This window comes from Pseudomonas sp. MT3 (genome assembly GCF_054720805.1).
In genome coordinates this window covers 55293-107337 of record NZ_JBTVPY010000021.1, presented here as the reverse complement: position 1 = coordinate 107337, position 52045 = coordinate 55293, and the positions used below count along the sequence as shown (strand labels likewise).

At 66.6% G+C, this 52045-nt stretch carries 54 protein-coding genes (1 of these 54 running past the window's edge); 23 read left to right on the top strand and 31 right to left on the bottom strand.

Going from position 1 to position 52045, the window contains the following annotated elements:
* Positions 1-152: 152 nt before the first annotated feature.
* The 7 genes from ACYCAX_RS20520 to ACYCAX_RS20490 all read right to left on the bottom strand — a co-directional run bounded on the left by ACYCAX_RS20520 (position 153) and on the right by ACYCAX_RS20490 (position 6464).
* A complete protein-coding gene (locus ACYCAX_RS20520; RefSeq protein ID WP_460248717.1) occupies positions 153-857 on the bottom strand; it encodes a type 1 glutamine amidotransferase in 705 nt (234 codons plus the stop codon).
* 153 nt (positions 858-1010) lie between these two features.
* Entirely contained in the window at positions 1011-1352 is a 342-nt protein-coding gene (locus tag ACYCAX_RS20515; RefSeq protein WP_015476811.1) for a ribonuclease E inhibitor RraB, read from the bottom strand.
* A 228-nt stretch (positions 1353-1580) separates the two neighbouring features.
* On the bottom strand, positions 1581-2489 hold the full coding sequence (locus ACYCAX_RS20510; RefSeq protein WP_294976390.1) for a DMT family transporter: 909 nt from the start codon (positions 2487-2489) through the stop codon (positions 1581-1583).
* Between the two features lie 102 nt (positions 2490-2591).
* Positions 2592-3266 carry a hypothetical protein gene (locus ACYCAX_RS20505; protein ID WP_015476809.1) on the bottom strand — a complete coding sequence of 225 codons (675 nt, stop codon included), beginning with the start codon at positions 3264-3266 and terminating at the stop codon, positions 2592-2594.
* 33 nt (positions 3267-3299) lie between these two features.
* Complete coding sequence (locus ACYCAX_RS20500; protein ID WP_015476808.1) at positions 3300-4061, bottom strand: SDR family oxidoreductase; 762 nt, start codon at positions 4059-4061, stop codon at positions 3300-3302.
* A complete protein-coding gene (locus ACYCAX_RS20495) occupies positions 4058-5005 on the bottom strand; it encodes an alpha/beta hydrolase (protein WP_294976386.1) in 948 nt (315 codons plus the stop codon). The genes ACYCAX_RS20500 and ACYCAX_RS20495 overlap by 4 nt, the downstream gene beginning before the upstream one ends.
* Positions 4989-6464: a flavin-containing monooxygenase gene (locus tag ACYCAX_RS20490; protein WP_294976384.1), complete on the bottom strand. Its 1476-nt coding sequence runs from the start codon at positions 6462-6464 to the stop codon at positions 4989-4991. The genes ACYCAX_RS20495 and ACYCAX_RS20490 overlap by 17 nt, the downstream gene beginning before the upstream one ends.
* Before the next feature lie 130 nt (positions 6465-6594).
* On the opposite strand from ACYCAX_RS20490, the gene ACYCAX_RS20485 reads away from it, so the two are divergent.
* Positions 6595-7611: an AraC family transcriptional regulator gene (locus ACYCAX_RS20485; RefSeq protein WP_015476805.1), complete on the top strand. Its 1017-nt coding sequence runs from the start codon at positions 6595-6597 to the stop codon at positions 7609-7611.
* An 86-nt stretch (positions 7612-7697) separates the two neighbouring features.
* Here the strand turns inward: ACYCAX_RS20485 and ACYCAX_RS20480 are convergent, their stop codons facing one another.
* From ACYCAX_RS20480 to speE, 3 genes are all read right to left on the bottom strand, one after another.
* Positions 7698-8483: a sulfite exporter TauE/SafE family protein gene (locus ACYCAX_RS20480; RefSeq protein ID WP_015476804.1), complete on the bottom strand. Its 786-nt coding sequence runs from the start codon at positions 8481-8483 to the stop codon at positions 7698-7700.
* A gap of 279 nt (positions 8484-8762) precedes the next feature.
* A complete protein-coding gene (locus tag ACYCAX_RS20475) occupies positions 8763-10838 on the bottom strand; it encodes an LTA synthase family protein (protein ID WP_294976379.1) in 2076 nt (691 codons plus the stop codon).
* 303 nt (positions 10839-11141) lie between these two features.
* Positions 11142-12002, bottom strand: a complete 861-nt coding sequence (gene speE / locus ACYCAX_RS20470) for a polyamine aminopropyltransferase (protein WP_015476802.1) — start codon at positions 12000-12002, stop codon at positions 11142-11144.
* Between the two features lie 184 nt (positions 12003-12186).
* On the opposite strand from speE, the gene ACYCAX_RS20465 reads away from it, so the two are divergent.
* Both ACYCAX_RS20465 and ACYCAX_RS20460 read left to right on the top strand, forming a co-directional pair.
* The gene (locus tag ACYCAX_RS20465; protein ID WP_294976374.1) at positions 12187-13092 is read left to right on the top strand and encodes a DNA-3-methyladenine glycosylase family protein; all 906 of its coding nucleotides are present in this window, start codon (positions 12187-12189) and stop codon (positions 13090-13092) included.
* Positions 13093-13094: 2 nt separating this feature from the next.
* Positions 13095-13571: a methylated-DNA--[protein]-cysteine S-methyltransferase gene (locus tag ACYCAX_RS20460; protein WP_294976371.1), complete on the top strand. Its 477-nt coding sequence runs from the start codon at positions 13095-13097 to the stop codon at positions 13569-13571.
* Here the strand turns inward: ACYCAX_RS20460 and ACYCAX_RS20455 are convergent.
* From ACYCAX_RS20455 to aroC, 7 genes are all read right to left on the bottom strand, one after another.
* Complete coding sequence (locus ACYCAX_RS20455) at positions 13568-14101, bottom strand: methylated-DNA--[protein]-cysteine S-methyltransferase (protein WP_015476799.1); 534 nt, start codon at positions 14099-14101, stop codon at positions 13568-13570. The two genes, ACYCAX_RS20460 and ACYCAX_RS20455, sit on opposite strands and share 4 nt — an antisense overlap.
* Positions 14102-14445: 344 nt before the next feature.
* Positions 14446-14637, bottom strand: a complete 192-nt coding sequence (locus tag ACYCAX_RS20450; RefSeq protein WP_460248716.1) for a PLD nuclease N-terminal domain-containing protein — start codon at positions 14635-14637, stop codon at positions 14446-14448.
* A 73-nt stretch (positions 14638-14710) separates the two neighbouring features.
* Positions 14711-15394 (bottom strand): acireductone synthase, encoded by a 684-nt coding sequence (mtnC, locus tag ACYCAX_RS20445; protein ID WP_294976365.1) that lies wholly within the window; start codon positions 15392-15394, stop codon positions 14711-14713.
* 149 nt (positions 15395-15543) lie between these two features.
* Complete coding sequence (locus ACYCAX_RS20440; RefSeq protein ID WP_294976362.1) at positions 15544-16089, bottom strand: 1,2-dihydroxy-3-keto-5-methylthiopentene dioxygenase; 546 nt, start codon at positions 16087-16089, stop codon at positions 15544-15546.
* A 28-nt stretch (positions 16090-16117) separates the two neighbouring features.
* Complete coding sequence (locus ACYCAX_RS20435) at positions 16118-16744, bottom strand: methylthioribulose 1-phosphate dehydratase (RefSeq protein WP_460248715.1); 627 nt, start codon at positions 16742-16744, stop codon at positions 16118-16120.
* The gene (locus tag ACYCAX_RS20430; protein ID WP_460248714.1) at positions 16728-17888 is read right to left on the bottom strand and encodes an MFS transporter; all 1161 of its coding nucleotides are present in this window, start codon (positions 17886-17888) and stop codon (positions 16728-16730) included. The genes ACYCAX_RS20435 and ACYCAX_RS20430 overlap by 17 nt, the downstream gene beginning before the upstream one ends.
* A gap of 55 nt (positions 17889-17943) precedes the next feature.
* Positions 17944-19035 carry a chorismate synthase gene (aroC, locus tag ACYCAX_RS20425; protein WP_460248713.1) on the bottom strand — a complete coding sequence of 364 codons (1092 nt, stop codon included), beginning with the start codon at positions 19033-19035 and terminating at the stop codon, positions 17944-17946.
* A 121-nt stretch (positions 19036-19156) separates the two neighbouring features.
* On the opposite strand from aroC, the gene ACYCAX_RS20420 reads away from it, so the two are divergent.
* Both ACYCAX_RS20420 and ACYCAX_RS20415 read left to right on the top strand, forming a co-directional pair.
* Positions 19157-20188: an alpha/beta hydrolase gene (locus ACYCAX_RS20420; RefSeq protein WP_460248712.1), complete on the top strand. Its 1032-nt coding sequence runs from the start codon at positions 19157-19159 to the stop codon at positions 20186-20188.
* 47 nt (positions 20189-20235) lie between these two features.
* Positions 20236-21021, top strand: a complete 786-nt coding sequence (locus ACYCAX_RS20415; RefSeq protein ID WP_460248711.1) for a hypothetical protein — start codon at positions 20236-20238, stop codon at positions 21019-21021.
* Positions 21022-21655: 634 nt separating this feature from the next.
* Here the strand turns inward: ACYCAX_RS20415 and prmB are convergent.
* Positions 21656-22570: a 50S ribosomal protein L3 N(5)-glutamine methyltransferase gene (prmB, locus tag ACYCAX_RS20410; RefSeq protein ID WP_460248710.1), complete on the bottom strand. Its 915-nt coding sequence runs from the start codon at positions 22568-22570 to the stop codon at positions 21656-21658.
* A gap of 178 nt (positions 22571-22748) precedes the next feature.
* On the opposite strand from prmB, the gene ACYCAX_RS20405 reads away from it, so the two are divergent.
* The 4 genes from ACYCAX_RS20405 to folE all read left to right on the top strand — a co-directional run bounded on the left by ACYCAX_RS20405 (position 22749) and on the right by folE (position 25143).
* A complete protein-coding gene (locus tag ACYCAX_RS20405; protein WP_460248709.1) occupies positions 22749-23345 on the top strand; it encodes a cysteine hydrolase family protein in 597 nt (198 codons plus the stop codon).
* A 173-nt stretch (positions 23346-23518) separates the two neighbouring features.
* Entirely contained in the window at positions 23519-23839 is a 321-nt protein-coding gene (locus tag ACYCAX_RS20400) for a hypothetical protein (RefSeq protein WP_460248708.1), read from the top strand.
* A gap of 67 nt (positions 23840-23906) precedes the next feature.
* Positions 23907-24464, top strand: coding sequence for a Smr/MutS family protein (locus ACYCAX_RS20395; protein WP_015476788.1), 558 nt, complete (start codon positions 23907-23909; stop codon positions 24462-24464).
* Positions 24465-24597: 133 nt separating this feature from the next.
* Positions 24598-25143 carry a GTP cyclohydrolase I FolE gene (gene folE / locus ACYCAX_RS20390; protein WP_015476787.1) on the top strand — a complete coding sequence of 182 codons (546 nt, stop codon included), beginning with the start codon at positions 24598-24600 and terminating at the stop codon, positions 25141-25143.
* 65 nt (positions 25144-25208) lie between these two features.
* Here the strand turns inward: folE and ACYCAX_RS20385 are convergent, their stop codons facing one another.
* The 4 genes from ACYCAX_RS20385 to ACYCAX_RS20370 all read right to left on the bottom strand — a co-directional run bounded on the left by ACYCAX_RS20385 (position 25209) and on the right by ACYCAX_RS20370 (position 28764).
* Complete coding sequence (locus ACYCAX_RS20385; protein WP_460248707.1) at positions 25209-26057, bottom strand: cache domain-containing protein; 849 nt, start codon at positions 26055-26057, stop codon at positions 25209-25211.
* Positions 26058-26153: 96 nt separating this feature from the next.
* A complete protein-coding gene (locus ACYCAX_RS20380) occupies positions 26154-26615 on the bottom strand; it encodes a bacteriohemerythrin (protein WP_015476785.1) in 462 nt (153 codons plus the stop codon).
* Positions 26616-26994: 379 nt separating this feature from the next.
* On the bottom strand, positions 26995-27597 hold the full coding sequence (locus tag ACYCAX_RS20375; protein ID WP_015476784.1) for a glutathione S-transferase family protein: 603 nt from the start codon (positions 27595-27597) through the stop codon (positions 26995-26997).
* 9 nt (positions 27598-27606) lie between these two features.
* The gene (locus tag ACYCAX_RS20370; RefSeq protein WP_015476783.1) at positions 27607-28764 is read right to left on the bottom strand and encodes an aminotransferase-like domain-containing protein; all 1158 of its coding nucleotides are present in this window, start codon (positions 28762-28764) and stop codon (positions 27607-27609) included.
* An 82-nt stretch (positions 28765-28846) separates the two neighbouring features.
* Between ACYCAX_RS20370 and ACYCAX_RS20365 the strand changes: the two genes are divergently transcribed.
* Positions 28847-29290, top strand: coding sequence for a MarR family winged helix-turn-helix transcriptional regulator (locus ACYCAX_RS20365; RefSeq protein WP_015476782.1), 444 nt, complete (start codon positions 28847-28849; stop codon positions 29288-29290).
* Here the strand turns inward: ACYCAX_RS20365 and ACYCAX_RS20360 are convergent.
* The gene (locus ACYCAX_RS20360; RefSeq protein WP_015476781.1) at positions 29287-29928 is read right to left on the bottom strand and encodes a hypothetical protein; all 642 of its coding nucleotides are present in this window, start codon (positions 29926-29928) and stop codon (positions 29287-29289) included. The genes ACYCAX_RS20365 and ACYCAX_RS20360 overlap by 4 nt on opposite strands.
* Positions 29929-30086: 158 nt before the next feature.
* On the opposite strand from ACYCAX_RS20360, the gene ACYCAX_RS20355 reads away from it, so the two are divergent.
* The 3 genes from ACYCAX_RS20355 to ACYCAX_RS20345 are packed head-to-tail and all read left to right on the top strand — an operon-like array spanning position 30087 to position 33112.
* Complete coding sequence (locus ACYCAX_RS20355) at positions 30087-30689, top strand: LysE family translocator (protein ID WP_460248706.1); 603 nt, start codon at positions 30087-30089, stop codon at positions 30687-30689.
* A gap of 11 nt (positions 30690-30700) precedes the next feature.
* On the top strand, positions 30701-31894 hold the full coding sequence (locus ACYCAX_RS20350) for a benzoate/H(+) symporter BenE family transporter (RefSeq protein WP_015476779.1): 1194 nt from the start codon (positions 30701-30703) through the stop codon (positions 31892-31894).
* Between the two features lie 54 nt (positions 31895-31948).
* A complete protein-coding gene (locus ACYCAX_RS20345; protein WP_460248705.1) occupies positions 31949-33112 on the top strand; it encodes an AAA family ATPase in 1164 nt (387 codons plus the stop codon).
* A gap of 167 nt (positions 33113-33279) precedes the next feature.
* Here the strand turns inward: ACYCAX_RS20345 and ACYCAX_RS20340 are convergent, their stop codons facing one another.
* Together ACYCAX_RS20340 and ACYCAX_RS20335 are read right to left on the bottom strand one after the other, a co-directional pair.
* Entirely contained in the window at positions 33280-34170 is an 891-nt protein-coding gene (locus tag ACYCAX_RS20340) for a bile acid:sodium symporter family protein (RefSeq protein ID WP_460248704.1), read from the bottom strand.
* Between the two features lie 470 nt (positions 34171-34640).
* Positions 34641-35402 carry an SDR family oxidoreductase gene (locus ACYCAX_RS20335; protein WP_015476776.1) on the bottom strand — a complete coding sequence of 254 codons (762 nt, stop codon included), beginning with the start codon at positions 35400-35402 and terminating at the stop codon, positions 34641-34643.
* Positions 35403-35629: 227 nt separating this feature from the next.
* Between ACYCAX_RS20335 and ACYCAX_RS20330 the strand changes: the two genes are divergently transcribed.
* The 3 genes from ACYCAX_RS20330 (at position 35630) to ACYCAX_RS20320 (ending at position 39099) form a co-directional block, all read left to right on the top strand.
* Positions 35630-36634 carry an NADP-dependent oxidoreductase gene (locus ACYCAX_RS20330; protein ID WP_015476775.1) on the top strand — a complete coding sequence of 335 codons (1005 nt, stop codon included), beginning with the start codon at positions 35630-35632 and terminating at the stop codon, positions 36632-36634.
* A gap of 215 nt (positions 36635-36849) precedes the next feature.
* Complete coding sequence (locus ACYCAX_RS20325; protein WP_294977618.1) at positions 36850-38586, top strand: SulP family inorganic anion transporter; 1737 nt, start codon at positions 36850-36852, stop codon at positions 38584-38586.
* A 138-nt stretch (positions 38587-38724) separates the two neighbouring features.
* Positions 38725-39099, top strand: coding sequence for a hypothetical protein (locus tag ACYCAX_RS20320; RefSeq protein ID WP_294977616.1), 375 nt, complete (start codon positions 38725-38727; stop codon positions 39097-39099).
* Between the two features lie 24 nt (positions 39100-39123).
* On the opposite strand, the gene ACYCAX_RS20315 is transcribed toward ACYCAX_RS20320, so the two are convergent.
* A complete protein-coding gene (locus ACYCAX_RS20315) occupies positions 39124-39732 on the bottom strand; it encodes a flavin reductase family protein (RefSeq protein ID WP_294977614.1) in 609 nt (202 codons plus the stop codon).
* Positions 39733-39817: 85 nt separating this feature from the next.
* Complete coding sequence (locus tag ACYCAX_RS20310; protein ID WP_015476771.1) at positions 39818-40096, bottom strand: hypothetical protein; 279 nt, start codon at positions 40094-40096, stop codon at positions 39818-39820.
* Positions 40097-40198: 102 nt separating this feature from the next.
* Here ACYCAX_RS20310 and ACYCAX_RS20305 point away from each other — a divergent pair, with 102 nt between their 5' ends.
* Positions 40199-40546, top strand: a complete 348-nt coding sequence (locus tag ACYCAX_RS20305; protein WP_015476770.1) for a GFA family protein — start codon at positions 40199-40201, stop codon at positions 40544-40546.
* A 238-nt stretch (positions 40547-40784) separates the two neighbouring features.
* Here the strand turns inward: ACYCAX_RS20305 and ACYCAX_RS20300 are convergent, their stop codons facing one another.
* Positions 40785-41804 carry a zinc-dependent alcohol dehydrogenase family protein gene (locus tag ACYCAX_RS20300; RefSeq protein WP_015476769.1) on the bottom strand — a complete coding sequence of 340 codons (1020 nt, stop codon included), beginning with the start codon at positions 41802-41804 and terminating at the stop codon, positions 40785-40787.
* Between the two features lie 314 nt (positions 41805-42118).
* On the opposite strand from ACYCAX_RS20300, the gene ACYCAX_RS20295 reads away from it, so the two are divergent.
* The 6 genes from ACYCAX_RS20295 to ACYCAX_RS20270 all read left to right on the top strand — a co-directional run bounded on the left by ACYCAX_RS20295 (position 42119) and on the right by ACYCAX_RS20270 (position 50079).
* On the top strand, positions 42119-43033 hold the full coding sequence (locus tag ACYCAX_RS20295; protein WP_015476768.1) for a LysR family transcriptional regulator: 915 nt from the start codon (positions 42119-42121) through the stop codon (positions 43031-43033).
* A gap of 285 nt (positions 43034-43318) precedes the next feature.
* Positions 43319-44554: a multidrug efflux RND transporter periplasmic adaptor subunit MexE gene (gene mexE, locus ACYCAX_RS20290; RefSeq protein WP_015476767.1), complete on the top strand. Its 1236-nt coding sequence runs from the start codon at positions 43319-43321 to the stop codon at positions 44552-44554.
* Positions 44555-44725: 171 nt separating this feature from the next.
* Positions 44726-47929, top strand: a complete 3204-nt coding sequence (locus ACYCAX_RS20285) for an efflux RND transporter permease subunit (protein WP_015476766.1) — start codon at positions 44726-44728, stop codon at positions 47927-47929.
* Positions 47926-49341, top strand: coding sequence for an efflux transporter outer membrane subunit (locus ACYCAX_RS20280; RefSeq protein WP_294975788.1), 1416 nt, complete (start codon positions 47926-47928; stop codon positions 49339-49341). Before ACYCAX_RS20285 ends, ACYCAX_RS20280 begins: the two co-directional genes overlap by 4 nt.
* Before the next feature lie 232 nt (positions 49342-49573).
* Positions 49574-49783, top strand: a complete 210-nt coding sequence (locus ACYCAX_RS20275) for a hypothetical protein (protein ID WP_015476764.1) — start codon at positions 49574-49576, stop codon at positions 49781-49783.
* A 128-nt stretch (positions 49784-49911) separates the two neighbouring features.
* Complete coding sequence (locus ACYCAX_RS20270; protein WP_015476763.1) at positions 49912-50079, top strand: hypothetical protein; 168 nt, start codon at positions 49912-49914, stop codon at positions 50077-50079.
* 220 nt (positions 50080-50299) lie between these two features.
* On the opposite strand, the gene ACYCAX_RS20265 is transcribed toward ACYCAX_RS20270, so the two are convergent.
* The 3 genes in view from ACYCAX_RS20265 to ACYCAX_RS20255 are tightly spaced (at most 30 nt apart) and all read right to left on the bottom strand, a layout consistent with a single transcriptional unit that may run on beyond the window.
* Positions 50300-51505, bottom strand: a complete 1206-nt coding sequence (locus tag ACYCAX_RS20265; RefSeq protein ID WP_460248703.1) for a CynX/NimT family MFS transporter — start codon at positions 51503-51505, stop codon at positions 50300-50302.
* Positions 51502-51957 carry a nucleoside deaminase gene (locus ACYCAX_RS20260; protein ID WP_015476761.1) on the bottom strand — a complete coding sequence of 152 codons (456 nt, stop codon included), beginning with the start codon at positions 51955-51957 and terminating at the stop codon, positions 51502-51504. The genes ACYCAX_RS20265 and ACYCAX_RS20260 overlap by 4 nt, the downstream gene beginning before the upstream one ends.
* A 30-nt stretch (positions 51958-51987) precedes the next feature.
* On the bottom strand, positions 51988-52045 hold the final stretch of the coding sequence (locus ACYCAX_RS20255; protein WP_015476760.1) for an ankyrin repeat domain-containing protein. 581 nt of this gene lie beyond the right edge of the window; only the last 58 of its 639 coding nucleotides appear in the window; its start codon lies beyond the right edge, outside the window; its stop codon occupies positions 51988-51990.

Sequence of the window (52045 nt, the reverse complement as noted above, 5' to 3'; positions counted from 1 at the left end):
GGCTCGGATATCCTTCGCGCTGATGACTACCCAGCAGCCGTATCGACCTGCGGCCGATACGGCGGGGTAGACATAGAATCTCCTACAAAGGAGCAGCAGGTCCATCGCAGGAGCGGACTCCGTCCGCGATACCGAATCACGGCATCGGTGGATCAGGCCAACCCGGCCAACTTCAGCCAATGATTGTAGAGCCCTTCCGCCACGCGGTTCATCGCTGCCACCTTCTGCGGCAGACCGTCCAGCATCTCGTCGGAGTCTTCCTGGCTCGGCTGGCTGGCATCGAGGTATTCGGGGAAGCCATTCACCCAGCCGCTGACCAGCTCCTCGGTCATTTCCGGATGCCCCTGCAAGCCGAGGATGCGCTCGCCGTAGCTGAACGCCTGGTTCGCGCACCAGGGGCTGGAGAGCAGGTGCGTCGCGCCTTCGGGCAGGTCGAAGGTATCGCCATGCCACTGGTAGATCGGGAACTCCGTGGGCAGATGCGCCAGCCACGGGCTCTGCGCCTCCAGGCGGCGCATCGGCTGCCAGCCGATCTCGGAGTACGGCATGCGCTGGATCTCCGCCCCCAGTGCCTTGGCCAGCAACTGGCCGCCCAGGCAGTGGCCGATCAGCGGCACGTCGCGCTCGATGAAGCGGCGGATCGCCGCGATTTCCGTACGCAGCCACGAGGTGTCGTCATTGACACTCATCGGCCCGCCCATGATGGCGACCGCCTTCGGCCGCTCCAGGTCATAGCCCTGCAACCCGTCGAGGTCGGCGCGGCGCACCTCGAACGGCAGGCCGAGACGGTCCAGGACCGTGGCCAGGTGGCCCGGCGGGCAGAAATCGACATGGGTCAGAATCAGAATATCGGTCATGTTCACCTCCGCGCGGCAGTCTGCCGCATCGAGGAGGCGTCATAAACCCCCGGCGTACCCGCGCGCAAACCGCGCCGTCACGGTGGGTGACGGCGCGTGTGCGGTTGCGGGTAGACAATCACAGCCGTCGGCGACGGCACAGGAGCCGGTTGCTCAGGGGCGCAGGGAGCTCACTTCCTGGGTCACGCCCCAGCCGTCCAGAACACCTCCCAATGGCGCCACAACCTCCTCCAGGTCGTGCTCGAAAGCGCCGATGGCCGCGTGGGTCGCGAACATCACCTTGCTGATCTGCAGGTTCCAGCCGCCGTCGTCGCGGGCGTCGACCTGGGTCCTCAGCGACTCGCCCCGGAACTGCCGGGCGGCCTTACGGGCGTTCTGTTCATCGGGAAAGATGGCGAAAAAGTCGATGGGATGAATGCGAGCGAAATCGAAGCCACCTTCCTTCATCCGGCGCAACACGTTGACGCTGATATCCTCCGAGAGGGGCTTTTCCATGGTACGCACCTCCTGTCGAGACGTTCAGAGTTTATTCCCCGCCAACGAACGCACCCCCGCCAGCGGCATGGATGCGTTCCGGGCACCTCTATGTGCCACAGGAAACGCCAAGTCAATCAACGTCCCCCAACTGGCAGCCAAGTCCGCCGAACACGCTCGAAGGCACGATTGCGTGACGGACTTCAAAGGCTACCTTTCCAGCGTAGCGTCTCTACCGGCGAGTTGCCGCTACTTCGCCGTCCCGGTCCTGGCGGCGGCGACAGGCGGCAGCTCGGCGCGACGCGTGCCCAGCCCCAGCGCGGCCAGTACCAGCAGCATGCCCAGCGCATGGCCGACGCTGAAATGCTCGCCCAGCAGCAGCACCCCGACCAGCGCGGAGCTGACCGGCATCAGGCCGGTGAACAGCCCGGCGATGTTGGCCGGAACCTGCGAGATGCCGCGGTACCAGAGCAGGAAGGACAGCACGCTGGCGCTCAGCGCGTAGAACAGCAGCCAGCCCCAGGTCGCCGCGCTGGGCAGGCGCCAATCGAAGGCCAGCGCCTGCGGCACCGCCAGCGGCAGGAACAGCAGCAGTCCGGCAAGGTTGACGCCGAAGGCCATCGCCCAGGGCCGAACGCTGAGCGACAGACGGCGCGAGAACACCGCAAACAGTGCTTCGGCCAGCACCGCGCCGAGCACCAGCAGGTTGCCGGCGACGCTGCCGGAACCGGTTTCCGGGCGCTCCAGCAGGTTCAGCGCCGCGATGCCCGACACCGCCAGCACGATGGCCAGCAGTTGCGCCGCGCTGATCCGCTCGCGCAGCCAGAGCCAGGCGAGCAGCGCGATCACGCTCGGCGTGGCGCTGGTGATGATTCCGGCGCTGGTCGCCGAGGTCAGCAGTACGCCGTGGAGCATGCACAGGCTGAACAGGAAGCAGCCGAAAAAGGCCTGCAGGAACAGCCCGCCGCAGGCCCGACGATCGAGCCCCCGGCGGGCATCGCGGAGAAACATGCCCGGCAGCAGCACCAGGCTGGCGATGAGGAAACGCAAGGCGGCGAACAGGTAGATCGGGACTTCGGCGAGGATCAGCTTGCCGATGGCGATATTGCCCCCGACGAGCAGCATCGACAGGGCCAGGCAAGCGAAGGCGAACGGCATGACGGCATCCTTGCATCAGGTGATGGGGGCCCGGCAAGCGGAGGGACGCTCCAGCATCCGGGCGGGCTCAACTCCGCGCAAGGGCCGAAACAACCTGAAACACTATCCGCCCAGGGCGATGCACAACCCGGTCATCGCCACGCCCAGCGCGGTGAAGCCCAACGCTCCCGGCCAGGGCGAGTCGCCGGCCCAGCGCGCCAGCAGCCAGCCAAGCACGAACAGCATGACGACCCCGATACCCTGGGCCAGGCGCAGTGCCAGCAAATCGTCCGGCACCAGCCAGAGCGGCAGGACCATCGGCAGGGTGATGCCCGTCACCAGCAGCACGATCAGCAGGGCCGCCAGCCACACTTCGGCACCGCCATGCTGCGGCTCGCCGGTTCCCAGGGAGGACGCCATCAGACGCTGGCGGAGGCGCCAGACCTCGTCCGGCCGCAGGACCGCCACCAGCCGGGGCGGCAGGAAGTCGTCGAGCCCGTCGCGAAAGTCGGTGTCGTTCGAGGTGCCGCGCAAGGCGCGCAGGCGACCGTGCCGGTGCGCCCCTTCCACCCGCAGGCGCACCAGCAGCATCAGCGCGTCCACCAGGCCCCAGGCCAGGTTGCAGCCCAGCGCGGCGACGATCAGGTCCTGCCGACTCGCCCCGCCGCTGGCGGCGGAGATCACCGAGATGATGGTCAGGGTCATGATCACGCCATAGGCCATCTCACTGACCCGGTCGAAGGGTGTGGTGACATCCTGCAGCACGCGCTGCCACGCACCGTCATGGGTTTCCTGCATGGGTCGGCCTCCTTCGCCGCCCACGCAGTCTACTCAGGCACGGCTGAGCCAGGCCATCACCCAGCGATTGATTGCCGGTGGCGACAGCTGGCCGGACCAGTACATCGCCCGGAACAATGCACCGATGGGCCGGTGCACCGCCCTGCTCCGGGCCTGGCGCCAGGCCGCCTCGGCGATCTCCTCGGCGTTCAGGGTTACGCCCAGGCGGCGCAGCACCGGTGGTTCGACGGTCTGGCTGGCGACCATCGGCGTGCGCACGAACGGCGGCATCAGGTCGGCAACCCGGATGCCGTGCTCGCGCCACTCCAGCTCCAGCGCCTCGGTCAGGCCGCGCACGGCGAACTTGGAGGCGGAGTAACTGGCCATCTGCGGCACGCCGTACAGCCCCGACGCCGAGCCCATGTTGAGCACCTGCGCGCCCGGCGTGCGCTTGAGCAGCGGCAGCGCGGCGTAGCAACAGTTGAGTACGCCCTGCACGTTGATCGCGATGATCCGCTGGTGATCGGCCAGGCTGATGTCCTCGAAGCGACCGAAACGCAGGATCCCCGCGCAGTTGAACAACAGGCGCAGGCCTTCGCCATTGGCTTCGGCGAACTCGCGCAGCGCCGTCGTCACCGCCTCGGCGTCGGTCACGTCCAGCGCCCGCTGCCAGGCACCGTCCAGTTCTTCGGCGAGCGCCGCCAGCGGTTCGGCGTTCAGGTCGATCAGGCCGACCTTCCAGCCCCGCCGGTGGAACAGCCGCGCGGTGGCGGCACCGATGCCCGAGGCCGCGCCGCTGATGAGGATGGTGTTCATCGGCGCACTCCCTGCAGGTGCTGGGCGACGAAATCGGCGACGTCCTGCAGTGCGCGGTCAGCCACCTTCAGCACTCCGGCGTGGGCCTGGAACACATGCCAGCAGTTCGGAAAGCGCTGCAGCTTCAGCGTGATGCCATACCGCCGCGCCGCCTCGGCAAGGCGCAGGCTGTCGTTGCGCAGCAGTTCATCTTCGCCGACCTGGATCAGCAACGGCGGCAAACCCGTCAGATCGGCATGTAGCGGCGACAGCTGCGCATCGGCCCGGGGCACGCCCGGCGGGCAGAACATCAGCATGGCGCTGTCGATCCAGGCGCGGGTGATCAGCGGGTCGCCCGCCGCCGGCACGTGCAGGTGCTCGGCGGACAGATCGGTCACCGGCGAGAAGGTCACCAGTGCGCCGGGTGTCGGCAGGCCGAGCGCCTTCGCCTGCAGGGCCAGTTGCAGGGTCAGGTGGCCACCGGCGGAGTCCCCGGCGATGGCAATGGCCGATGCCGGGATGCCCTTGTCCAGCAGCGCGCGGTAGGCCGCCACGGCATCGTCGCGCTGGGCCGGGAACGGGTGCTCCGGCGCCAGGCGGTAATCCAGCGCCCAGACCTCCGCCTGGCAGCGTCGCGCGAGGTTGGCGGTGATGGCCCGATGGGTGGCCGGCGAGCCGACCAGATAGGCGCCGCCGTGCAGGTAGAGGATCACCGCGCTCATCTCGCGCCCTTGGGACCGCCAGACCTCGCAGGGCAACCCGCCCAGGGTCGTCTGCTCGCGGTGCACGCCACGGGGCGTCAGGGTCGCGGCGGTCAGCCCGCGCAGCAAGGCGCGCTGCGCCTTCACCGGCAACGACGGCCCCATCAGCCCGCGGAACAGCAGGTTGAGCAGGCCGCGCAGGGCGGCGGTCAGGAACTTCTGACCAACCGACAGCGGCAGCACGGGTTCAACGGATGCAGTCATAGTCGGCGAACTCCGGCTGACGGGTCTGTTGGCGGTAGCGGAAGGTGAAGCCCGGCCAGTTGACGGTGTTGCGGCCGCTGGCGGTCTTGTACCAACTGTTGCAGCCACGTTCCCAGATGGTGTGGCGCAATTCGTGCTGCAGGTGCTGGTTGAAGCGCTGCTGCACCTGGGGTTTCACGTCCAGGTACTTCAGGCCCTCGCGCTGAATGCGCTGGAGGCAACCCAGCACGTAGGGGAACTGGCTTTCCAGCATGTAGATGATGGAGTTGTGCCCCAGGTTGGTGTTCGGTCCGTAGAGGATGAACAGGTTGGGGAAACCGCTGACGCTGATGCCCTTGTAGGCTTCCGCGCCCTCCCGCCAGGCCTGGTTCAGCTCGCGGCCGCCCAGCCCCTGGACGCGCATCGGCGCGAGGAACTCGGTGGCGGCGAAACCGGTGCCATAGATGATCGTATCCACCGGATGGCGCTGGCCGTCGCGGGTGACGATGGCGTCTTCGGTGACTTCGCGGATGCCGGTATCGACCAGCTTCACATTGCTGCGCGCCAGTGCCGGGTAATAGTCGTTGCTGATCAGGATACGCTTGCAGCCCAGCGGGTAGTCCGGCTCCAGCCGTGCGCGCAGGCCCGCGTCGGGAATGCCCCGGTGCAGGTGGCGATGGAAGCTCAGGCGCATCATCTTCATCAGTGGCGGAAACACGCTGAAGGCCAGCGCCCGCGACTCGTGCTGGATGTACTTGAGCCCCCGGTCCAGGCGTTGCAGCCACGGCAGGCACGCCTTCAGGCGGCGCTCCCAGGCGGCGTAGGGACGGTCCGGCTTGGCAATCACGTAGGCCGCGCTGCGCTGGAACAGCAGCAGCTCGGCGACCTTCGGCGCGATCTGCGGCACGAACTGGATGGCGCTGGCGCCGGTGCCGATCACCGCCACGCGGCTGCCTTGCAGCTTCGCCTGGTCATCCCACTGCGCGGAATGGAAGGCCTTGCCCTGGAAGCACTCGATACCCGGCAGGTGCGGAATCAGCGGACGGCTCAGTTGGCCGAGTGCGCAGACCAGCGACTGGGCGCGCAGCTCCTCCCCATTGGCGCAGGTCACCCGCCATTCCCCGGCCGCTTCGTCGAAGCTCGCCGCGCTGACCTCGCAGTGGAAGCGGATGCGTTCGCGCAGGCCGTACTTGTCCGCGCAGTGCCGGGCGTAGTCGAGGATTTCCGCCTGCGGCGCGAACTTGCGCGACCAGTCGGCCTTGGGTTCGAAGGAGAAGGAATACAGGTGCGAAGGCACGTCGCAGGCGGCGCCCGGATAGCGGTTCTCGCGCCAGCAGCCGCCGACGTCGCCGGCCTTCTCGAGGATCAGGAAGTCGTCGATGCCCGCCTGTTTCAGACGGATCGCCAGGCCCAGGCCGGCGAAGCCGGCACCGATGATCAGCACGCGCACGGCAGCCGACCCGGGGGAAGTATTTGTCATTGTTGTGCTCCCGGTGATGTTTCCGCTCGATGGCGGATGGGAACATCCTAGGGCTTCATTCGCCTTCGGGTTATGGCATAGTCGGACATAAAATTGTGACTTTCGGTCACATTATCCGACGAGGATCGAGATGCCCGCCACTCCCCCCTGGTCGCCCCGCCGCAGCGCCGTCAGCGTACAGTTGCTGACGCAGTTCGCCCTGGACCACGGCCTGAACCTGGAACAATGCCTGGGTGGTACCGGCCTGGGCATCGACGTGCTCGCCGATCCCGGTGCGGAGGTGGACGCGGAGCAGGAGCTGAGCCTGGTGCGCAATCTGGCCCGGCACCTGGGACACATCCCCGGCATCGGCCTCAAGGCCGGGCTGCGCTACCACCTCAACACCTACGGCATCTGGAGCTTCGCCCTGCTCAGCAGCGCCACCTTCCTCGGCGCCGCGCGCCTGGGGCTGCGCTACCTCGACCTGACCTACGCCTTCCACCGCATGCGCCTGGAGGAGCACGACGGCGAGGCGCACCTGCTGCTGGACGACACCGCCGTGCCGGAAGACCTGCGCGACTTCCTGATCGAACGCGACGGCGGCGGTGTGCTGCGCATCCAGCGCGACCTGACCAACCAGCCGGTACCCATGCGCCAGGTCAGCTTCCGCCGCGAAGCGCCCCGCGATGTGCAGCCCTACATCGACGAACTGGGCGTACGCCCGCTGTTCGGCCAGGCGGAGAACCGCATCATCTTCGACAGCCGCATCCTCGAACTGCCGCTACCGGGCGCCAACCCGGAAGTGGCGCGGCGCTGCGAGGAACAGTGCCGCGCCCTGCTCGCCCGCCGCCAGGTGCGGACCGGACTGTCCGGGCAGATTCGCGACCGTTTGCTGAGCACGCCGGGACAACTGCCGGACATGGAGCAGGTGGCCACGGACATGCACATGACCTCGCGGACCCTGCGCCGTCGCCTGCAGGCCGAGGGCAGCAGCTACCGCGCGCTGGTGGACGAGGTACGCCAGGCCCTGGCCGAGGAGTTGCTGGCCACGGGCGTGATTCGCCTGGAGGAGATTGCCGAGCGGCTCGGCTATGGGGAGGTGTCGAACTTCATACACGCCTTCCGCCGCTGGAAAGGTGTTACGCCGGGGCGTTTCCGCCGCGGCTAGCAAATCTGTCGACGCTCTTGCGAGCTAGAGCCGTAGTAGGCGGCAAGCACCCTACAGGCCGACGTGCAGCAGATCGTGGACGGGATTCAGAAGACCAGCTTGTAGCCGATCGACGCCAGCATCACCGCCAGGCACGGACGCAGCACGCCGTCCGGAATGCGGCCGGCCAGATGGCTGCCAACGTAGATGCCCGGCAGCGAGCCGATCAGCAGGTAGCCGAGCAGGCCCCAGTCCATGTTGCCCATGCTGGCATGGCCGAGGCCGGCAACCAGGGTGAGCGGTACGGCGTGGGCGATCTCGGTACCCACCAGGCGACGGGTGGCGAGGAAGGGATAGAGCACGAACAGCGCCACGGTGCCCAGTGCGCCGGCGCCAATGGAGGTCAGCGCGACCATGGCGCCGAGGACGGCACCGGTGACGACGGTCAGGCTGTTCAGCTTCGGGCCACTGAAGTGGAAGCTGTCGCCGGCATGGCGCTGGGCGAAGGCCAGTACCTGCTTCTTGAACAGCACGGCCAGCGCGGTGAGCAGCAGGACGATGCCCAGGGCATGCTTGATGATGCTGTTCATCGCCGCGGTATCGGCATGCAGGTTGTGCAGGAACAGCAGGGTAATCGCTGCCGCCGGCACGCTGCCCAGCGCGAGCCAGCCGGTGATGCGCCAGTCGATGTTGTCGTTCTTGCGATGGACCAGGACACCGCCGGACTTGGTGATGGCGGCATACAGCAGGTCGGTACCCACCGCCGCGGCGGGGTTGATGCCGAACCAGAGCAGGATGGGGGTCATCAGCGAGCCGCCGCCAACGCCGGTCATACCGACGATGAAGCCAACGACAAGACCCGCGATTACGAAACCGATATTGCCAACATCCATCTACGCGTCCTGACTGGCGAAACTGATCACCTCGTGGTGTGGGCGGCAGGATAACGACTTTTCTTATAATCCATTAGACCGATGTGGTCTTACTTTATAACTGGTTTCTACGGATTATTCGGCAGGAAAATACCCCTCCCCAGCGTCTGGCGCGGCACTTTCCCCGTAGGAACGGGCTGACTGGCGAACCTCGCCGAATGACTGTTCGCGCACCGGCCAGCCCCACGAAAACAGGCGAAAAAAAGGGGCCCGAAGGCCCCTTCTTCACTCACCCGGCGATCACTTCGCGTCGGGCTTGCCGTCCACCACGCCGGCGGTGTTGTCCAGCAGGCTCTTGGTCGCGGTCTGGATGAAGGACTCCAGGCGCACGCGCAGGTCTTCCCGGTCCGGCGCGTTCTCCACGCGGGTCACGCCGAAGTCCTTGCCGACCTTGTAGTCGTAGACGCGGATGTCGCCTTCCTTGGGTTTGATCAGGATGCGGTTGCCGTCGATTATCGCCACCACCTGCTCACTGCCGGAGGGCTTGATCACGCCGACGCCCTTGTCGCCTTCAGGCAGGTTCAGCAGGTCGCGGCCCCAGCACTGGTGGCGCACTTCACCGCCCAGGCGGCCCATGATGGTCGGCACGATGTCGATCTGGGTGCCGACGGTGTCACGGGTGGTGCCGAACTTCTCCTGGATGCCCGGAGCGATCATCAGCAGCGGCACGTTGAAGCGGAACAGGTCCATTTCGGTCAGCTGTTCCGGCGCGCCGAAGCCGTGGTCGCCCACGACGATGAACAGGGTGTCCTTGTAGTAAGGCGACTTCTTCGCCTTCTCGAAGAACTGGCCCAGCGCCCAGTCGGAGTAACGCATGGCCGTCAGGTGCTCGTCGAGGCTGCCATGACCGGTCACGCGCTCCACCGGCAGGTCCTTGGGCAGTGCGTAGGGCACGTGGTTCGACAGGCTCTGCAGCAGGGCGTAGAACGGCTTGCCGGTGGCTTCGAGCTTGTCCAGTTCCTCGTTGCCGCGGGCGAACATGTCCTGGTCGGACACACCCCAGGTCGGGTCGGAGAACACCGGGTTCACGAAGTCGTTGCGGCCGATGAAGCTGGTCATGCCCTGGTTGGCGAAGAAGCCGGACTGGTTGTCCCAGGCGAAATCGCCGTTGTAGACGTAGGTGTCCTCGAAGTGGCGCGCCGACAGCAGCTGCGGCAGGCCGGAGAACTTGTGGCCGCCCTCGGGCGTCTGCATCAGGTACTCGAAGCCCGGCAGGTTGGGGAAGCACGCCATCGTGGCGAACATGCCCTGGTGGGTGTGGGTGCCGTTGGAGAAGAACTGGGTGAACAGCAGGCCTTCCTTCGACAGCTTGTCGAAGTACGGGGTGATGTTGCCCTCCCCGCCCAGCGCGCCGACGAAGTGGCCGGCGAAGCTTTCCAGCAGGATCACCACCACGTTCTTCACCGGCAGGGTGCCATCGGCCGGCGGGGTGAAATCGCGGCGGATAGCGGCATCGTCGGCGTCGACCAGCTTGTCGTTGGGCGTCAGCAGCATCTTGCGCACGGTCTCGCGGGCCTGGTCGTCCGGCAGGCTGGACTTCCAGATGTTCGCGCGGTCCTCGCCGAAGCGGTCCTCGGCGGCCTTGACCAGCGTCATCGTGCCGTTCAGGCCCAACTGGTTGGCAAACATCGAGTCGGTGGTGAAGGCATCGCCCCAGCGTAGCGGCGGACCCTGGCGCAGGGTGCCACGGGCGGCGAGCACGCAGAGGACCACGACCACCAGCATCACCGCCACGCGGATGTACCAGGCGGCGACGGCCGGACCGGAGGTCTCCGGACGGGTCGCGCGGTCGATGCCGCGGAACAGCATGTACAGCAGCCAGGTGGCGAAGGCCCAGGCCAGCAGGTAGCGGACCACCGGGTAGCCGTACCAGATCATGCTCATGACCGTCCTGGGGTCTTCGGACATGTACTGGAACACCAGGCTGTTCAGGCGCTGGTGAAACTCACGGTAGAAGTCCATCTCCAGCACGCCAAGGAACAGCGTCAGGCTCGCCGTCACGGTCAGCCAGGCCTTCCACAGCCAGCGCCAGCCCATCGCGCGGGCGCTGGCGATGGCGAAGACAAGCGGAGCGACGATGTAGACCACCACGCGGATATCGAAACGCAGACCGGTGATGAAGGCCTCGACGAAGGTGGAGGCCGGCGTGCTGCCGACCAGTTCGCGGTTATAGATGAACAGCGCAAGACGTAACAGGGAGAACATCACCATCAGCGCAAGGACGCTGAGCGCGGTGAACGCCAGATGACTGGAGACGGTGGGCCGTGTGAGGCTCGCACCGTTCTGGCGATTGGTCAGGACTTCTGGTTGGCCCATTTCTAGGTTCCGTTGTGAACGTGTGGGTTCAAAGGCGCGCCGCCCGTGCGGGGCCCTGCGTGAGCGCGAAAAAGCTGCGGCATTACATCGCAAAAGCAGCGGCGGCGCATTTTATTCGGCGCCGCTTAAGTCGACATTATGCCGAGTCGGGCAATCGTTTCGGGATGATACGAGCCCCTGGCGGCAGCGCAGCGACCGCCGGACGGCGGGTACCCTGCCAGGCGACGGGTGAAGAAACTGTCATGCCCCGGCCGCCGCCATGCGTGGCGCCGCCCCTGTGCGGGAACGGCGCCGTGGCCGGCGTCAGTCGTTGGCCGGCTTGCCGATGGCCTGCAGCACGTACTGCGGCAGGGCGAAGGCGCCCTGGTGGATGGCCGGGTTGTAGTAGCGGGTCTGGATGCCGCTGGCGGCGAAGCGCTGTTGCAGGGTAGCGGCCTCGACATGGCGCAGGGCCGGGTTGGTCGAGCCCCAGGCGAAGGTCATCGCGCCGCCGATGTAGGTCGGCACGGCCGCCTGGTAGAAGTGCCAGTCGGCGAACAGGCCGTTCATCCGACCGGCAGTGTTGCGCACGGTGTCCAACTGCATGAAGGGCGTGCCGTTCTGGGTCACCAGTACGCCGCCTTCGTTCAGGCAGCGATGACAGGCCTGGTAGAAGTTTTCCGAGAACAGCACCTCGCCCGGGCCGATCGGGTCGGTGGAGTCGGAAATGATCACGTCGAACTTCGAGGAGGTGGTGGCGACGAAGCGCATGCCGTCGTCGATCACCAGGTTCAGGCGCGGGTCGTCGAAGGCGCCCTGGGAATGGTTCGGCAGGAACTCCTTGCACATGTCGACCACGGTGCCGTCGATCTCGACCATCGTGATGTGCTCGACGCTGGCGTGCTTGGACACTTCGCGCAGCATGCCGCCGTCACCGCCGCCGATGATCAGCACGCGTCTGGCCGCGCCGTGGGCGAGGATCGGCACATGCGTGAGCATCTCGTGGTAGATGAACTCGTCGGCCTCGGTGGTCTGGATCACACCGTCCAGCGCCATCACCCGGCCCATCCGGGCATTCTCGAAGATCACCAGGTGCTGGTGCTCGGTGCGCACCTCGTGGAGCATCCTGTCGACACTGAAACGCTGGCCATAGCCGTCGTAGAGGGTTTCCTGGTAATCGTGCATGGGCTGGGCTCCCGTCGGGACAAGACAATAGGAGGGGACGGCCGCGCCGCCCCGAAAGAGGCGCGCATTCTACGTGCCCGACGATGACAGGTCGAACCCCGTCGTCGCCCGGCGCCCTCATGGACGGGCGTTTGAAAGTCAGCGCCGGGAGGACAGCCCCGCCGGCAACAGGTAAGGTCACCCCATGAAAACCACATCGCACACACCCCAGCGCCTTCGCCTGTCCTACCGGGCGCCCTGGGACTGGCAACAGTTCCACGAACACTTCGCCCTGCGCAGCCTGGCCGGCGTCGAATGCCTGTCGCCCCGGCGCTACGCACGCAGCGTGCGGCTGGGCGAGGACCGTGGCTGGTTCAGCGTCGCGCCGCTGGACGATTCGGCGGAACTGGAGCTGGAGCTGCACCTTCCAGCCAACCACGCGGAAACGCTGACGGCGCGGGTGCGCAAGATGTTCGACCTGGACAGCGACCCCGCCCACATCGCCGGTCACCTGGGCAACGACCCGCTGCTCGGCCCGCTCATCCGGCACGCGCCGGGGCTGCGCTTGCCCACGGCGTTCGATCCGTTCGAACAGGCGGTGCGCGCCATCGTCGGCCAACAGGTCACGGTGAAAGCCGCGGTGACCATCGTCGGCCGGCTGGTGCAACGCCTGGGCGAGCCGCTGCCGGGCGACGTCCCCGGTCAGCCCACCCGCCTGTTCCCCACCCCGCAAGCCCTGGCCGGCGCCGACCTCGCCGGCATCGGCATGCCCGGCAAGCGCGTGGAAACCCTGCAACGCTTCGCCGCCGCCTGCGCCAGCGGCGCCCTGGCCCTGCATGTGGACGATGGCGCCGACGACCTGGTGAAGCGCCTCTGCGCCCTCCCCGGCATCGGCCCCTGGACCGCCGAATACGTCGCCCTGCGCGCCTTCGGCGATCCGGACGCCTTCCCCACCGCCGATCTGGGGCTGCTCAAATCGCCGGTCTGGGGCGCCGACGGTATCGCCGCCCGCGACCTGCAGCGCCGCGCCGAAGCCTGGAGGCCCTGGCGCGCCTACGCCGCCGTCTATCTGTGGCACGCCTACTCCCAGGGCGGCCGCACCGGAGGATGACCATGCACTACCGTTACCACGACAGCCCCACCGGCCGCCTGCTGCTGGCCGGCGACGAAGGCGGCCTGAAAATGCTCTACATGGATCTGGAAACGCGGTACTACCCGGAGCCGGACTGGCGCGAGGGAAGCCCTCTGCTGGACGACGTGGCGCGCCAGCTGGATGAGTACTTCGCCGGCAAGCGCCAGCGCTTCGAGGTACGCCTGAACACCGGCGGTACCGAGTTCCAGCGCCAGGTCTGGCAGGCGCTGCTGGAGATTCCCTACGGTTACACCACCTATTACGCCGAACTGGCCCGGCGTATCGGCCGGCCCAAGGCGATCCGCGCTGTGGGGGCGGCCAATGGCGCCAACCCGATCAGCATCATCGTGCCCTGCCACCGGGTACTCGGCCGCGACGGCAGCCTCACCGGCTACGCCGGCGGCTTGCCGCGCAAGGAACTGCTGCTGCGCCTGGAAGGCGCCATCGGCCGGGACTAGAAATCGAAGGCGGTTTGCGCGGCCTGCGGGTTCTCGACGCCTTCCAGCGCCAGCATGCGCAGCTTCGAATCGCGCCCGCCGGGCGCGGAAAAACCGCCGGTCTTGCCACCGCTGGCGAGCACACGGTGGCAGGGAATGATCAGCGGGATCGGATTGCTGCCCATCGCCTGTCCCACCGCGCGGGACAAGCCGACATCGCCCAGGCGCCGGGCAATCTCGCCATAGGTCGTCGTCTCGCCCCGAGCGAGCTGCAGGATGTCGTCATACACGCGGCGGTGGAACGCGCTGACCGCCGACAGATCCAGCGGCAGGCCGTCGAACGACACCGACTCGCCCCGCGCATAGCCGAGGATCGACGCCCGCGCCTCATCGATGAACACCGGCCAATGGGCGGTTTCGGTTCCGAGCGTGTCGAGCCGGGCGCGCAGGCTGTGCACCGGCTCCCCCGGCAGACAGGTACGCACGATCCCCTGCGAGCTCCAGGCGAGCCCGAACCAGCCGAGGTCTGTTTCGATCAGGCAGTAATGCATCGGTCGAGTGTCCGTCGCCGGACCTGATTCCGCAAGCCTTCCGGCAGCCAGCTCCACCTCGGTGATGGGCTTGCAGTGAACAGCGGGGATTGGGGTTGGCGTCGATCTTCGAACCGGGCTGCCTGCCGGCTACACTCGCGGGGCTGTCGTCGAGTGGGGCGAAGACCAGCCATTGCACCCACGCTGCAGGATGAACACCTGTAGGCGCCCCTCGGCCCTACGAAAAGCAGCCGGCGCACAACCCAATGCGCAGCATCATCCGCCGTGATGGGTATCCCTTCGCTCCACACCCTCCGGCGAGAAGCGGCTCAGGGGCGGCCATCCGAGGCATCGGCGGATGGGATTCAGCCCTGCGCCTTGCTGCGCGGCCCGGCGACGGCCCAGATGATCAACCCCAGCACCGGCAGGACGGCGACCACCAGGATCCAGATGATCTTCTTCGGTATGTCGGCACCGCTCCTTGCCACGTTGATGATGGCCCAGATATCCAGGGCGAAGATGATCAGGCTGATCAGACCATTCAGGGTTGAGCCCATAGCGAAGTTCCCTCTCTACGAAAATTGGCGCGCCAAGCATAACCGTCCTGTTCGTGGCGGCACAGGTGGCGATTCAGCCTCGCGTCGGATCGATCACCGCGAAGCTGGCTACGCTGTCGTGCCCCTCCAGCACCCCACCCTCGCGCGCCAGGCCGATGGTCTGCAGGCCGGCCTGCTGCGCGGCGTCCAGCTCCTGAACCACGTCGGAAAGGAAGAGGATTTCCTCGCCCGGCAGGCCGATGGCGGCGGCGATGCGACGGTAGGACTCGGCCTCGCGCTTGGGCCCGCTGGTGGTGTCGAAGTAGCCGGAGAACAGCGGCGTCAGGTCGCCGGCCTCGGAGCAGCCGAAGATCAGCCTCTGTGCCTGGATCGAGCCGGAGGAATAGACGTACAGCCGGTAGCCCTCGGCGTGCCAGTGGCGCAGCGCATCGACGGCGTCCGGGTAGACATGGCCCTTGAGCTGGCCGGCACGGTAGCCCTGCTCCCAGACCATGCCCTGCAATGCCTTGAGCGGCGTGGCCTTGCGGTCTTCGGCGATCCAGCCGAGGAGGATGTCGATGCAGCGTTCGGTGTCGGCGCTCGCCTCGCCGCTGTCGGCGCGCACGGCAACCAGTTGCTCGGCCACGGCCGGCTCGGCGGCATGCTCGCGCACGTAGTCCGGCAGGTGCGCGGCGGCATAGGGGAAGAGTACGTCGAAGACGAAGCTGACCGCGCTGGTGGTGCCTTCGATGTCGGTGAGGATGGCTTTGATCGGCATGGGAACTCCAGGGGCCCGCTGCTGCGGCAAGCGGACGGTGTGACCATGTAGGAGCGAGCTTGCTCGCGAACGAACCCCGCTGAGGAATCTGTTCGCGAGCAAGCTCGCTCCTACGAAGAGCGCTGTGCGGCGCGGCGACTGCTGCGCTGTCAGTCTTCCAGCAACGGAAACCGCTTGGCGATCTCGTCGCCGGTGAACCTGGCGACCCAGCCCTCGGCATTGTTGAACAGGCGGATGGCCACGAAGTGCGGGCGCTCGCCCATGTCGAACCAGTGGCGGGTACCGGCGGGTACCGAGATCAGGTCGTTCTTCTCGCACTGCACGGCGTAGACGTGATCCTCGATGTGCAGGGTGAACAGCCCGCGGCCAGCGACGAAGAAGCGCACTTCGTCCTCGCCGTGGCGGTGCTCGTCGAGGAACTTGGCGCGCAGCTCATCCTTTTGCGGATGGTCAGCGGTGAGGCTGACCACGTCCACGGTGACATAGCCCTCCTCTTCCTGCAGACGACGAATCTCGTGCTGGTAGGCGGCGATCACTTCCTCCTGGCTGGCGCCGGGGACGATCGGGGCGTTGGCCGCCCAACGCTGGAAGCGCACGCCCAGTTCTCCCAGGGTCGAGGCGATGTCCTCGGCATGAGTCAGCAGCTTCAGCGGCTGCTCGGGGCTCGATTCGTGGTAGACGGTCAGGCTGCTCATGGTCGGGCTACTCGATTCTCAGGGTTATTCACTGCGCGACGCCACGGAGGCTCAGCACCTTCAGCTCGCACTCGAAGAGGAACTCGAAGGCCTCCACCTGACGCAGCGCGTCGCTCATGCGCGGTCCCCAAGTGTACAGGCCGTGGCCACGGATCAGGTAACCGGGACAGTCCGGATGCGCATCGAGCCAGGGCTGCACCTTGGCCGCCAGGCGGGCGATGTCCTGGTCGTTGTCGAAGATCGGCACGGTGACACGGCCTTCATGGGTGGTGACGCCGGCGAAGGCCTTCTGCAACTCGTAGTCTTCCAGCTCCAGGCGGTCGCCCACGGTCAGACGCGACAGCACCGTGGCATTGACCGAATGGGTGTGCAGCACCGCACCGATCTCCGCGCGCCAGGCGTAGAGCTGGGTGTGCAGCAGGGTTTCCGCCGAGGGTTTCTTGCTCGCTTCCAGGCTGTTGCCGGCCAGGTCGGTTTCCAGCACATCGTCCTCGCCGAGTTGGCCCTTGTGCTTGCCCGAGACGGTGAGCAGCGCGCGGTCGGCCGCCAGGCGCGCCGAGTAGTTGCTGCTGGTGGCCGGCGACCAGCCGCGGCCATAGAGGAAGCGGCCGGCGTCGATGATCTGCCGGGTCAGCTGTTCACGGGTGTCGTTCATGCGGGTCCTCGTTCAGACGGGTCCAGATGATGAAGGCGGCGGCCAGCGCGGCGATGCTGGCGATGGAGAAGGTCCAGGCCGGACCAAGGCTACCCCAGCTGTAGCCGGAGTAAAGCGCGCCCAGTGCGCCGCCGGTCCCCGCCAGCGCAGCATAGAGCGCCTGGCCCTGGCCCTGCTGGCGCGCCTGGAAGCTGCGCTGGACGAAATGAATGGCGGCGGCATGGAAGCTGCCGAAGGTCGCCGCGTGCAGCAACTGGGCGAACAGCAGCACCGGCAAGTGCCCGGCCAGCGTGCCCAGCAGCAACCAGCGCAAGGCCGCCAGCAGGAAGCTCGCCGCCAGTACCTGGCGCAGGGAAAAACGCTGGAGCAGGCGCGGCATGACCAGGAACAGCAGCACCTCGGCCACCACGCCCAGCGCCCAGAGCTGGCCGATCAGTCCACGGGCGTAGCCCAGCGCCTCGAGGTGCAGGGTCAGGAAGGTGTAGTACGGGCCGTGGGACAGCTGCATCAGGCACACGCACAGGTAGAACGCCAGCACGCCGGGGCTGAGCAGTTGCTTGAGGAAACCACCGGCATCGGCTTCGTCATGACGCGCCGGCGGCTGGGCATTGGGCACCCACCAGCTGGCGCCGACGATGCCGAGCATGATCGCCAGCAGCGCCAGCGGGTAGCTGTCCAGGCTGGCGCGCTCGAACAGCCAGCCCAGGCCGACCACGGTGCAGATGAAGCCGATGGAGCCCCACAGGCGGATGCGGCTGTAGCTCTCGGTACGCCCGCTCAGGTGCGCCAGGGTGATCACCTCGAACTGCGGCAGCACCGCGTGCCAGAAGAACGCATGCCCGGCCATCACCAGCGCCAGCCAGGCGTAGCTGTGGTCGAGGAAGATGCCGGCGAAGCACAGCGCCGTGCACACCGCGCCAAAGCGCACGATGGCCAGCCGCTGGCCGCTGCGGTCGCCCAGCCAGCCCCACAGGTTCGGCGCCACGCAGCGCATCAGCATGGGGATGGCGACCAGCTCGCCGATGCGCGCGCTGGAAAAGCCCAGGTGATGGAAATACAGCGCGAGGAACGGCGCCGTCCCGCCCAGCAGGCAGAAGTAGAAGAAGTAGAAACTGGACAGTCGCCAGTAAGGGACCTGCGTCATCGGCGGCGCGACGAACCTTCCGCGAACCGGTTGGCTCGCGGAAGGTTCAGGTCGATCAGAGCTGACCGAGGACCGGAGTGCCGACCTTCACGTCGGCGTTCTGCGCGCGGTGGCGCAACAGGTGGTCGAGCAGCACGATGGCCATCATCGCCTCGGCGATGGGGGTCGCGCGGATGCCCACGCACGGGTCATGGCGGCCCTTGGTGATGACGTCCACCGGATTGCCGTTCACGTCGATGGAACGGCCGGGGGTGGTGATGCTGGAGGTCGGCTTGAGTGCCAGGTGGGCGATGATCGGCTGGCCGGAGGAAATGCCGCCGAGAATGCCGCCGGCATTGTTCGACAGGAAGCCTTCGGGGGTCAGCTCGTCGCGGTGCTCGGTGCCGCGCTGGGCGACGCTGGCGAAGCCGGAGCCGATTTCCACGCCCTTCACCGCGTTGATGCTCATCAGCGCATGGGCCAGTTCGGCGTCCAGGCGGTCGAAGATCGGCTCGCCCAGGCCCGGCGGTACGCCTTCGGCGACCACGGTGATCTTCGCGCCGACCGAGTCCTGGTCGCGGCGCAGCTGGTCCATGTAGGCCTCCAGCTCCGGCACCTTGTCCGGGTCGGGGCTGAAGAAGGCGTTGTCTTCGACACTGTCCCAGGTCTTGAACGGGATTTCGATCGGACCGAGCTGGCTCATGTAGCCGCGCACGCTGATGCCCATGCCCGCCAGCACCTTCTTGGCGATGGCGCCGGCGGCCACGCGCATGGCGGTCTCGCGTGCCGAGGAGCGGCCGCCGCCACGGTAATCGCGGATGCCGTACTTGTGGTGGTAGGTGTAATCGGCGTGGGCCGGGCGGAACAGATCCTTGATCGCCGAGTAGTCCTTGGACTTCTGGTCGGTGTTGCGGATCAGCAGGCCGATCGGGGTGCCGGTGGTCTTGCCCTCGAACACGCCGGAGAGGATTTCCACCTCGTCGGCTTCCTGGCGCTGGGTGGTGTGGCGGCTGGTGCCGGGCTTGCGGCGATCCAGGTCGCGCTGCAGGTCTTCCAGGGAAATCTCCAGGCCGGGCGGGCAGCCGTCGACGATGGCGACCAGCGCCGGGCCGTGGCTTTCGCCAGCGGTGGTGACGGTGAACAGCTTGCCGTAGGTGTTGCCGGACATGCGAGGCTCCGCGGAAGACAGGGGATCGAAAAGGCCGAGCAGTATACCTGCGTCAATCCGCCCTGCGAACCTTCCGCGACAGGGAGAGTCAAAGCGCCATCACCCCCGCCTGAAGTCTTCGATGCGCCGTCTCGCCCTCCTCTGTCTCTGCCTGTTCGCCGGCCTGCTCGGCTCGACCGCGCAAGCCGCTCCCAGCAGCATCCTGCAACGCCCCTACGACCTGGACAGCGGCCACGGCGTGCTGCGCGGCACCCTGCTGCTGCCGCAGAGCGCGACCCCGCCGCCGGTCGCCCTGCTGATCGCCGGCTCCGGCCCCACCGACCGCGACGGCAACAATCCCGAGGGCGGGCAGAACGCCTACCTGCGCAAGCTGGCCGAGGCGCTGGCCGAGAACGGCATCGCCAGTGTGCGCTACGACAAGCGCGGCGTGGCCCGCAGCCTGCCGGCGGCGCCTCGGGAGGAGGAACTCAGCGTCGAAGGCTACGTCGCCGACGTGGTTGCCTGGAGCGACAAGCTGGCGCGCGACCCGCGCTTCGGCCGCCAGGTGCTGATCGGCCACAGCGAGGGTGCGCTGATCGCCAGCCTGGCGGCCCCGGCATCCCACGCCGACGAGCTGGTATCGATCTCCGGCAGCGCCCGCCCCATCGGCGAGGTGCTGCGCGAGCAGTTGCAAGGCCGCCTGCCGCCGCCCCTGCAGGCCGAAGCCGACCGCTTGATCGACGGCCTCAACGCCGGCCAGCTCCAGTCCCGCGTACCGCAGCCGCTGCTCGTACTGTTCCGCCCCAGTGTGCAGCCCTACCTGATCTCGCTGTTCCGCCAGCGCCCCGCCCGGGCCTTCGCCGCATTGAAGATGCCGACCCTGATCCTCCAGGGCCGCCACGACATCCAGGTCAGCGAGGAAGACGCGCTGGCGCTCAAGCAGGCCAAGCCCGACAGCCAGCTATACCTGATCGACGGCATGAACCACATCCTGCGCATCGTCCCGGCCAGCGGCCCACAACAGTTGGCCTCCTACAACAACCCCAACCTGCCCCTGGCGCGGGAGCTGGTGCAGCGCATCGTCGCCTTCGTGAAGACCGCCCGCACCCTGCCCAACGCCACCCTGGCGTTATCTGGAGCGGACGCCTCAAGAAACGCCGCGCCCCGTCGATAACCCTCGGGACAGCCCCGGTCACGCCCGCCGGGCCCGAGGATCGCCCCATGAGCCAAGCCGAACCCACGCCCATCGCCGAGAGCGCCCCCCAGAGCGCCGCCCGCCCACACCCGTGGGCGGAACTGGGCCCGGAGCACTATCGCCTGCTGCGCCTGGCGCCGCTGCCCACCGACCGCTCGACCGGCGCCCGCCCGCTGCGCTTCGTCCAGCTTGGCCGGGTCGAACGTCACAGCAGCGAACAGAGCCTGCTGCGCCTGACCGTCCAGTTGCCCGGGCAGGTGCTGCGCAAGGAAGTGAACCTGCTGGAAGTCTGGGCGGACCACCGCAACAAGGAAATCCGCTTCGGCGCCGACTCGGGCTTCGCCACCGAACCGCTGAACCGTGGCCTGGGCCGCTTCCTGCTGGCCCAGGGCGTGGCCTGGGCAAAGAAGAAATGGGCGCACTACCGTGTCGAAGGTGGCGCATTGGCGATGAAGGAGGTGCCCAACGAAGAAGCCCGCCAGCGCCGGGATCACTTCCTCCGCGCCCAGGGCTTCGACGTGATCTACGAGGACTCGCGGCTGCTCAAGGCGCGCTATAACGTCGGCCGGATCAGCGAGCTGTACGACGACTGGCACAAGGAAAAGGTGCAGATCCTGCCGCTGCTGGACGCCGCCGCCATGCTCGAACAGGCCGACCACAACCTCGCCACCCAGGCCAACGAAATCCGCCGCCTGGAGCAGCGCATCGAAACCTTCCGCCGCGACGACAGCAGCCTGCGCTTCACCATCGCCTGCCTGACGGTGTTCGCGGTGTTCCAGGCCGGATTGCTGATCTGGATCGCCACCCACTGAGGCGTGCGGGCTTTTCGTAGGAGCGAGCCTGCTCGCGAACTTGACCACTCCAAACAGTGCCTATCCAGGCATCGCGATGCCGAATTGAACTCCCATCGCGGACGAAGTTCGCTCCTATCGGACAGTTCTGCGCTCGGATCAGCCCTCACCCTAACCCTCTCCCAGGGGGAGAGGGGACCGTTCGGTGCAGGGAACAATCAAGGTGTCAGCCGATTCGGACGGCTCCCTCTCCCTGAGGGAGAGGGCTGGGGTGAGGGGGTATCGCAGGCACGGATTTCCCCGGTAGAAGACAGTTGTCTCCTACATTGTTTTCTGGGTAATACCCCTCCGGGCCAGCGCAAGCGCTGTTCGCGATGGAGCCGCGTCCCACGTTCGCGGGAATGACGTGTACGGGGGGACTTCGCATCTCACCGTCACTCCCGCGAACACGGGACAGCGCTTGCGCTGAACGCACTTCAGTGCGGCCCGAAGGGTGAGCGCAGCGAATAGCCTAGAAGACAATTGCTCCTACACGAGCAAATCAGCGTGAGAAGTAAATGGCTTTTCGTAGGAGCGGACTCTATCCGCGATTGGCCCGCTGCCATGCGGTTCGCGAGCAAGCTCGCTCCTACAGGCTAATCCCACCCGCCGCGCGTCAGGCCGTTACCCGTGACTTGAACAGGTCCTGATGCTGCCGGCACTGCTCGGCCGAGAGCAGGAACACGCCATGACCGCCGTACTCGAAATCGAGCCAGGTGAAGTCCACCTCCGGGTAGAGCGCCGCCACGTGGACCTGGCTGTTGCCCACCTCGACGACCAGGCTGCCGCGCTCGGTCAGGTGGTCCGCCGCCTCGGCCAGCATGCGCCGCACCAGGTCCAGGCCGTCGTCGCCGCAGGCCAGGCCCAGCGCCGGTTCGTGATGATATTCCGGAGGCATGTCGGCGAAGTCTTCGGCGTCGACATAGGGCGGGTTGGACACGATCAGGTCGAAGCGCTGCCCCGGCAGGCCGGCAAAGCCATCGCCCTGCACGGAGTAGACGCGCTCGCCCAGTTCGTGGCGCTCGATATTGATATTGGCCACTTCCAAGGCCTCGAAGGACAGGTCGCCCAGCACGACTTCGGCCTCGGGGAAGGCACTGGCGCAGGCGATGCCGATGCAGCCCGAGCCGGTGCAGAGGTCGAGAATGCGCGCCGGGTCGGCCGCCAGCCACGGCTCGAAACGGCGCTCGATCAGCTCGGCGATGGGCGAGCGCGGCACCAGCACGCGCTCGTCGATCACGAACGGCAACCCGCAGAACCAGGCCTCTCCCAGCAGGTAGGCGGTGGGCACGCGCTCTTCGATGCGCCGGCGCAGCAGGTGCATCAGGTACTCGCGCTCTTCATCCTCGAGGCGGCAGTCCAGGTAGGCATCGGCCATCTCCCACGGCAGATGCAACGCACCGAGCACAAGTTGGCGGGCCTCGTCCCAGGCGTTATCGGTGCCATGACCGAAGAACAGTTCCTCGGCGTGGAAACGGCTGACCGCCCAGCGGATGTAGTCACGCAGGGTCAGCAAACGGGATTGAGTCACAGCGCAGTCCTCGCAGCTCGCAAAAAGGGACGCATTCTAACGGAACGGCGACGCGCTGGGGCGTCCCGACCAGCTATCGTTCATCTTGCCAATACCACTTTGGAGCGAGTTAGCAAAGATTCACAGGGAACGCGTTACAGCCCACAATGGTGGCACGTGGATTATCAGGAGTTGAGACATGTCCCTTCCGCTCAGCATGCTGCAGATCAGTGGACGCGGGTACCCGCCGGCCACGCTGCGCCAGAGCACTCTGTTGATCATCGATGCCCAGGAGGAGTACCGCAGCGGCGCGCTGGCGCTGCCTGACCTGGATGCGGCGGTGGCGCAGATCCGCCTGCTGCTGGAGTCGGCCCGGGTCATGGGCACCCCGATCGTTCACGTGCACCACCTGGGCGTGCGGGGCGGCGTACTCGACCCGCAGGGCCCACGTGGCCAGTTCCTCCCCGAGCTCGCCCCGCTGCCGGGCGAGGTCATCGTGGACAAGCGCCTGCCCAACGCCTTCGCCGGCACCGACCTGCATGAGCGCCTGCAGGCCCACGGTCGCCTGGACGTGATCGTCTGCGGCTTCATGACCCATTCGAGCATCAGCACCACCGTACGCGCCGCCAAGGACTACGGCTACCGTTGCACCCTGGCGGACGCCGCCTGCGCCACCCGCGACATCCCCACCCCGGAAGGCGGCGTACTCGCCGCCCGTGACCTGCACCGGGCGGAGATGGCCGCCCTGGGCGACAACTTCGCCGCGGTGGTCGCCCAGGCCCAGGCCCTGATCTGACACCGTCCGTCCCGACGGGCGGCAGCAGCGACCACGAGCGGTTAGGCTCTGCTTAGGCGCAGAGCTTGCGGGCCCGGCTGGAAACCGGGCCCGATGCGCCTCCCGACCCCGGGATTGGAACCCCCTCCAGCCCTGACCGGTCATAGCCTCGTTCAACAGATGAGGAAGTCGGGATGAAGTTGTCCGATAGTTTCAATCCGCGCACCTTGCGTCCCAAGCGTCCGGGACGCTGGCGCTGGCGCTTCGCCGCCGCCCTGGCCGCGGTGATCGCCACCCTCGGCATCCTGTCCGCGATGGCCGGAGTCGCCGCCCTGCTGCGCCGTCAACCCGCCGTCGGCGTTCTGCACATCGAGCCGGGGGCCGGTGCCGTCCTGCTGGTCATCGGGCTGCTCTGCCTCTGGCTGGGCGTGCTGTTCTGGCGCGCCGCCCGCCGCCGGGCACGCGGCCGCGAGGGTCTGAGCCTGTCGCCGAGACTGATGAAGCGGCGCGACTGAGCCATCCGTGGATTTCCGCAAGGTCGGCGCGATCCGCTACACTGCGCGGCTCTTCGTGGAGGTGCGCATGCAAGACGACGATTTTTCCCAGTTCGCCCGCGAGATGCGCGGCGTCAAGCGCATCACAGTGGACCAGGCCGACACCGGCAAGCCCAAGGCCGACCGCCAGCAGCTCAAGGAGCTGAGGCAGAACGCGACCGTGCGCACCGAGAACATCCGGGTGGACGGCCTATCCGACCAGTTCGTCATCGACGTCGGGCCGGAAGATGAACTCTACTGGGCCCGTGACGGTGTCCAGGAAGGCCAGATGCGCAAGCTCAAGGCCGGCCAGATCGGCTTCGAGGGCAGCCTCGACCTGCACGGCATGAAGATCGAAAAGGCCCGCGAAACCCTCTGGGACTTCATCGCCGAAGCCACCCGCTTCGAGGTCCGCTGCGTCCGCGTCACCCACGGCAAGGCCGCGCGCGTCGACGGCAGGAGTCCGATGATGAAGAGCCACGTGAATACCTGGCTGCGCCAGCACCCGCAGGTGCTCGGCTTCACCTCCTGCCTGCCGCGCCACGGCGGTGCCGGGGCCATCTACGTGATGCTGCGGCGCACGATGCTCGAAGGCCGCGACGAGTAATCGGGCCGGGAAACGATTGGCGCCAGCACCGCCGCCATAACGCGCCAACCGGCACGCCACCCTTGCCAGCCAAGGCCGCGCGCCCTACCCTGCGCCACGGTTTTTCATATTTGTCATTGCCACAGGTAGATCCATGTCCCTGGAACAACACTACTCCGCGATCCTCAGCCAACTCGGTGAGGACGTTACCCGTGAAGGCCTGGTCGATACGCCCAAGCGTGCCGCCAAAGCCATGCAGTACCTTTGCCGCGGCTACCAGCAGACGCTGGAGGAGATCGTCAACGGCGCGCTGTTCAGCTCCGACAACAGCGAAATGGTGCTGGTCAAGGACATCGAGCTCTACTCGCTCTGCGAGCACCACCTGCTGCCCTTCATCGGCAAGGCCCACGTCGCCTACATTCCCAACGGCAAGGTGCTGGGGCTGTCGAAGGTCGCGCGCATCGTCGACATGTACGCCCGCCGCCTGCAGATCCAGGAAAACATGTCGCGGCAGATCGCCGAGGCCGTGCAGCAGGTCACCGGCGCGCTGGGCGTGGCCGTGGTGATCGAGGCCAAGCACATGTGCATGATGATGCGCGGCGTGGAGAAGCAGAACTCCTCGATGGTCACCTCGGTGATGCTCGGCGAGTTCCGCGAGAACGCCGCCACCCGCAGCGAGTTCCTCAGCCTGATCCGCTGAGCCGAACCGCCGCCATGAAAAAACCGGCCCTCGGGCCGGTTTTTTCTGCCTGTCATCCCCGCCGGTCAGCGCGTGTAGTAACCCACCGCGACCATGTAGTGACCGACCTTGCGCAGGTAGGCGTGCTTATTCTCCACCTGGGTGGTCACCGGGTTGCGCCACTGGTATTCGAACTCCCCTTCGCCCTGGCCGCGAGCCAGCTCCAGCATGGCGTGGCCGACCGGGTTGCCGCCCGGATCCTTCAGCGAAGCGAAGTCGGTGCCGACCATGCGGTTGTTGAAGCCGTGGGCAACGAACCTGGAAGTGTCGAGATCCACGACGAACACATAGAGGTCGTCCTCGATGAAGCTGCTATCCAGCGCGTTTACCTTGCGGAAGGTAGCGTCCGGATCGGTTTCCACGGCCTTCACGGCCTTGTCCAGCATCGCCACCGCCCGCTCCGGCGTGGCGCGCGGCAGGTAGTAGCCGGTGGCGATGAAGCGCTCGCCTACCCGCTGGTAGTACACGTGCTTGCGCTCGACGCGGCCATCGGACCAGTTCTTCCAGCGGTAGTCCGCCTGCTTCACCTTGCCGCTAGCAGGTTCGGCGAGCGCCTTGGCGAACTGTTCGCGCAGGGCGGGATCGAGCGTCGTCGACACGTCGCGACCGATCAGCACCACCGAAGGCCCGCCGCTGGCCAGCATGGTGCCTTTGCTGTCCACCACGAAGACGTAGAGATCGCCATCGATGAACTCACCCTGGCGGCTGAACGCCGCAAAGGCCTTGTCCCCCTCCTTCTCGTAGTAGGTCACGGCCTTGTTCAGCAGCGCCTGGGCGCGCTTGGCCTCGGCCGGAGCGGCCGTCTGCGCGGCGAACAGGGAAAATGCAGACATCAACAGGGAAACCAGCAACAGCGATTTCAACAGCGTTTTCATACCGATGAGCCCCCCAGGGCATGTCTTGGCGTTTTGCACTGAGCATAGATAGCCTTGAGGGTTTCGCGCCGGGAAAGGGCCGATTTCCCTGATGATTCAGCCGAAGAAGCGCTTCATCGACCGCGACAGCCAGCCTCCCTGCCCCTGGTCGCGGGTCAGCGCCTGCATTCCGGCCTTCACCGACGCCACGTAGTTGGCGTCGTCGTTGCGGATGTGATTGAACAGCCAGCGACCCAGCAGTCCCTTGAGCTCATCGGCCACGTCCTCGCCGGACTCGAAGCGCATGCGGTAATCGGAAACCCGCTTGATGAACAGCTCATGGACCTTCTTGTGCGCGCGGGTGAACTGGTAGCCGGAGTCCTCCAGCAGGGTTTCCTCGAAAGCGAAATGCGAAAGGGTGTAGTCGACCAACTCCTCGATCACGTTGCCCAGTAGCGCCCGGTCATGCCGTGCCTGTGCGTCGTGCAGTTGGTTGATCATCTCGACGATGCGCTTGTGCTGCGCGTCGATTACCTGGATCCCGGTATTGAGATCCTCCTGCCAGACCAGATAGGCCATCTTCCCCCCTCACTCGCCGGACGGCGACACTGCCTGCAACCCGCGCCCGGCCACAACGGTACGACCGCATGCAGCACGTCCAGACTAGGGAGAGCGACAAAACGCGGCCATGATGCCGGTCAACCCCAAATCGCCGAAATCATCGGTTTAGAGCGGTCATTTCGGACTCGTCCGATTGCATCTTGCCGATTCTCCGCACAGAAGCTCGGATCAACCTGTAGGAGCGAGCGTGCTCGCAAACCGCATGAGCATTGGGGTTGCCGGAAACGGGTTCGCAGGCAAGGACTGGGCGTCCCCCTCGGCCCTGCGAAAAGCCCGCGCGGCGCAACGAAAAACGCCGCTTCCAGGGAAGCGGCGTTTTCAATGGCCGGTCGCGGGGTCAGTCCTGCATCCCCACATGCCGCGGGTGATCGGCCACCCGCGCCAGCCAGGCGTTGATCGCCGGGAAGTTCGACAGGTCGAAGCCGCCCTGGTGCGCCACATGGGTGTAGGCGTACAGGGTGATATCGGCGATGGAATAGCTGTCGCCCACCAGATAGGGCGTCTGCTCCAGTTGCTTCTCCATCACCTTCAGCGCCTTGTAGCCGCCCTTGTGGCAGCGGACGTACTCCTCGCGGCGCTCCTCGGGCAGGCCGAGGTAGAACTCGATGAAGCGCGCCACCGCCACGTAGGGCTCGTGGCTGTACTGCTCGAAGAACTGCCATTGCAGCACCTGGGTGCGCAGGCGCGGTTCGCCGGGCAGCAGGTCGCTGCCGTCGGCGAGGAAGTTGAGGATGGCGTTGGACTCCCACAGGCAGGTGCCGTCTTCCAGCTCCAGCACCGGCACCTTGCCGTTGGGGTTCTTCGCCAGAAACTCGGGCGTCTGCGTCTCGCCCTTGAGGATATCGATGTCGCGCCACTGGTAAGGCAGGCCGAGCAGGTGCAGGGCCAGCTTGACCTTGTAGCAGTTGCCGGAAAGTTGATCGCCGTAGACGGTGTACATGGTCACTCCTCAGTGAGCCTGGGCTTCGCGGATTACCGCAGCCAGGCGACGCAGGCCCTCGCCCGCGCGCTCGGGCGCCACGTGGCTGAAGTTCAGCCGCAGGTAGCCGGGGTTGGCGTCCGGGTCGGTGAAGAACGGCTCGCCAGGCATGAAGGCTACGTTCTGCCGCAGGGCCGCGTCGAGCAGTGTGCGCGTGTCCAGCGGCTGCTTGAGCTTCAGCCAGTAGAACAGCCCGCCCTGGGGCAGGTTCCAGTCGGCCAGCTCGGCGAAGTGCTCCGCCAGTTGCACCTGCATGGCATCGCGGCGGATGCGGTAGAAGTCGCGCAGCTCGGCCAGGTGGCCACGGTAGGCCTCGGTGCCGAACCATTGCAGCGCCTGCCACTGGCCGACACGGTTGGTATGCAGGTCGGCGGACTGCTTCAGGCGCAGCAGGTGCGGGAACAGGTCCGGGGTGGCGATCAGGAAGCCCACGCGCAGGCCCGGCAACAGCGTCTTGGAAACGGTGCCGGTGTAGATCCAGCTGGAGGTCTTCAGGCGGCTGACCAGCGGAGTCGCGGCGCCTTCGTCGAACACCAGCTCGCGGTAGGGCTCGTCCTCGATCAGGGTCACGCCGAACTCGTCGAGCACGGCGGCGACCTCGTCGCGACGCTGTTCGCTGTAGCGCACGCCGGACGGATTCTGGAAGGTCGGGATCAGGTAGGCGAAGGCCGGCTTGCTGGTCTCAAGACGCTGGCGCAGCGCGGCAACGTCCGGGCCTTCGGCGCCCAGCGGCACCGTCAGGCAGTTCGCCCCGAACAGCTGGAACGCCTGCAGCGCGGCCAGGTAGGTCGGCGCTTCGAGCAGCACCTCGGTGCCCGGATCGATGAACAGCTTGCTGGCCAGATCGAGGGTCTGCTGCGAGCCGCTGACTATCAGCACCTGGCTCGCCTCGCAGGGTACGCCGAGCTTGCGCGCGTCGGCGGCGATGGCCTCGCGCAGGGCCGGTTCGCCCTCGCTCATGCCGTACTGGCCCATGCCCGCGGGCATGTCGGCCCACTCGACCTTCGGCAGCATGGCCTCGGCGGGCAGGCCGCCGGCGAAGGACATCACTTCCGGACGCTGCGCCGCAGCCAGGATTTCACGAATCAGGGAGCTTTTCAGACGGGCAATGCGTTCGGAGAAGGCCATTGGGGTCACCGGTAGCGTGAGCACGGAGGAATGAGTCAAACTGCTTGACCGAAACTACGACGCCCCGCACGGATACGTCAATATGCCTGACCTAATAAAAAGCGCACTGCAGCTCCAGGCCATCGAAGCGTTCTTCTACAGCTACCGAGCCTTCACCGCGAAACCGGACGAAATGCTCGCCCGCCGCGGGCTCAGCCGTGTCCATCACCGCATCCTGTTCTTCATTGCACGCAAGCCGGGCCTGAGCGTCAGCCAGTTGCTCGCCGCCCTGGGCGTGACCAAGCAGGCCCTGAATACGCCGCTGCGCCAACTGGTGGAAATGCACCTGATCCGCAGCGAAGCGGCCGACAGCGACAAGCGCAAACGCCTGCTGGAACTGACGCCCGAAGGCAGCAAGCTGGAGAAAGCCCTGCGCCGCGAACAGGACCGGCTGTTGCGCCGCGCCTTCAACGAGGCCGGCGAGGATGCGGTCAAGGGCTGGATGGCGGTGAACCAGGCCATCGCCCATCCGCTGGAACGGGATTAACCCGTCGCGCCGTCCAGCTCCCGCGCGCCGCGCAGGAACATCAGCGCCAGGGGGATGGCGCCGACCATCGCCAGCAGCGTGCCGGGCACGAACAGGACGACCGTCGCCAGACACCCGCCGGTCACCACATCGAACCAGCCCATCACCTTCACCGAGGGATAGGGCAGCGGGATCTTCAGCACGCGGATGCCATACCAGAGCTGGGCGATGCCGCTGGGCAGGAACATCAGCAGGAAGGCCAGCGTGGCGAGGCTGTTGACCTCGCCGAACTGGACGTCGAATACCAGGCTGTGGAGCTGCATCAGCACCGCCATGCCGATCGAGATCGCCAGCGGCCAGCGCAGGCCACGGGCACTGAAACGGTCCTCGAGGAAGCGCGTGCAGCGCCAGCTCAGGAAGCAGCCGAGCAACACGCTCAGCACGCTCAACCACACCTCCAGTTGCGGGATGCCGAAAAAGCCCGGCAGGCGATTGACGATCGACAGCCCCAGCAGAACCAGCTCGCTGAGCAGCAAGGCCAGGCTCAACCCCGCCAGCACTCGCAACCCGCCGGCATTCCAGTTCCCGCTGAGGAAAGGCTCCGGCGCCCGGGCGTCTACCAGCTCTACCTTGGGCGCGGCGTAAGGGTTCTGGTCCATTGGCCATAGACTCCAGGCTGACGATGGAGGTGCAACATACTGAGCCCGCCGGGCGATTGCCAGCGCCACTGTACGGCCCACTCGGCGCCTGGCTGTTACGGGACAGCCTCCGTCACCGGCATTAGTCTGCAAGCACAACAAGACCGGTGTATTCCGCCATGCCCATCGAACTCCTCGGCGCCTTCGTGCTGTTCGCCTTCGTCACCTCCATCACCCCCGGCCCCAACAACATGATGCTGCTGGCCTCGGGCGTGAATTTCGGCATCCGCCGGACCATTCCGCACATGCTTGGCATCAGCATCGGCTTTCTGCTGCTGGTGGTGGCCGTCGGCATGGGCCTGCACCAGCTGTTCGAGCGCTTCCCGGCGAGCTACCAGGCACTGCGCTACGCGGGCGGCGCCTACCTGCTTTACCTCGCGTGGAAGATCGCCCGTGCCGGCGCCCCCGAAGCCGCCGATGCGCAAGGCAGCCAGCCGATGAGCTTTCTCCAGGCCGCCGCCTTCCAGTGGGTCAACCCCAAGGCCTGGGTCATGGCAGTGGGCGCCATCGCCACCTACCTGCCGCCCGACGCCTTCATCAGCAACGTGATTATGCTGGCCACCCTGTTCGCCGTGGTCAACCTGCCCAGCGTGGGCGTCTGGACGATCATCGGCAGCCTGCTGCGGCGCTGGCTGGAAGATCCCAGGCGCCTGCGCCTGTTCAATGTCGGCATGGCGGCCCTGCTGGTCGCCTCGCTCTACCCGCTGCTCACCAGCGCCTGATGGAACCCCGTATGACTGACACCGCCCCCGCACGCCTGCGCCCGTTGGCCGACACCTCCCCCGCCGCCGTGGTCGCGGGCTTCGTCGCCATGCTCACCGGCTACACCAGCTCGCTGGTGCTGATGTTCCAGGCCGGCCAGGCGGCGGGGCTCTCCAGCGCGCAGATTTCCTCGTGGATCTGGGCGCTGTCCATCGGCATGGCGCTGACCACCATCGGCCTGACCCTGCGCTACCGCACGCCCATCGTCATCGCCTGGTCCACCCCCGGCGCCGCACTGCTGATCAGCAGCCTGCCCGGCGTACCCTACGGCGAGGCCATCGGCGCCTTCATCGTCTGCGCCGGGCTGATCACCCTGTGCGGCATCACCGGCAGCTTCGACCGCCTGATGCGCCAGGTGCCCGGCTCGCTGGCGGCTGCCCTGCTGGCCGGCGTGCTGTTCCGCATCTGCGTCGAGATCCTCAATGCCGCGCAGCAGCAAACCCTGCTGGTGGTAGCGATGTTCCTCAGCTACCTGGTGGCCAAGCGCCTGTCGCCGCGCTACGCGGTGTTCGCCGCGCTGCTGGTGGGCGTCGTCCTGGCCGGCGTCCTCGGCCTGCTCGACTTCAGCCACTTCCAGCTGGAAATCGCCCGTCCAGTGTGGACCGCGCCAAGCTTCTCGCTGGCCGCCACCATCAGCATCGCCATTCCGCTGTTCATCGTGGCGATGGCCTCGCAGAACATGCCGGGCCTGGCCGTACTGCGCGCCGATGGCTATCAGGTGCCCGCCTCGCCGCTGATCTCGGTGACCGGCGTCGCCTCGCTGCTGCTGGCGCCCTTCGGCTCCCACGGCATCAACCTGGCGGCGATCAGCGCGGCCATCTGCACCGGCCCGGAAGCCCACGAGAACCCGCACAAACGCTACACCGCCGCGCTCTGGTGCGGCCTGTTCTACGGCGTAGCCGGCATTTTCGGTGCCACCCTGGCCGCACTGTTCGCCGCCTTGCCCAAGGCGCTGGTGCTGTCCATCGCGGCGCTGGCCCTGCTCGGCTCGATCACCAACGGCCTGACCAACGCGATGGCCGACGCGCGCCAGCGCGAAGCGGCGATGGTCACCTTCCTCGTCACCGCTTCGGGGTTCACCCTGTTCTCCGTGGGCTCGGCGTTCTGGGGCCTGGTGGCCGGGCTGCTGACCCAACTGGTGCTGAACTGGCGCCGTGCGCCGTAATGGCGCACCCCTTCTGCTAGCATGCGGGCGATTGACCGAACCGGATCGCCCCGCATGCTGCACACCCTGGCCGTCGCCAACTACCGCTCGATCAACTCGCTGGTGCTGCCGCTGGGCCGGCTGAATCTGATCACCGGTGCCAACGGCAGCGGCAAGTCCAACCTCTATCGCGCCTTGCGCCTGCTTGCCGAGACCGCCCAGGGCGGCGTGGTGAATGCACTGGCGCGCGAGGGCGGGCTTGAATCCACCTTCTGGGCCGGGCCGGAAACCCATTCACGGCGCATGCGCACGGGCGAAGTGGAAGTCCAGGGCGGACCGCGCAACGAAGTGAAGCGCCTGCGCCTGGGCTTTGCCGGCGAAGATTTCGGCTACGCCATCGCCCTCGGCCTGCCGCCTCCGCCGGTGGTCAGCGCCTTCGGCCTGGACCCGGAGATCAAGCACGAAAGCATCTGGGCCGGCCCCTGGTACCGCCCCGCGTCGCAACTGGTGGAACGCAACGGGCCTATGCTGCGCGCCCGCGAAAGCCGCAGCTGGCAGGTGCTGGAGCAGCACATCCCGACTTTCGACAGCCTGTTCACCCGGATCGGCGGCGGCTCGGACTGCCCCGAAGCCCTGCTGCTGCGCGAGCAGATTCGCGGCTGGCGCTTCTACGACCACTTCCGCACCGATGCCGACGCCCCCGCGCGCCAGCCGCAGCTCGGTACCCGCACCCTGGTGCTACACCACGACGGCCGCGACCTCGCCGCTGCGCTACAGACCATTCGTGAAATCGGCAACGCGACAGCACTGGAAACCGCCATCACCGACGCCTTCCCCGGCGCCGAACTGCAGATCGACTGCCAGCCCGGTGGACGCTTCGCCGTGGCGCTGAAGCAATACGGCCTGCTGCGCCCGCTGAGCGCGGCGGAACTCTCCGACGGCACCCTGCGCTACCTGCTACTGGTCGCCGCCCTGCTCACCCCGCGCCCGCCGTCGCTGATGGTGCTCAACGAACCGGAAACCAGCCTGCACCCGGACCTGCTGCCGGCGCTGGGACGGTTGATCATCGAGGCCTCGAAGCACACCCAGGTCTGGGTCGTGTCCCACGCCAGCCGGCTGATCGCCACGCTGGAGGAGCACCCCGAGTGCAACTGCCTGCACCTGGACAAGGAACTGGGCCAGACGCGCATCCGCGACCAGGACATGTTCGATGCCCCGGCGTGGCATTGGCCGGATTAAGCCTGCTCAGCGGCAGCCGGCGCGCGCCTTCGCAGGATGGCCAGGGCAGCGATCCGCGGGCTTGCGATACCCACGCTGCCCCTGCACGGCCTCGATGAGTATCGCGGCGCTCCCCCATCCTGCGGCGCTCCAAGGGAAACACTGAGCACAGCGCCCTTGCAGGAGCATCAGGCAGGCGCCTGCTCCGGCGCGGTCCTGGTCACGCCACGACTGACCCACCAGCCGAAGAGGCCGGCGGTGAAGAACATCAGCACGCCGTAGATGGCCGCCGGGATCGCCATGGTCTTGTTGTTGAGCAGCATCGGGCTGAGCGCCAGGGCGATGGCGAGGGTGCCGTTGTGGATGCCGATCTCCATGCCGATGGCGATGGACTGAGGCTTGGACAGCTTGAGCAGGCGCGGAATCCAGTAGCCCAGGGCCAGGCTCAGCAGGTTGAAGCACAGTGCCGCCGCGCCGACGATGGGCGCATAGGTGAGGAACGTTTGCCAGTCCTTGGTCACGGCCACGCCGATGATCACCGCCAGCAGCAGCGCGGAGAGGATCTTCACCGGCTTCTGCAGCGCCGCCGCCACGCCCGGCAGCAGGCGCCGCACGATCATGCCGATGGCCACGGGGCCGAGGACGATGATGAACACCTGCACCACCTTGGCGAACTGCAGCGGGATGGTCTGGCCGTCGTTCATGAAGTACAGCAGCGACATGTTCACGATCAGCGGCATGGTGAGGATGGCGATCACCGAGTTCACCGCAGTCAGCGTGATGTTCAGCGCGACGTCGCCGTGGGCCAGGTGGCTGTAGAGGTTGGCGGTGGTGCCGCCGGGGGATGCGGCAAGCAGCATCATGCCCACGGCGAGCGCCGCTTCGAGGGCGAAGCCCAGGGTGATGAGGAAGCACGCCAGGGGCAGCAGGATGATCTGGCACACCAGGCCGATCAGCACGGGCTTGGGATAGCGCACCACGCGAGCGAAGTCGGCGATGGTCAGGGACAGGCCGAGGCCCAGCATGATGATGCCCAGGGCGATGGGCATGAACAGCGTCAGCAAGGGATCGTTGGTCATTGTCATTATTCTCCAACTGGAATGGGCCGATTGTTTCGGCCTCTTGGGCGCTTGTAACTGGCCTTGCAGGCCAAAACCACTTCATCCTGTAACAGAATGCGAAAGTTTGTAGCGAACGGGGTGGGATCGTGAGGCGAGCGAGCTTTTTTGTAGGAGCGAGCTTGCTCGCGAACCGCCCAGCGCCGCAGCGGCCGGGAAAACCGTTCGCGAGCAAGCTCGCTCCTACAGGTCTTTCAGGTCAGAAATGGCGGGGGACCTGCCCTCTCCCCCGCCCTCTCCCTGAAGGAAGAGGGAGCTTTCCTCTGCCAGATTGAATTCAGCGTACGCCTGGCACCATTGCGCTCAGAACAGCACTGAACGGCCCGACGTCGATGCTTCACCGCACGCCGAACGGCCTCCGCTCCCTTCGGAGCGGACCGCGCAGCCAGGGCTGGGAAAGGGAACGCCCCAGAACACTCACTCGGGGAAGATCAGATCGCCGTCGCCCCGCCATCCACCGGCAGGGCGATACCGGTGGTGAAGCCGGCGTTGTCGCTGCACAGGTAGAGCACGGCGGAGGCGATTTCCTCGACGCGGCCGACGCGGCCCACCGGATGCATGGCGGCGGCGAACTCGGCCTTCTTCGGGTCGGCCTCGTAGGCGCGGCGGAACATGTCGGTGTCGATCACCGCCGGGCATACCGCGTTGACGCGGATTTTCTTCTTCGCGTACTCGATGGCGGCGGACTTGGTCAGGCCGATCACCGCGTGCTTGGAGGCAGCGTAGATACTCATCTTCGGCGCAGCGCCGAGGCCCGCGACCGAGGCAGTGTTGACGATGGCGCCGCCGCCCTGCTCCAGCATCAGCGGAATCTGGTGCTTCATGCACAGCCAGACGCCCTTCACGTTGACGCCCATGATGGCGTCGAACTCACTCTCCTCGCCGTCGGCCAGCTTGCCCTTCTCGATCTCGATACCGGCATTGTTGAAGGCGTAGTCCAGGCGGCCGTAGGCGGCTACGGTGCCGTCCACCAACGCCTTGACCTCGGCGTCACGGGTCACGTCGCAGCGGATGAAGGTGGCTTCCCCGCCGGCCGCGCGGATCAGCTCGACGGTGGCTTCGCCGCCCTTGGCGTCGACATCGGAAACCACGACCTTGACGCCCTGCTGGGCAAAGGCCTGGGCGGTGGCGCGGCCGATGCCGTTGCCGGCGCCGGTGACCAGGGCGACCTGGCCGGAAAGCAGCTGACTCATGAGCGTTCCTCGAAGCAGTGTGGGGATAACCGTCGCAGTCTAGCCAGCGCATTGCGGGCGCGAAGCACTATCAGGCGGGGCGACGTCGCTGCATCCATGCCAATGATGATTGCCGCGAGCAAGGATCACTGGCGCCGATGGGCGGACATTCCCCCAGCGGACGGAACTTGCCCCAACGCCGCGCGCGGACTATCACCTAGGCTTTCTCCCTGACTGAGTCCACTGCCATGCCCGCCCAGATCAATCGCCAGTTCCAGCTCGCCCAGCGCCCGGTCGGCGCCGCCACCCGCGATACCTTCGCCTACGTGGAAACCCCGGTCGGCGAGCCCGGCCCCGGCCAGATCCTGGTGAAGAACCAGTACCTGTCGCTGGACCCGGCCATGCGCGGCTGGATGAACGATGCCAAGTCCTACATCGCCCCGGTGGCCATCGGCGACGTGATGCGCGCCCTGGGCGTGGGCCAGGTGATCGCATCGCAACACCCGGACTTCAAGGTCGGCGACGAAGTGAACGGCGCCCTCGGCGTGCAAGACTACTTCCTCGGCGAACCCAAGGGCTTCTACAAGGTCGACAGCCAGCGTGCGCCGCTGCCGCTGTACCTCTCCGCGCTGGGCATGACCGGCATGACCGCCTACTTCGGCTTCCTCGACGTCGGCCTACCCCAGGCCGGCGACACCGTGGTCGTGTCCGGCGCCGCCGGCGCGGTGGGCAGCGTGGTCGGGCAGATCGCCAAGATCAAAGGCTGCCGCGTGGTCGGCATCGCCGGCGGCGCCGACAAGTGCCGCTACCTGGTGGACGAACTGGGCTTCGACGGCGCCATCGACTACAAGGCCGAGGACGTCCACGCCGGCCTCAAGCGCGAGTGCCCCAAGGGCGTGAACGTGTTCTTCGACAACGTCGGCGGCGACATCCTCGACGCCGTGCTGGCCCGCCTGGCGCCCAAGGCGCGGGTGGTGATCTGCGGGGCGATCAGCCAGTACAACAACAAGGAAGCCGTGCGCGGCCCGGCCAATTACCTCTCGCTGCTGGTCAACCGTGCGCGCATGGAAGGCATGGTGGTGATGGATTACGCCCACCGTTTCCAGGAAGGCTTCAAGGACATGGCGACCTGGATCGCCGAGGGCAAGCTGAAGTCGAAGGAAGACATCGTCGAAGGCCTGGAAACCTTCCCCGAGACCCTCGCCAAGCTGTTCAGCGGCGAGAACTTCGGCAAGCTGGTGCTGAAGGTCTGACGGCCTAGGCGGCTCTGATGTAGGAGCGAGCTTGCTCGCGAACACACTTTCCGGCGAGTGCGGTGCTGGGCGGTTCGCGAGCAAGCTCGCTCCTACAGACAAGACTTCGCCTCCCGCGACATTTTCCGCGCTCTATCTCGATGATTTCCGACAAGCTCTGTTGAGCCTTTCCAGCTAGGATTTCCCCTGGTCGATTCCAAGGAAGATCCCCCCGAATGTCCCTCGCCCGTTGGCTGCCCGGTCTGGACAGCCTGCTGCACTACCGTTTCGACTGGCTGCCGCGCGATGTGCAGGCTGGCCTGTCGGTCGCCGCGGTGCAGATTCCCACCGCCATCGCCTACGCGCAGATCATTGGCTTCCCCGCCCAGGTCGGGCTCTACGCCTGCATCCTGCCGATGCTGATCTATGCCCTGGTGGGCAGTTCGCGGCAGTTGATGGTCGGTCCGGACGCCGCCACCGCCGCGATGGTCGCCGCCGCCATTACGCCGCTGGCCGCCGGCGATCCGCAGCGCCTGCTGCAACTGTCGATGATCGTCGCGGTGATGGTCGGCGCGCTGTCCATCGCCGCCGGATTCGCACGTGCCGGCTTCGTCGCCAGCTTCCTCTCGCGGCCAACGCTGGTGGGCTACCTCAACGGCATCGGCCTGAGCCTGATCGCCGGCCAACTCGGCAAGCTGCTGGGCTACCACAGCGAAACCAGCGGTTTCGTCCGCGGCCTGATCGCCCTGCTGCGCAACCTCGCCGATACGCACCTGCCGACCCTCGCGCTGGGCATCTCCACGCTGCTGCTGATGATCGTCCTGCCGCGCTTCTACCCAAAGGTGCCCGGCGCCCTGGTCGGCGTGCTGTTCGCCACCCTGGCGGCCGCTCTGCTGGGGCTCGACCAGTACGGCATCAAGCTGCTCGGCGAGGTGCCCCAGGGCCTGCCCACGCTGACCCTGCCCCACGCCACCTACGAGGAACTGGGCAGCCTGTTCCGCGATGCGATGGGCATCACCATCATCAGCTTCTGCAGCGCCATGCTCACCGCGCGCAGCTTCGCCGCGCGCCACGGCTACAGCATCGACGCCAACCATGAGTTCATGGCGCTGGGCATGGCCAACATCGGCGCGGGGATTTCCCAGGGCTTCGTGATCAGCGGCGCCGACTCGCGCACCGCGGTGAACGACATGGTCGGCGGCAAGAGCCAGATGGTCGGCGTCGTCGCCGCACTGGTGATCGGCCTGATCCTGTTGCTGTTCAGCAAGCCGCTGGGCTGGGTGCCGGTGCCGGCACTGGGCGCGGTGCTGCTGATGGCCGGCTGGGGCCTGATCGACTTCCGCGCGCTGCGCGGCTTCTGGCAACTGAGCCGGTTCGAGTTCAGCCTCTGCGTGCTGACCACGGTCGGCGTGCTCAGCGTCGGCGTGCTGCCGGGCATCTTCGTCGCCATCATGCTCGCCCTGCTGCGCCTGCTCTATCTCACTTATCGCCCCCATGATGCGGTGATGGGCTGGGTACACGGCATCGACGGCCAGGTGGAGCTGGAGCAGTACCCCAACGCGCACACCCTGCCCGGCCTGGTGATCTACCGTTTCGATGCGCCGCTGCTGTTCTTCAACGCCGACTACTTCAAGCAGCGCCTGCTGGAGGTGGTCGCCGCCGCCCACCAGCCGCGCGCTGTGCTGCTCAACGCCGAGGGTATCCTCAACCTGGACATCAGCGGCCTGACCTCCCTGCGCGAGGTGCAGCAGACGCTGGATGCCCAGGGCGTGCACCTGTCGCTGGCGCGGGTCACCGGCGAGACAATGGCAATGCTCAAGCGCTCCGGGGCGCTGGGCGAGGTGAAACCGCCGCTGGTATTCAGCTCGGTGCGCGCCGGGGTCAATGCCTACCGGCGCTGGCACCAGCAGCGCAAGGCGCAACACAACTGGGACCCGCACTCGCCATCGAATCGGCCCGACCAGCCCCGATAACGCACGGCAAACCGCTCGAGGCGCACCTCAAGAACACTGAAAGGACATTTCAGACCCAAGCTGCAGCCGATGCCTGCAGCGCCGCTGCAGGGCTGCAAGGCAAATTCCGACACCTCGTGTCTACGTCGAGACATACGAATGAATGCCTGCTATCGCCTGGTCCTGCTGCGTCCGATCGCCGGATTCGCACCCGGCCTGCGGCTGCCGGAGCTGTACCGCGAACAGCAGCGGATCGATTCGCTGTTGAGCGCACGAAGGCTGCCGTCGATCTCACACTTCCTTTGCCCTTTCGGCTGCGACGAGGTCAAGGGCGATCAGCTTGGCTGCTGGTTCGACGCCGACAGCGGCCGGCGCCTGGTGCAGAGCATCCTCGATCTGCTCCAGGGCCGGACGCTGGAGTGCGACAATCGCCCCGCCCTGCTCCAGGAGCTGTTCGCCCTGCGCGAGCGGCTGGACGCGGCGAGGTTCAACGACAACCTCTGGCAGCTCAACCTGGAACTGGCGTTCGCCTGACGGCACGGCGCCAGGCGCTTGGCTTTACTTGGGGCGAAGCATGCTGAAGGTGTCGCGGGTATAGCTGTATTGGGTTCCGCCCAGGCGCCCCACCAGGTCCAGCTTCGCCGGATCGACATGGCGCTCGTCGCGCATCACGCCGTCGTCGACATGCGCCAGCAGCACGCGGGCGAAGATCAGGTAGGCGCTGGGCTTGTCCGCCGGATAGGGGACGATCTCGGCCAACTGGCATTCGAAGGCCACCGGCGCACCAGCCACGCGTGCCGGCGCCACGCGCTCGCTGGGCAGCGTGGCGATGCCGGCATGCTCGATCTCGCTGACACCGTGGGGCAGCCAGGCGGCGGTGGCGTTCATCGCCTCGGCCTGGGCGGCGCCGACCAGGTGGATCACCAATTCGCCGGTTTCGCGCACGTTGCGCAGGGTGTCCTTCACGCTGCCGTCGTCGCGCACGCTGGTGTTGACCATCAGGGTCGGCGGTTCGTCGCTGATGACCTGGAAGAAGCTGAACGGCGCAAGGTTGCTCTTGCCCTCGGCGGACAGCGTGGAAACCCAGGCGATCGGGCGCGGGGTGACGGTGGAGGCCAGCCAACGGTAGGCGTCGGCGGGCGCGAGGGTGGTGAAATCGAGTTGCATGCAAGGTTCCCCTGACTGCCGGACGGATCGGTGCGTCCGTCCGCCCGGCGATTATGCCCGCGCCAGGGACTCCCGGCACACGGGCCTAGCGTCCGGCGCGCGACTCCTTGATGTAGTAACGCGCCTTGGTGGCCTTGTCGAGGCACCCGCCATAGGACTCGACCTGCTGCTCGGTCTTGGCGGCGGTGATCAGGGTGAACGCCTTGGAGTAGCTGACGGTCCCGGCAAAACCTTCGGCCTTGGCCAGGTCCAGCTCCTTCCAGGCCGCGTTCAGTTCGCTGGCGCAGCTGTCGCGATTGACCGTGTTGCCCGAGCAGCCGGCCAGCAGCAGGCTGGCGGCGAGTACAGCGTAGAGTGCCTTCATGACGACCTCCTTGGTTGTGCAGGCGCCTTCCAGCTTAGACGGCCCCGGCCGCTCGCGCCGGACTACACTGCCTGTTCGTTCACGCAACGCAGGAACACGATCATGCTGTATCACGGAAGCTGCCATTGCGGCGGCATCGCCTTCGAGGTGGAAGGCGAGATCGGCGAAGTCATCCAGTGCAACTGTTCGATCTGCAGCCGGCGCGGTTCGCTGCTGTGGTTCGTGCCCCGGGACAAGCTGCGCCTGACCACGCCGGAAAGCGCCATGAGCACCTACACCTTCAACACCCACCGCATCCAGCACCGCTTCTGCCCCACCTGCGGTTGCGCGCCGCTGGCGTACGGCACCACGCCCGACGGCAAGCCGATGGCCGCGATCAACGTGCGCTGCCTGCCGGAGGTGGACGTGGGCGGGCTGAAGGTTCGCGAGTACGACGGCAAGAGTCTGTAGCCGGAAGGGCATGAGGCGCGCCCGGTAGGCGCCTATCGCGGAGAAGCTCCGCCCCTCGAGAGCCGCCGCTGCACCACAGAAGCATCCGGATGGGTATTTTGTAGGGGCGGCTGCCTGATGATTTGCAGCGGCGGCTCTCGAGGGGCGGACTTTTTTCGCGATCCCGTCCTGTCTCAGGAAAACCGCAGGCACAAAAAAGCCACTCCGAGGAGTGGCTTTCTCAGCTCCGGACAAAGGATCACTCCGGCATCTTCATCACCACACGGCCGCCGCCCGGGCAGGTTTCCATGTAGTAGTTGGCGTCGCGGTACTGGGCAAAATCGAACACCCGGTCGATGCTCGGCTTGAGCAACTGGTCGGCAGTCATCTGGTTGATCGCGGCCAGCGCCCGCTGCACGGCTTCGTCGTTGCGGGTCAGGCCGATATCCGGCTGGCCGGTGAAGTCCAGCACGCAGTGACGGTAGAACTGCAGGTGCTTCTTGAACGCCGCGCAAGCCGGGAAGGCCGCGTCGTTGCCGCCATTGATGCCGTAGAGGATCAGCTTGCCGCGCGGCGCGGCCACGTCGCCCAGCAGTTTCATCTGCGGACCGGCGCACTGGTCGAGGGCGATCTCCACGCCCTCACCCTTGGTGAAGCGCTCGACCTCCAGCACCAGGTCCTGCTCCTCGGTGTAGATGATCTTGTCCGCCCCCAGGTCCTTGAGGAACTCGCGGGTTTCATCAGAGCTGGTGGTGGCGATCACCTGGGCGCCAAGCGCCTTGGCCAGTTGCACGGCCTGCGGGGCCAGGCAATGGCCGGCCTCGGTAATCAGCACGCGCTGGCCGGGCTTGATCTGCGCCAGGTCCACCAGCGCGAAGTAGGCATACAGCAGGCCGGTGTAGTGCACGGCGGCCTCGATCGGGCTCAGTACCTCGGGGTAGCGCGTCAGCGACGTGCGCGGCAGCACGACGTGGTCGCCCCAGGCCGGATAGAGGTTCGGCGAGTTCGCCGGGAAACTGGCCACCGGCGTACCGGGCTCGAGGTCTTCCACGCCTTCGCCCACGGCTTCGACGATGCCGGAGAGTTCATAACCGATGCCCGCCGGCAGCTTGGCCTGATCCGGGGCGAGGTTCTGCCGCCAGAGCACGTCGCGCCAACTGACGCCCAGTGCCTGGGTACGGACCAGCACTTCACCCGGCCCCGGTTGCGGGGTCGGCATTTCCTCGATCTTCAGGACCGAGGCGTCACCGAACTGGTGGAAACGGATCATGCGGGACATCACATACCTCGCCTTTGTAGTGCTTCATAGCCACGGACTCTATCCGGGCTTTAGGGGTGACGCCACCGTTCACCATTGATAATTGACATAAACGGCGATGATTCGGCCCGCGCTGCAAGCCTTGTCCGGCGCGGCTGCAAGGCTCTGCGACGGGGCTGCGGGAGGGACCGGGGCGACTCTGTTCCTACAGAGTCTGACCACACCGCCGGGGCGAGATTCTCATTAAAAAAGTAGAAATTGATCAAGGACTTATCTGACAGACTTGACTCAGGACACGCTCGGCCTCACTTTCCCCCCATCGCCAGGGAGTCCCCATGAACCGCAACGACCTTCGCAAGGTTGATCTCAACCTGTTGATCGTTTTCGAGACGCTGATGCACGAACGCAGCGTGACCCGCGCCGCCGAGAAGCTGTTTCTCGGCCAGCCGGCGATCAGTGCGGCCCTGGCCCGCCTGCGCAGCCTGTTCGACGATCCGCTGTTCGTCCGCACCGGACGCAGCATGGAACCCACCGCGCGAGCGCAGGAAATCTTCGGTCACCTCTCGCCGGCGCTGGACTCCATCTCCACCGCGCTGAGCCGAGCCGCCGACTTCGACCCGGCCACCAGCAAGGCGGTGTTCCGCATCGGCCTGTCCGATGACGTGGAATTCGGCCTGCTGCCGCCGCTGTTGCGCCGCCTGCGTTCCGAGGCGCCGGGCATCGTGCTGGTGGTGCGTCGCGCGAACTATCTGCTGATGCCGCAACTGCTGGCCTCCGGGGAAATCTCCGTGGGTGTGAGCTACACCGACGAGCTGCCGGCCAACGCCAAGCGCAAGACCCTGCGCCGCAGCACCTGGAAGGTTCTGCGCGCCGACTCGATCCCCGGCGCCCTGACCCTCGACGACTACTGCGAGCGCCCGCATGCGCTGGTGTCCTATGCCGGCGACCTGGACGGTTTCGTCGACCAGACCCTGGCCGAGATGGAGCGCAAGCGCCAGGTGGTGCTGGCGGTACCACAGTTCGTCGGCCTTGCCCAGTTGCTGGCCGGCACCGACATCATCGCCACGGTGCCCGAATACGTGGCGCAGGCCCTGACCGCCGCCGGCGGCCTGCGCGCCGAGGAACCGCCCTTCCCCACCCGCCTGGCGGAGCTGTCGATGGTCTGGCGCGGCGCCCAGGACCAGGACCCGGCCGAACGCTGGCTGCGCTCGCGCATCACCATGTTCGTCGGCGATCCGGACAGCCTCTGACCTCCACAGCACCTGCCCCCTTGCAGGAGCGAGCTTGCTCGCGAATCCGCATCGCACGGTGCAACCGCTGGAAAGAGCTTCGCGAGCAAGCGCGCTCCTACAAAAAGCGCTTCCGGGAAATCTCCGTGCCCGCTTCTTCTATCTATTCCTGCGCATAGTGCAAAAGCATTTATCACTCCACGTGATAATCAAAATTCACTCGTTCGATTAGTTCCCCGGCGCCACCGAACGCAGACTCCGCCCCATCAGAAGTCCCAAACCAATTAGATCGTCGGAGTCTTTTCCATGGAGCGAAATCTCAACACCTTGCGTATTCCGCTGGCGCTGATCGCCGCGCTGGTGCTCAGCGCTTGCGGCAAGGCCCAGGATGCGGCGCAGAACATGCCCGCTCCCAAGGTCAGCGTGGCGGAAGTCATCGAACAGCCGATCAACGAATGGGACGAGTTCACCGGCCGCCTGGAGGCTCCGGAGTCCGTTGAGCTGCGTCCGCGCGTCTCCGGCTACATCGACCGCGTGGCCTTCCGTGAAGGCACGCTGGTGAAGAAAGGCGACCTGCTGTTCCAGATCGACCCGCGCCCGTTCCAGGCCGAGGTGCATCGCCTGGAGGCGCAGTTGCAGCAGGCCCGCGCCAACCAGACCCGCACCGTCAACGAAGCCGCCCGTGGCGAGCGCCTGCGCGCCACCAATGCCATCTCCGCGGAACTGGCCGACGCCCGCAGCGCCGCCGCCACCGAGGCGAAAGCGGTGGTTGCCGCGACCCAGGCGGAACTGGACAACGCCCGCCTGAACCTGTCGTTCACCCAGGTCACCGCGCCCATCGACGGCCGCGTCTCGCGCGCCGAAGTGACCGCCGGCAACCTGGTGAACAGCGGCCAGACCCTGCTGACCACCCTGGTCTCCACCGACAAGGTCTACGCCTACTTCGACGCCGACGAGCGCGTCTACCTCAAGTACGTCGACCTGGCCCGCAAGGGCGGCCCCGACGCGCGCGGCAGCAGCCCGGTGTACCTGGGCCTGACCGGCGAGGACGGCTTCCCGCACCAGGGCAAGCTGGACTTCCTCGACAACCAGGTGAACCCCAGGACCGGCACCATCCGTGGCCGCGCCGTGTTCGACAACGCCGACAACCAGTTCACCCCCGGCCTGTACGCCCGCATCAAGCTGGTCGGCAGCGGCACCTACGCCGCCGCGCTGATCAAGGACGACGCGGTCGGTACCGATCTGGGCAAGAAGTTCGTGCTGGTGCTCGACAAGGACAGCAAGGTGCAATACCGCAGCATCGAGCTGGGCCCGAAGCTGGAAGGTCTGCGCATTGTCCGCAACGGCCTGGCCAAGGGGGACCGCATCGTGGTCAACGGCCTGCAGCGCGTCCGACCCGGCGCCCAGGTCGATGCCCAGGGCGTCGAGATGGCCAGCCAGTCGACCCTCGCCACCCTCGCCCGGCAACGCCAGGCACTGGCTCAGAGCGAAGTGCCGAAGGTCGCCGAGAAATCCGCCAGGCCAGGCGCTCCGCGCAGCTGACCGCCACCCGCCCGAGCTCATCGAGGATCCCGCCGAGCGCCGCCAGAACCCGCGCCGGTGGATCATCGACGAACTCACCCTGAATCGACGTACCAGGCCCTGTCCCACCAGGGCCTCGGGTGACCTTTGTCCCGGGTTTGGCGAACGATGCGTTCGCGACAGGAACCAGCCATGAACTTTTCGCAATTCTTCATCCAGCGGCCGATCTTCGCCGCCGTGCTCTCGCTGATCATCCTGATCGGCGGGGCCATCTCGCTGTTCCAGCTGCCGATCAGCGAATACCCCGAGGTCGTGCCGCCCACCGTGGTGGTGCGCGCCAACTTCCCCGGCGCCAACCCCAAGGTGATCGGCGAGACCGTCGCCGCGCCGCTGGAACAGGCCATCACCGGCGTCGAGAACATGCTCTACATGTCCTCGCAGTCCACCGCCGACGGCAAGATGACCCTGACCATCACCTTCGCCCTGGGCACCGACCTGGACAATGCGCAGGTACAGGTGCAGAACCGCGTGACCCGCACCGAGCCCAAACTGCCGGAGGAAGTCACCCGCATCGGCATCACCGTCGACAAGGCTTCTCCCGACCTGACGATGGTCGTGCACCTGACCTCGCCGGATAACCGCTACGACATGCTCTACCTGTCCAACTACGCCATCCTCAACATCAAGGACGAGTTGGCGCGCCTGGACGGCGTGGGCGACGTGCAGTTGTTCGGCATGGGCGACTACTCCCTGCGCGTCTGGCTGGACCCGAACAAGGTCGCCTCGCGCAACCTCACCGCCAGCGACGTGGTGCAGGCGATCCGCGAGCAGAACCGCCAGGTCGCCGCCGGTTCCCTCGGCGCGCCGCCCGCGCCCAGCGCCACCAGCTTCCAGCTATCGATCAACACCCAGGGCCGCCTGGTCACCGAGGAAGAGTTCGAGAACATCATCATCCGCAGCGGCCCGGACGGCGAGATCACCCGCCTGAAGGACATTGCCCGCATCGAACTCGGCTCCAACCAGTACGCCCTGCGCTCGCTGCTGAACAACCAGCCGGCCGTGGCCCTGCCGATCTTCCAGCGTCCCGGCTCCAACGCCATCGCCATCTCCAACGAGGTGCGCGAGAAGATGGCCGAGCTGAAGAAGAACTTCCCGCAGGGCGTGGACTACTCCATCGTCTATGACCCGACCATCTTCGTCCGCGGCTCCATCGAAGCGGTGGTGCACACCCTGTTCGAAGCCCTGGTGCTGGTGGTGCTGGTGGTCGTGCTGTTCCTGCAGACCTGGCGCGCCTCGATCATCCCGCTGGCCGCGGTGCCGGTGTCGCTGATCGGCACCTTCGCGGTGATGCACTTCTTCGGTTTCTCGCTCAACGCGCTGTCGCTGTTCGGCCTGGTACTGGCCATCGGCATCGTGGTGGACGACGCCATCGTGGTGGTGGAGAACGTCGAGCGGAACATCGGGCTGGGACTCACGCCCATCGAGGCGACCAAGCGCGCCATGAAGGAAGTGACCGGGCCGATCATCGCCACCGCGCTGGTGCTGTGCGCCGTGTTCATCCCCACCGCGTTCATCTCCGGCCTCACCGGGCAGTTCTACCGGCAGTTCGCGCTGACCATCGCGATTTCCACGGTGATCTCCGCGTTCAACTCGCTGACCCTGTCGCCGGCGCTGTCCGCCGTGCTGCTCAAGGGACACCACGAACCGAAGGACCGTTTCTCGGTGCTGCTCGACAAGCTGCTGGGCAGTTGGCTGTTCCGTCCGTTCAACCGCTTCTTCGACCGCGCCAGCCACGGCTACGTCGGCACCGTCACCCGCGTGCTGCGCGGCAGCTCCATCGCACTGATCCTCTATGCGGGACTGATCGGCCTGACCTACCTGGGCTTCTCCAGCACCCCGACCGGTTTCGTGCCGCAGCAGGACAAGCAGTACCTGGTGGCCTTCGCCCAGTTGCCCGACGCCGCCACGCTGGACCGCACCGAAGACGTCATCAAGCGCATGTCGGAAATCGCCGGCAAGCATCCGGGCATCGAGAGCACCGTGGCCTTCCCCGGCCTGTCGATCAACGGCTTCACCAACAGCCCCAACAGCGGCATCGTCTTCACCACGCTGAAGGACTTCGGCCAGCGCAAGGGGCCGGGCATGTCCGCCGGTGAAATCGCCGCCGAGCTGAACCAGCAGTTCACCGACATCCAGGACGCCTACATCGCCATCTTCCCGCCGCCGCCGGTACAGGGGCTGGGCACCATCGGCGGCTTCCGCCTGCAAGTGGAAGACCGTGGCAACCTGGGTTACGAGGAGCTCTACAGCCAGACCCAGAACATCCTGGCCAAGGCCCGCGAGCTGCCGGAACTCGACCCGATGTCGCTGTTCACCAGCTATCAGGTGAACGTACCGCAGGTGGACGCCGCCATCGACCGCGAGAAGGCCAAGACCCACGGGGTTGCGATCAGCGACATCTTCGACACCCTGCAGGTCTACCTGGGCTCGCTGTACACCAACGACTTCAACCGCTTCGGCCGCACCTACCAGGTGAACGTCCAGGCCGACCAGCGCTTCCGCCTGGAACCCGAGCAGATCGGCCAACTGAAGGTGCGCAACAACCTGGGCGAGATGGTTCCGCTGGCCACCTTCATCAAGATCAGCGACACCTCCGGCCCCGACCGGGTGATGCACTACAACGGCTTCATCACCGCCGAGATCAACGGCGCCGCCGCGCCGGGCTACAGTTCCGGCCAGGCGGAAGCGGCGATCGAGCGACTGCTGAAGCAGGAACTACCCAACGGCATGACCTTCGAGTGGACCGACCTGACCTACCAGCAGATCCTCGCCGGCAACTCCGCGATCTACGTGTTCCCGCTCTGCGTGCTGCTCGCCTTCCTGGTGCTGGCCGCGCTGTACGAGAGCTGGGGCCTGCCGCTGGCGGTGATCCTGATCGTGCCGATGACCCTGCTGTCGGCCATCGCGGGGGTGATCCTGTCCGGTGGCGACAACAACATCTTCACCCAGATCGGCCTGATCGTACTGGTGGGCCTGGCGTGCAAGAACGCGATCCTGATCGTCGAGTTCGCCAAGGACAAACAGGACGAAGGCATGGACCGCATCAGCGCGGTACTGGAAGCCTGCCGCCTGCGTCTGCGCCCGATCCTGATGACCTCCATCGCCTTCATCATGGGCGTGGTGCCGCTGGTGCTGTCGTCCGGCGCCGGCGCCGAAATGCGCCATGCGATGGGCGTCGCGGTGTTCTCCGGGATGCTCGGCGTGACCTTCTTCGGCCTGCTGCTGACCCCGGTCTTCTATGTGCTGATCCGCCGCTTCATGGAGGCCCGTGAAGCGAAGAAACAGGCGCGTGCCGCCCTGAGCCACACGACCCACAACGAGGCCCACCAGGCATGAGCGTCATCAACATGAGTGCCGTGAAACTGTTCGTCCCCTCCCTGCTTGCGCTGGCCCTCAGCGCATGCATGGTCGGCCCCGACTACCAGAAACCCGCCACCGAGCCGGCCAAGGTCGCTACCGACGGCACCGCGCAAGGCTATGACCGCACCCGCTTCGAAGACGCCTGGTGGAAGCAGTTCGACGACCCGGTGCTGACCCAGCTGGTCGACCAGGCCCTCAAGGAAAACCGCGAGCTGCGCGTGGCCTATGCCCGCGTGCTGGCGTCGCGGGCGATCCGCGACGACATTGCCAATGACCGTTTCCCCACGGTCACCAGCCGCGCCGAAGGCCAGGTCGGCAAGGGCCAGGTGCCCGGCCAGACCGAAGACCGGGTCAACCAGGAGCGCTACGACCTGGGCCTGGACATGATCTGGGAAGTCGACCTGTTCGGCCGCGTGCGGCGCCAGCTGGAATCCAGCGACGCGCTGAGCGAAGCGACGATGGCCGACCTGCAGCAGTTGCAGGTCAGCCTGATCGCCGAGCTGGCCGATGCCTATGGGCAACTGCGTGGCGCGCAACTGCGCGAGAGCATCGCCAGGAGCAACCTGGAGAATCAGCGCGAGTCCCGCAACCTGACCATCCAGCTGCGCGACGCCGGTGTCGGCAGCGAGCTGGACGTACAGCGCGCCGAAGCGCGCCTGGCCGCCACCGAAGCCAGCGTGCCGCAACTGCAGGCCGAGGAAGTGCGCCAGCGCAACCGCATCGCCACCCTCCTCGGCCAGCGCCCGGACACGCTCTCCGTGGACCTGTCGCCGAAGAAGCTGCCGGCCATCGCCAAGGCCCTGCCCATCGGCGATCCGGGCGAGCTGCTGCGCCGCCGGCCGGACGTCGCTTCCGCCGAACGCCGCCTGGCAGCCGCCACCGCGGACGTGGGCGTGGCCACCGCCGACCTGTTCCCCAAAGTCAGCCTCGGTGGCTTCCTCGGCTACACCGCCGGGCGTGGCTCGCAGATCGGCTCGTCCGCCGCCAGCGCCTGGGGCGTGGCCCCGAGCATCACCTGGGCGGCCTTCGACCTGGGCAGTGTGCGGGCCCGCCTGCGCGCCGCCAAGGCCGACGCCGACGGCGCCCTGGCGACCTACGAGCAGCAGGTCCTGCTGGCCCTGGAAGAGTCGTCGAACGCCTTCAGCGACTACGGCAAGCGCCAGCAGCGCCTGGTGTCGCTGGTGCGCCAGTCCGAAGCCAGCCGCAACGCAGCGCAACAGGCCGGCCTGCAGTACCGCGAGGGCACCGTGGACTTCCTCAACCTGCTGGACGCCGAGCGCGAACAACTGGCCGCCGAGGACGCCCAGGCCCTGGCGGAAGTGGATGTCTATCGCGGCATCGTCGCCATCTACAAGGCCCTCGGCGGCGGCTGGCAGCCGTCGGCCTGATCGATCCTCCCCCGGTCGAGACGACCTCGACCTTTCCAGCCCCGCGGTCTGCGCTCCTGGCCGTGGGGCTTTTTTATGAGCGCCCCGCGCGGCTCCCACGAACGGAACATGCCGGGGTTCTGAAATCTGTCGGATGCTGATCTATCGATCGGTATTTTCCGATGGCAATGCAAATACGCCGAACAGTCCTTGGACGCAGACTGATAGAAACCGCAACAGGGAAAAGATCACCATGAGCACAGAACGAAGGAATCCACCCTTCCCCAGCTATTCGGACAGCGAGCTGCGCAAACTCCTCACCGACGTGCAACACGGCACGGCGATTCATCCTCGCCTGAGCGACCTGCTCGTCCACCTGGGGTATCTCGAACAGCGTTCCTGTGGCCTGTACCTGACACTCAAGGCCCACCGGCTGATCCGTCGACCGGAAGATCAGGCATGAGCGACAGCGGCTTGGGCAACCGCGACCAAGCGGCTATCATCCGCCCGCCCGGCTGCCGTGGATCACGCGAATTTGAGGCGGCGCTGGCCTAAACTTCATCTATCGGAACACTGCGACAAGGACATTTCATGGACTCCATCCTCGTCACCCTCGCCATCATCGTTTTCGGCATGTTCATGCTGGGGATCGGCTACACCATCCGCGAACGGGGCACAGGCGTCCTGCTGATGTGGATCGGCGTGTTGAGCATGCTGTCGATCATCACCTACCGGATCTACCTGGCCACCTCGGTGTAGCGAGGGGCTGTCCTGCTCCGAGCTCCTGCTTTTCGTAGGAGCGGGCTTGCTCGCGGACAGGACTGCCCGAGCGCATCGGTGTTGGGCGGTTCGCGAGCAAGGGCTAGGCGCCCCCTCGCTCCTACAGGTGTTCAGCCTGCAGCATGGGTGTAATGGCTGGCCTTCGCGGACAAGGTCCGCGAATGGCGCCCGGCGGGCGCCGTGGAAATTACCCGGTCGCTTACTGGCCCATCGCCCGCGCATAGCCCTTGGGCGAGAAGCGCAGCGTTACCCCCAGCATCGCCACCACCGACACCGCCAGCAGTATCCAGGAGGCCTGGAAGCTGCCGGTGCTGTCGCGCAGCGCGCCGGTCACGTAGGGAATGATCCCGGTGACGATGAAGCCGATGCCCTGCACGAAGGCCGCCAGCCGCCCCGCCGCCCCCGGATCGGGCAGATGGTCGAGGGTCAGCGTCAGGCTCAGGGCGAAGCACGAGCCCAGGCCGTAGCCGATCAGCGCCGCCCAGAGGCCGGAGAGATGCAGGGGCGATGCGATCAGCCCGGCGAAGCCGGCGAGCTGGACCAGCAGGCACAGGCTCAGCCAGCCGCGCCGATCCTGCGAACCACGGCTCAGCACCGGGATGGTCAGTGCGGCGATCACCTGGAAGATGGTCATCAGGCCGATCAGCCCTCCGCTGGCCTGGGCGCTCCAGCCCAACTGGCGGTAATACACCGGCAACCAGGCCACCATGCTGGTGTAGCCGCCATTGATCACCCCGAAATACAACGCCAGCAACCAGGCGCGACGGCTGCCGAAGTAATGCTGCACCGCCTGCCGCGGCGGCGTGGCCACCGGCGTTTCGCGCGGGCGCGCGACCGCCCACAACAGCAACCCGAGCACCGCCAGCAGCAACCAGGCGCCGAGGCCGTCCTGCCAGCGATGGAAATGCTCCGACACCACCGGCGCCAGCACCGCGGCGCTGCCGCCGCCGGCCATCAGCGAGGCCGAATACAGCCCCATCGCCGACGGCACCTTGTGCGGGAACCAGCGCTTGATCACTCCCGGCACGAACGCCTGGATGATCGCTACGCCGGTACCGGCCAGCACGGCGCTGGCGATCAGGGCGAACCCGCTGTCCAGCAGCAGGCGCCAGAAGCAGGCGGCGCCGATGGCCAGCAGGCCGGCGACCACGCCACGGCTTTCGCCCAGGCGCGGGCCGACCCAAGGCAAGGCCAGGGCGAACAGGCCCATGCACAGTACCGGCAGCACCGTGAGCATCGAGGCGCCCTGGAAGCCCAGGCCGGTGGCGTCGCGAATATCGGTGAGCAAAGGGCCGATGGAGGTGAGGATCGGTCGCAAGTTGATACCCAGCGCGACGATAACCAGGAGACCGATCCAGCCGGTACGGGCCGCATCGTCCGCCGGCATGGCGATGCTGCGGCTCATGCGCGGCGCGCCTGCCAGCGCGCGTAGAGTCCCTCTTCCCCGACCGGCCGCAGGGGTCGCAGCGGCAGCGCCTGCTGCTGCGGCGGCAGGGTCATCTGCTGGTAGACCCCGGCGGTGGACAGGCCGAATGGCTCGCCTTCGTCATTCGAATAGGCGAAGTACGCCGCCTCGACGCCACACAGGTGCATGGCCGCCAGGCACATCGGGCACGGGTGGCCGCTGGCGTAGATCACGCAGCCTTCCAGGCGCGGCGTGCCGAGCACGGCGGACGCGCGGCGAATGGTCAGCAGTTCGGCGTGGCCGGTCGGGTCGTGGTCCAGGTGAATGGAGTTGGCGGCGCGGGCGATCACCTGCCCGTGCTTGACCAGCACGGCGCCGAAGGGACGGCCGCCGGCCTCGATATTGTCGCTGGCCAGTTTGCAGGCCTCGCGCATGAAGTCGTCGTGTTGCATGGCAGTTCTCTTCAAGGATTCGGCATGGACTCAGTGCGCGCCGGCGGCTTCCAGCATCCTGGCGATGGCGGTCTGGTTGCGCTGGTAG

Bases quoted from the DNA above. Each gene is read 5' to 3' on its own strand.
- ACYCAX_RS20365 (WP_015476782.1), top strand. From the start codon at position 28,847: ATGCCTGACCTAATAAAAAGCGCACTGCAGCTCCAGGCCATCGAAGCG.
- ACYCAX_RS20505 (WP_015476809.1), bottom strand. From the start codon at position 3,266: ATGCAGGAAACCCATGACGGTGCGTGGCAGCGCGTGCTGCAGGATGTC.
- mexE (WP_015476767.1), top strand. From the start codon at position 43,319: ATGGAGCGAAATCTCAACACCTTGCGTATTCCGCTGGCGCTGATCGCC.
- ACYCAX_RS20370 (WP_015476783.1), bottom strand. From the start codon at position 28,764: ATGGCCTTCTCCGAACGCATTGCCCGTCTGAAAAGCTCCCTGATTCGT.
- ACYCAX_RS20295 (WP_015476768.1), top strand. From the start codon at position 42,119: ATGAACCGCAACGACCTTCGCAAGGTTGATCTCAACCTGTTGATCGTT.
- ACYCAX_RS20510 (WP_294976390.1), bottom strand. From the start codon at position 2,489: ATGCCGTTCGCCTTCGCTTGCCTGGCCCTGTCGATGCTGCTCGTCGGG.
- ACYCAX_RS20300 (WP_015476769.1), bottom strand. From the start codon at position 41,804: ATGTCCCGCATGATCCGTTTCCACCAGTTCGGTGACGCCTCGGTCCTG.
- ACYCAX_RS20430 (WP_460248714.1), bottom strand. From the start codon at position 17,888: ATGACGCAGGTCCCTTACTGGCGACTGTCCAGTTTCTACTTCTTCTAC.
- ACYCAX_RS20400 (WP_460248708.1), top strand. From the start codon at position 23,519: ATGAAGTTGTCCGATAGTTTCAATCCGCGCACCTTGCGTCCCAAGCGT.
- ACYCAX_RS20285 (WP_015476766.1), top strand. From the start codon at position 44,726: ATGAACTTTTCGCAATTCTTCATCCAGCGGCCGATCTTCGCCGCCGTG.
- ACYCAX_RS20360 (WP_015476781.1), bottom strand. From the start codon at position 29,928: ATGGACCAGAACCCTTACGCCGCGCCCAAGGTAGAGCTGGTAGACGCC.
- ACYCAX_RS20310 (WP_015476771.1), bottom strand. From the start codon at position 40,096: ATGAAGGCACTCTACGCTGTACTCGCCGCCAGCCTGCTGCTGGCCGGC.
- ACYCAX_RS20305 (WP_015476770.1), top strand. From the start codon at position 40,199: ATGCTGTATCACGGAAGCTGCCATTGCGGCGGCATCGCCTTCGAGGTG.
- ACYCAX_RS20320 (WP_294977616.1), top strand. From the start codon at position 38,725: ATGAATGCCTGCTATCGCCTGGTCCTGCTGCGTCCGATCGCCGGATTC.
- ACYCAX_RS20325 (WP_294977618.1), top strand. From the start codon at position 36,850: ATGTCCCTCGCCCGTTGGCTGCCCGGTCTGGACAGCCTGCTGCACTAC.
- mtnC (WP_294976365.1), bottom strand. From the start codon at position 15,394: ATGCCGATCAAAGCCATCCTCACCGACATCGAAGGCACCACCAGCGCG.
- folE (WP_015476787.1), top strand. From the start codon at position 24,598: ATGTCCCTGGAACAACACTACTCCGCGATCCTCAGCCAACTCGGTGAG.
- ACYCAX_RS20280 (WP_294975788.1), top strand. From the start codon at position 47,926: ATGAGCGTCATCAACATGAGTGCCGTGAAACTGTTCGTCCCCTCCCTG.
- ACYCAX_RS20420 (WP_460248712.1), top strand. From the start codon at position 19,157: ATGCGCCGTCTCGCCCTCCTCTGTCTCTGCCTGTTCGCCGGCCTGCTC.
- ACYCAX_RS20275 (WP_015476764.1), top strand. From the start codon at position 49,574: ATGAGCACAGAACGAAGGAATCCACCCTTCCCCAGCTATTCGGACAGC.
- ACYCAX_RS20375 (WP_015476784.1), bottom strand. From the start codon at position 27,597: ATGTACACCGTCTACGGCGATCAACTTTCCGGCAACTGCTACAAGGTC.
- ACYCAX_RS20260 (WP_015476761.1), bottom strand. From the start codon at position 51,957: ATGCAACACGACGACTTCATGCGCGAGGCCTGCAAACTGGCCAGCGAC.
- speE (WP_015476802.1), bottom strand. From the start codon at position 12,002: ATGCACGATTACCAGGAAACCCTCTACGACGGCTATGGCCAGCGTTTC.
- ACYCAX_RS20450 (WP_460248716.1), bottom strand. From the start codon at position 14,637: ATGGGCTCAACCCTGAATGGTCTGATCAGCCTGATCATCTTCGCCCTG.
- ACYCAX_RS20490 (WP_294976384.1), bottom strand. From the start codon at position 6,464: ATGACAAATACTTCCCCCGGGTCGGCTGCCGTGCGCGTGCTGATCATC.
- ACYCAX_RS20520 (WP_460248717.1), bottom strand. From the start codon at position 857: ATGACCGATATTCTGATTCTGACCCATGTCGATTTCTGCCCGCCGGGC.
- ACYCAX_RS20350 (WP_015476779.1), top strand. From the start codon at position 30,701: ATGACTGACACCGCCCCCGCACGCCTGCGCCCGTTGGCCGACACCTCC.
- ACYCAX_RS20415 (WP_460248711.1), top strand. From the start codon at position 20,236: ATGAGCCAAGCCGAACCCACGCCCATCGCCGAGAGCGCCCCCCAGAGC.
- ACYCAX_RS20395 (WP_015476788.1), top strand. From the start codon at position 23,907: ATGCAAGACGACGATTTTTCCCAGTTCGCCCGCGAGATGCGCGGCGTC.
- ACYCAX_RS20465 (WP_294976374.1), top strand. From the start codon at position 12,187: ATGAAAACCACATCGCACACACCCCAGCGCCTTCGCCTGTCCTACCGG.
- ACYCAX_RS20480 (WP_015476804.1), bottom strand. From the start codon at position 8,483: ATGGATGTTGGCAATATCGGTTTCGTAATCGCGGGTCTTGTCGTTGGC.
- ACYCAX_RS20455 (WP_015476799.1), bottom strand. From the start codon at position 14,101: ATGCATTACTGCCTGATCGAAACAGACCTCGGCTGGTTCGGGCTCGCC.
- ACYCAX_RS20380 (WP_015476785.1), bottom strand. From the start codon at position 26,615: ATGGCCTATCTGGTCTGGCAGGAGGATCTCAATACCGGGATCCAGGTA.
- ACYCAX_RS20440 (WP_294976362.1), bottom strand. From the start codon at position 16,089: ATGAGCAGCCTGACCGTCTACCACGAATCGAGCCCCGAGCAGCCGCTG.
- ACYCAX_RS20355 (WP_460248706.1), top strand. From the start codon at position 30,087: ATGCCCATCGAACTCCTCGGCGCCTTCGTGCTGTTCGCCTTCGTCACC.
- ACYCAX_RS20515 (WP_015476811.1), bottom strand. From the start codon at position 1,352: ATGGAAAAGCCCCTCTCGGAGGATATCAGCGTCAACGTGTTGCGCCGG.
- ACYCAX_RS20485 (WP_015476805.1), top strand. From the start codon at position 6,595: ATGCCCGCCACTCCCCCCTGGTCGCCCCGCCGCAGCGCCGTCAGCGTA.
- ACYCAX_RS20495 (WP_294976386.1), bottom strand. From the start codon at position 5,005: ATGACTGCATCCGTTGAACCCGTGCTGCCGCTGTCGGTTGGTCAGAAG.
- ACYCAX_RS20460 (WP_294976371.1), top strand. From the start codon at position 13,095: ATGCACTACCGTTACCACGACAGCCCCACCGGCCGCCTGCTGCTGGCC.
- ACYCAX_RS20435 (WP_460248715.1), bottom strand. From the start codon at position 16,744: ATGAACGACACCCGTGAACAGCTGACCCGGCAGATCATCGACGCCGGC.
- aroC (WP_460248713.1), bottom strand. From the start codon at position 19,035: ATGTCCGGCAACACCTACGGCAAGCTGTTCACCGTCACCACCGCTGGC.
- ACYCAX_RS20330 (WP_015476775.1), top strand. From the start codon at position 35,630: ATGCCCGCCCAGATCAATCGCCAGTTCCAGCTCGCCCAGCGCCCGGTC.
- ACYCAX_RS20340 (WP_460248704.1), bottom strand. From the start codon at position 34,170: ATGACCAACGATCCCTTGCTGACGCTGTTCATGCCCATCGCCCTGGGC.
- ACYCAX_RS20475 (WP_294976379.1), bottom strand. From the start codon at position 10,838: ATGGGCCAACCAGAAGTCCTGACCAATCGCCAGAACGGTGCGAGCCTC.
- ACYCAX_RS20335 (WP_015476776.1), bottom strand. From the start codon at position 35,402: ATGAGTCAGCTGCTTTCCGGCCAGGTCGCCCTGGTCACCGGCGCCGGC.
- ACYCAX_RS20315 (WP_294977614.1), bottom strand. From the start codon at position 39,732: ATGCAACTCGATTTCACCACCCTCGCGCCCGCCGACGCCTACCGTTGG.
- ACYCAX_RS20385 (WP_460248707.1), bottom strand. From the start codon at position 26,057: ATGAAAACGCTGTTGAAATCGCTGTTGCTGGTTTCCCTGTTGATGTCT.
- ACYCAX_RS20270 (WP_015476763.1), top strand. From the start codon at position 49,912: ATGGACTCCATCCTCGTCACCCTCGCCATCATCGTTTTCGGCATGTTC.
- ACYCAX_RS20500 (WP_015476808.1), bottom strand. From the start codon at position 4,061: ATGAACACCATCCTCATCAGCGGCGCGGCCTCGGGCATCGGTGCCGCC.
- ACYCAX_RS20265 (WP_460248703.1), bottom strand. From the start codon at position 51,505: ATGAGCCGCAGCATCGCCATGCCGGCGGACGATGCGGCCCGTACCGGC.
- ACYCAX_RS20405 (WP_460248709.1), top strand. From the start codon at position 22,749: ATGTCCCTTCCGCTCAGCATGCTGCAGATCAGTGGACGCGGGTACCCG.
- ACYCAX_RS20345 (WP_460248705.1), top strand. From the start codon at position 31,949: ATGCTGCACACCCTGGCCGTCGCCAACTACCGCTCGATCAACTCGCTG.